Origin of the sequence: Capnocytophaga sp. ARDL2 (genome assembly GCF_041530365.1) — a bacterium.
Taxonomy (GTDB): Bacteria; Bacteroidota; Bacteroidia; order Flavobacteriales; family Flavobacteriaceae; genus Flavobacterium.
The window spans coordinates 1781598-1839268 of the sequence record NZ_CP168034.1; the positions used below are offsets into that span (position 1 = coordinate 1781598).

The 57671-nt window shown below is 33.7% G+C and carries 53 protein-coding genes and 4 pseudogenes (2 of these 57 cut by a window edge); 43 read left to right on the forward strand and 14 right to left on the reverse strand.

Going from position 1 to position 57671, the window contains the following annotated elements:
- Positions 1-389: the 3' portion of an acyltransferase family protein gene (locus tag AB4865_RS09010; protein ID WP_372472934.1), read on the forward strand. 583 nt of this gene lie to the left of the window's left edge; only the last 389 of its 972 coding nucleotides appear in the window; its start codon lies off the left edge, out of view; the stop codon is at positions 387-389.
- Positions 390-471: 82 nt separating this feature from the next.
- On the opposite strand, the gene folP is transcribed toward AB4865_RS09010, so the two are convergent.
- From folP to AB4865_RS09025, 3 genes are all read right to left on the reverse strand, one after another.
- Positions 472-1320 (reverse strand): dihydropteroate synthase, encoded by an 849-nt coding sequence (folP, locus tag AB4865_RS09015; protein WP_372472935.1) that lies wholly within the window; start codon positions 1318-1320, stop codon positions 472-474.
- Positions 1321-1664: 344 nt separating this feature from the next.
- Complete coding sequence (locus AB4865_RS09020) at positions 1665-1844, reverse strand: hypothetical protein (RefSeq protein ID WP_372472936.1); 180 nt, start codon at positions 1842-1844, stop codon at positions 1665-1667.
- A gap of 63 nt (positions 1845-1907) precedes the next feature.
- A complete protein-coding gene (locus tag AB4865_RS09025) occupies positions 1908-2150 on the reverse strand; it encodes a hypothetical protein (protein ID WP_372472937.1) in 243 nt (80 codons plus the stop codon).
- Positions 2151-2284: 134 nt separating this feature from the next.
- Between AB4865_RS09025 and AB4865_RS09030 the strand changes: the two genes are divergently transcribed.
- From AB4865_RS09030 to fabG, 10 genes and pseudogenes are all read left to right on the forward strand, one after another.
- The gene (locus AB4865_RS09030) at positions 2285-2950 is read left to right on the forward strand and encodes a hypothetical protein (RefSeq protein WP_372472938.1); all 666 of its coding nucleotides are present in this window, start codon (positions 2285-2287) and stop codon (positions 2948-2950) included.
- 259 nt (positions 2951-3209) lie between these two features.
- The gene (locus tag AB4865_RS09035) at positions 3210-3902 is read left to right on the forward strand and encodes an SCO family protein (protein WP_372472939.1); all 693 of its coding nucleotides are present in this window, start codon (positions 3210-3212) and stop codon (positions 3900-3902) included.
- A gap of 229 nt (positions 3903-4131) precedes the next feature.
- Positions 4132-4677, forward strand: a complete 546-nt coding sequence (locus AB4865_RS09040; RefSeq protein ID WP_372472940.1) for a DUF420 domain-containing protein — start codon at positions 4132-4134, stop codon at positions 4675-4677.
- Entirely contained in the window at positions 4667-4906 is a 240-nt protein-coding gene (locus AB4865_RS09045) for a hypothetical protein (RefSeq protein ID WP_372472941.1), read from the forward strand. Before AB4865_RS09040 ends, AB4865_RS09045 begins: the two co-directional genes overlap by 11 nt.
- Positions 4899-5564, forward strand: coding sequence for a tRNA (adenosine(37)-N6)-threonylcarbamoyltransferase complex dimerization subunit type 1 TsaB (gene tsaB / locus AB4865_RS09050; protein WP_372472942.1), 666 nt, complete (start codon positions 4899-4901; stop codon positions 5562-5564). Before AB4865_RS09045 ends, tsaB begins: the two co-directional genes overlap by 8 nt.
- A 172-nt stretch (positions 5565-5736) precedes the next feature.
- Complete coding sequence (locus tag AB4865_RS09055; RefSeq protein WP_372472943.1) at positions 5737-5910, forward strand: hypothetical protein; 174 nt, start codon at positions 5737-5739, stop codon at positions 5908-5910.
- Positions 5911-6165: 255 nt separating this feature from the next.
- A complete protein-coding gene (locus AB4865_RS09060; protein WP_372472944.1) occupies positions 6166-6477 on the forward strand; it encodes a hypothetical protein in 312 nt (103 codons plus the stop codon).
- Positions 6478-6535: 58 nt separating this feature from the next.
- Positions 6536-7662, forward strand: a pseudogene (locus tag AB4865_RS09065) (DegT/DnrJ/EryC1/StrS family aminotransferase).
- A gap of 58 nt (positions 7663-7720) precedes the next feature.
- Positions 7721-8287, forward strand: coding sequence for a helix-turn-helix domain-containing protein (locus AB4865_RS09070; protein WP_372472945.1), 567 nt, complete (start codon positions 7721-7723; stop codon positions 8285-8287).
- 5 nt (positions 8288-8292) lie between these two features.
- On the forward strand, positions 8293-9039 hold the full coding sequence (fabG, locus tag AB4865_RS09075; protein WP_372472946.1) for a 3-oxoacyl-[acyl-carrier-protein] reductase: 747 nt from the start codon (positions 8293-8295) through the stop codon (positions 9037-9039).
- Between the two features lie 62 nt (positions 9040-9101).
- Here the strand turns inward: fabG and AB4865_RS09080 are convergent, their stop codons facing one another.
- From AB4865_RS09080 to AB4865_RS09090, 3 genes are all read right to left on the reverse strand, one after another.
- On the reverse strand, positions 9102-10358 hold the full coding sequence (locus tag AB4865_RS09080) for a gliding motility-associated C-terminal domain-containing protein (protein ID WP_372472947.1): 1257 nt from the start codon (positions 10356-10358) through the stop codon (positions 9102-9104).
- Positions 10359-10438: 80 nt separating this feature from the next.
- On the reverse strand, positions 10439-13381 hold the full coding sequence (locus AB4865_RS09085; protein WP_372472948.1) for a beta strand repeat-containing protein: 2943 nt from the start codon (positions 13379-13381) through the stop codon (positions 10439-10441).
- Between the two features lie 189 nt (positions 13382-13570).
- Positions 13571-14233 (reverse strand): thiamine diphosphokinase, encoded by a 663-nt coding sequence (locus tag AB4865_RS09090; protein ID WP_372472949.1) that lies wholly within the window; start codon positions 14231-14233, stop codon positions 13571-13573.
- Between the two features lie 165 nt (positions 14234-14398).
- Here AB4865_RS09090 and AB4865_RS09095 point away from each other — a divergent pair.
- From AB4865_RS09095 to AB4865_RS09110, 4 genes and pseudogenes are all read left to right on the forward strand, one after another.
- Positions 14399-14692, forward strand: a pseudogene (locus tag AB4865_RS09095) (rhodanese-like domain-containing protein); the annotation flags it as partial.
- Positions 14693-14936: 244 nt separating this feature from the next.
- A complete protein-coding gene (locus tag AB4865_RS09100; RefSeq protein ID WP_372472950.1) occupies positions 14937-15584 on the forward strand; it encodes a DedA family protein in 648 nt (215 codons plus the stop codon).
- Positions 15585-15747: 163 nt separating this feature from the next.
- Positions 15748-17106 carry an oxygen-independent coproporphyrinogen III oxidase gene (hemN, locus tag AB4865_RS09105; protein ID WP_372472951.1) on the forward strand — a complete coding sequence of 453 codons (1359 nt, stop codon included), beginning with the start codon at positions 15748-15750 and terminating at the stop codon, positions 17104-17106.
- 209 nt (positions 17107-17315) lie between these two features.
- Complete coding sequence (locus tag AB4865_RS09110; RefSeq protein WP_372472952.1) at positions 17316-17513, forward strand: hypothetical protein; 198 nt, start codon at positions 17316-17318, stop codon at positions 17511-17513.
- 111 nt (positions 17514-17624) lie between these two features.
- Here the strand turns inward: AB4865_RS09110 and AB4865_RS09115 are convergent, their stop codons facing one another.
- From AB4865_RS09115 to AB4865_RS09125, 3 genes are all read right to left on the reverse strand, one after another.
- On the reverse strand, positions 17625-18662 hold the full coding sequence (locus AB4865_RS09115; RefSeq protein ID WP_372472953.1) for an o-succinylbenzoate synthase: 1038 nt from the start codon (positions 18660-18662) through the stop codon (positions 17625-17627).
- Between the two features lie 79 nt (positions 18663-18741).
- Positions 18742-19710, reverse strand: a complete 969-nt coding sequence (locus AB4865_RS09120; protein ID WP_372472954.1) for a hypothetical protein — start codon at positions 19708-19710, stop codon at positions 18742-18744.
- 36 nt (positions 19711-19746) lie between these two features.
- Positions 19747-20238: a hypothetical protein gene (locus tag AB4865_RS09125; protein ID WP_372472955.1), complete on the reverse strand. Its 492-nt coding sequence runs from the start codon at positions 20236-20238 to the stop codon at positions 19747-19749.
- 245 nt (positions 20239-20483) lie between these two features.
- On the opposite strand from AB4865_RS09125, the gene AB4865_RS09130 reads away from it, so the two are divergent.
- The 4 genes from AB4865_RS09130 to AB4865_RS09145 all read left to right on the forward strand — a co-directional run bounded on the left by AB4865_RS09130 (position 20484) and on the right by AB4865_RS09145 (position 25735).
- On the forward strand, positions 20484-21029 hold the full coding sequence (locus AB4865_RS09130) for a DUF1599 domain-containing protein (RefSeq protein ID WP_372472956.1): 546 nt from the start codon (positions 20484-20486) through the stop codon (positions 21027-21029).
- 12 nt (positions 21030-21041) lie between these two features.
- Entirely contained in the window at positions 21042-22142 is a 1101-nt protein-coding gene (locus tag AB4865_RS09135) for a BT_3928 family protein (RefSeq protein ID WP_372472957.1), read from the forward strand.
- A 248-nt stretch (positions 22143-22390) separates the two neighbouring features.
- On the forward strand, positions 22391-25264 hold the full coding sequence (locus AB4865_RS09140) for a glycoside hydrolase family 3 N-terminal domain-containing protein (protein ID WP_372472958.1): 2874 nt from the start codon (positions 22391-22393) through the stop codon (positions 25262-25264).
- A 216-nt stretch (positions 25265-25480) separates the two neighbouring features.
- On the forward strand, positions 25481-25735 hold the full coding sequence (locus AB4865_RS09145) for a GlsB/YeaQ/YmgE family stress response membrane protein (protein ID WP_372472959.1): 255 nt from the start codon (positions 25481-25483) through the stop codon (positions 25733-25735).
- A gap of 73 nt (positions 25736-25808) precedes the next feature.
- Here AB4865_RS09145 and ccsA read toward each other — a convergent pair whose 3' ends face one another.
- Together ccsA and AB4865_RS09155 are read right to left on the reverse strand one after the other, a co-directional pair.
- Positions 25809-29006, reverse strand: coding sequence for a cytochrome c biogenesis protein CcsA (gene ccsA, locus AB4865_RS09150; RefSeq protein WP_372474899.1), 3198 nt, complete (start codon positions 29004-29006; stop codon positions 25809-25811).
- A 227-nt stretch (positions 29007-29233) separates the two neighbouring features.
- Positions 29234-29441 (reverse strand): annotated as a pseudogene (locus AB4865_RS09155) (hypothetical protein); the annotation flags it as partial.
- Positions 29442-29533: 92 nt separating this feature from the next.
- Between AB4865_RS09155 and AB4865_RS09160 the strand changes: the two are divergent.
- Complete coding sequence (locus tag AB4865_RS09160) at positions 29534-29701, forward strand: hypothetical protein (RefSeq protein WP_372472960.1); 168 nt, start codon at positions 29534-29536, stop codon at positions 29699-29701.
- A gap of 137 nt (positions 29702-29838) precedes the next feature.
- Here AB4865_RS09160 and AB4865_RS09165 read toward each other — a convergent pair whose 3' ends face one another.
- From AB4865_RS09165 to AB4865_RS09175, 3 genes are all read right to left on the reverse strand, one after another.
- Positions 29839-30810 (reverse strand): glycosyltransferase family 2 protein, encoded by a 972-nt coding sequence (locus tag AB4865_RS09165; RefSeq protein ID WP_372474900.1) that lies wholly within the window; start codon positions 30808-30810, stop codon positions 29839-29841.
- Between the two features lie 92 nt (positions 30811-30902).
- Positions 30903-31805: a hypothetical protein gene (locus AB4865_RS09170; RefSeq protein ID WP_372472961.1), complete on the reverse strand. Its 903-nt coding sequence runs from the start codon at positions 31803-31805 to the stop codon at positions 30903-30905.
- A 5-nt stretch (positions 31806-31810) separates the two neighbouring features.
- Complete coding sequence (locus tag AB4865_RS09175; protein WP_372472962.1) at positions 31811-32254, reverse strand: type I restriction enzyme HsdR N-terminal domain-containing protein; 444 nt, start codon at positions 32252-32254, stop codon at positions 31811-31813.
- 45 nt (positions 32255-32299) lie between these two features.
- Here AB4865_RS09175 and holA point away from each other — a divergent pair, with 45 nt between their 5' ends.
- From holA to AB4865_RS09290, 23 genes and pseudogenes are all read left to right on the forward strand, one after another.
- Positions 32300-33325: a DNA polymerase III subunit delta gene (holA, locus tag AB4865_RS09180; RefSeq protein WP_372472963.1), complete on the forward strand. Its 1026-nt coding sequence runs from the start codon at positions 32300-32302 to the stop codon at positions 33323-33325.
- Between the two features lie 5 nt (positions 33326-33330).
- Complete coding sequence (locus AB4865_RS09185; protein ID WP_372472964.1) at positions 33331-34176, forward strand: N-acetylglucosamine kinase; 846 nt, start codon at positions 33331-33333, stop codon at positions 34174-34176.
- A 12-nt stretch (positions 34177-34188) separates the two neighbouring features.
- On the forward strand, positions 34189-35217 hold the full coding sequence (gene mutY, locus AB4865_RS09190; RefSeq protein ID WP_372472965.1) for an A/G-specific adenine glycosylase: 1029 nt from the start codon (positions 34189-34191) through the stop codon (positions 35215-35217).
- Positions 35218-35220: 3 nt separating this feature from the next.
- The gene (locus AB4865_RS09195; RefSeq protein WP_372472966.1) at positions 35221-35658 is read left to right on the forward strand and encodes a single-stranded DNA-binding protein; all 438 of its coding nucleotides are present in this window, start codon (positions 35221-35223) and stop codon (positions 35656-35658) included.
- Positions 35636-36205 carry a gliding motility lipoprotein GldD gene (gldD, locus tag AB4865_RS09200; RefSeq protein ID WP_372474901.1) on the forward strand — a complete coding sequence of 190 codons (570 nt, stop codon included), beginning with the start codon at positions 35636-35638 and terminating at the stop codon, positions 36203-36205. The genes AB4865_RS09195 and gldD overlap by 23 nt, the downstream gene beginning before the upstream one ends.
- 59 nt (positions 36206-36264) lie before the next feature.
- Complete coding sequence (gene pheT, locus AB4865_RS09205; RefSeq protein ID WP_372472967.1) at positions 36265-38697, forward strand: phenylalanine--tRNA ligase subunit beta; 2433 nt, start codon at positions 36265-36267, stop codon at positions 38695-38697.
- A 60-nt stretch (positions 38698-38757) separates the two neighbouring features.
- A complete protein-coding gene (locus tag AB4865_RS09210) occupies positions 38758-39054 on the forward strand; it encodes a putative quinol monooxygenase (RefSeq protein WP_372472968.1) in 297 nt (98 codons plus the stop codon).
- Positions 39054-39770, forward strand: a complete 717-nt coding sequence (gene gldF / locus AB4865_RS09215) for a gliding motility-associated ABC transporter permease subunit GldF (RefSeq protein ID WP_372472969.1) — start codon at positions 39054-39056, stop codon at positions 39768-39770. Before AB4865_RS09210 ends, gldF begins: the two co-directional genes overlap by 1 nt.
- A 273-nt stretch (positions 39771-40043) precedes the next feature.
- Complete coding sequence (gene gldG, locus AB4865_RS09220; protein ID WP_372472970.1) at positions 40044-41723, forward strand: gliding motility-associated ABC transporter substrate-binding protein GldG; 1680 nt, start codon at positions 40044-40046, stop codon at positions 41721-41723.
- 13 nt (positions 41724-41736) lie between these two features.
- Positions 41737-42294 (forward strand): hypothetical protein, encoded by a 558-nt coding sequence (locus AB4865_RS09225; protein WP_372472971.1) that lies wholly within the window; start codon positions 41737-41739, stop codon positions 42292-42294.
- 420 nt (positions 42295-42714) lie between these two features.
- Entirely contained in the window at positions 42715-44061 is a 1347-nt protein-coding gene (locus AB4865_RS09230; RefSeq protein WP_372472972.1) for a DEAD/DEAH box helicase, read from the forward strand.
- A gap of 383 nt (positions 44062-44444) precedes the next feature.
- Positions 44445-44693, forward strand: coding sequence for a helix-turn-helix domain-containing protein (locus AB4865_RS09235; protein ID WP_372472973.1), 249 nt, complete (start codon positions 44445-44447; stop codon positions 44691-44693).
- Between the two features lie 40 nt (positions 44694-44733).
- The gene (galE, locus tag AB4865_RS09240) at positions 44734-45756 is read left to right on the forward strand and encodes a UDP-glucose 4-epimerase GalE (protein WP_372472974.1); all 1023 of its coding nucleotides are present in this window, start codon (positions 44734-44736) and stop codon (positions 45754-45756) included.
- The gene (locus AB4865_RS09245; protein ID WP_372472975.1) at positions 45757-46176 is read left to right on the forward strand and encodes a DUF2750 domain-containing protein; all 420 of its coding nucleotides are present in this window, start codon (positions 45757-45759) and stop codon (positions 46174-46176) included.
- Positions 46177-46429: 253 nt separating this feature from the next.
- Positions 46430-47290, forward strand: a complete 861-nt coding sequence (locus tag AB4865_RS09250) for an EamA/RhaT family transporter (protein ID WP_372472976.1) — start codon at positions 46430-46432, stop codon at positions 47288-47290.
- Positions 47291-47353: 63 nt separating this feature from the next.
- Complete coding sequence (gene uvrA, locus AB4865_RS09255) at positions 47354-50152, forward strand: excinuclease ABC subunit UvrA (protein WP_372472977.1); 2799 nt, start codon at positions 47354-47356, stop codon at positions 50150-50152.
- 864 nt (positions 50153-51016) lie between these two features.
- Positions 51017-51664, forward strand: coding sequence for an endonuclease III (gene nth, locus AB4865_RS09260; protein WP_372472978.1), 648 nt, complete (start codon positions 51017-51019; stop codon positions 51662-51664).
- Positions 51665-51861: 197 nt separating this feature from the next.
- On the forward strand, positions 51862-52452 hold the full coding sequence (locus AB4865_RS09265; RefSeq protein WP_372472979.1) for a thioredoxin family protein: 591 nt from the start codon (positions 51862-51864) through the stop codon (positions 52450-52452).
- Positions 52453-52456: 4 nt separating this feature from the next.
- Positions 52457-54253, forward strand: a complete 1797-nt coding sequence (gene lepA / locus AB4865_RS09270; RefSeq protein WP_372472980.1) for a translation elongation factor 4 — start codon at positions 52457-52459, stop codon at positions 54251-54253.
- A 145-nt stretch (positions 54254-54398) separates the two neighbouring features.
- The gene (gene dut / locus AB4865_RS09275) at positions 54399-54833 is read left to right on the forward strand and encodes a dUTP diphosphatase (RefSeq protein ID WP_372472981.1); all 435 of its coding nucleotides are present in this window, start codon (positions 54399-54401) and stop codon (positions 54831-54833) included.
- A gap of 180 nt (positions 54834-55013) precedes the next feature.
- Positions 55014-56032 (forward strand): annotated as a pseudogene (locus tag AB4865_RS09280) (sugar phosphate nucleotidyltransferase).
- Positions 56033-56325: 293 nt separating this feature from the next.
- Positions 56326-57126 carry a DUF4292 domain-containing protein gene (locus AB4865_RS09285; RefSeq protein WP_372472982.1) on the forward strand — a complete coding sequence of 267 codons (801 nt, stop codon included), beginning with the start codon at positions 56326-56328 and terminating at the stop codon, positions 57124-57126.
- 199 nt (positions 57127-57325) lie between these two features.
- Positions 57326-57671, forward strand: partial view of a murein hydrolase activator EnvC gene (locus AB4865_RS09290; protein WP_372472983.1) — the 5' end (the start) only. It continues 917 nt past the right edge of the window; the window shows 346 of its 1263 coding nt (coding positions 1-346); it begins with the start codon at positions 57326-57328; the stop codon falls past the right edge of the window.

The window sequence follows — 57671 nt, forward strand, 5'->3', positions numbered from 1 at the left end:
CTAAACAATTTCCAGGAGTGTTAACTTATTTTGTATCAGGAATATTGCTTTATAAAAATTTTCATTATTTTAAGAGAAATATAATATGGTTTATATTTCCTGCTTTGTTTTTTTTACAATATAAAACGTCATTGTTATTTCCGTTTAGCATTGCAATGATAGTGTTTTTTGTTGCATTCAAACTTCCATATTTTTCAAAATTAGATTTTAAAAATGATTATAGTTATGGATTGTATTTAGTACATTATCCAATAATTCAAACGATAGCATCATTCGATTTTCAAAATGAAAATCCTATATTTTATAATGTAATAGTAGTTGTATTAGCTTGTTTATTTTCTTATTTTCTATGGCATTTTATTGAAAAGCCAGTATTGAAATTAAGATAAAAATTGTGATTTAACTTATTTGATTTTTTTTACTTAATTAATCCTGTTCTATTTATGGAATTATTTTGAATAAGTATGAATATTATTTTTTTAATAAATACGAATTGAACATTTTTTTATAAATTTTCACACATTCTACTGCTTCTTTCACATCGTGGACTCTCAAGATTTTAGCTCCTTTTAGTAGAGAAATGGTGTGGAGTGCTGTCGTTCCGTTGAGGGCATCTTCTGGATTGTTATCGAGTAATTTATAAATCATTGATTTTCGAGATAAAGCCGAAAGTAAAGGGACTTCCAATAATTGAAAAACTTCTAATTTTGAAAGGATTTCATAATTTTGGTCAAGTGTTTTTGCAAATCCAAATCCAGGGTCGATAATGATATCTTTGATACCTGTTTGACGAGCTTTGGAGATTTGTTGCGAAAAATAATACATCATTTCTTTTACAATATCCTCGTAATTAGTAAGGTGTTGCATGGTTTTCGGTGTCCCTTTGGAATGCATCAAAATATAAGGAACGTTGTATTTTGCAACTGTTTCAAACATTTTTACATCTGCTATTCCTCCCGAAACATCATTGATGATATGAGCACCAGTTTTTAGACATTCTTCAGCTACATTTACACGAAATGTATCAATAGAAAATAGTGTGTTCGGAAATTGTTTTACAGCTTCTTTTACAATCGGTAAAATTCTATCAATTTCTTCTTTTTCAGAAACTTCTGGTGCATTTGGTCGAGTTGAGTAGCCTCCAATGTCGATAATAGAAACACCGTCATTGATCATTTTTTCTATCTGTGAAAGTGCATTTGACAAATGGTTAAATTTTCCTCCATCAAAAAAAGAATCGGGAGTTGCATTTAAAATTCCCATTACGATAGGTGCCTCTAAGGATAGTAATTTTCCATTGCAATTAATGGTATGGCTCATAAAAGTAATTGAATAGTTAATTAGTGAATTTTCATTTTTTATTTGGTTATTTACTTTCCAAATATTAAACCCATTTAAACTTTTAAAAGAGTAAAAGTTCCAAGAATTTTTAGCATTTTTGCTGTTGGATAACAACATGAAAATCAAGGAAATTTGAGCAAATATACGATAAAAAAATGGATTCTTCCTTATTTGAGTACAGGAAAAAGAGGATTTAAAGCAAAATTTGATTTATCATTGATTTTTCTTCTGATAATCAAACGATTAAAAAAAGGCTGTTAATGGAGAAAACTTCCAGTAGAAATGTATTTTAAAGACCAAAAAATAAGCTATCAAACGGTTTATTATTTACTCAAATATCTATCAGCTCCCATTAATCCTCCTAATCGCAAAATGTTTAATTTTGATAAATTTTCTTTTAACTGATTTTCAAAGTAAAATAAAGTTTTATCTAAATTTTTAATTGAATTATTTTCTTCTGTAAAAATACATTCTTTTTCGGAGTAAATTCCCACTGAACTCATCAAAAAACTTTGTCCATTATACCCGTTGATAAAATGCTTTAAATTGTTTAATCGATGGAAAAGCTACCTTTCTTCCATTTTTTTTGAAAAGGGAATTGCTAATATTAAAATGTCCAATTGGTCGAGTTGTTCCCATCGGTTGATGGTAATTTTTTCATCAAAATTTATTTTTTTTGTTGTAAACCCAATAGAAAAAAGTTCGAATTCTTTGGAAGTTGTAGTAGCAAAAATTTCAAACTTATCTTGCAATACAAACCCTATTTTTTTACCCAACCATCCACATCCAATTATTCCTAATTTTTTCATAGAGCAAAAATACGAAAAATTGCGATTTTTTGTATTTAAAATAAAAGAAATTAACACTATATTACGAATATTTATTTTCATATATTCGTTTTATACTATTGGATTTTCTTACTTTTGTACTCAAAATTTTTATCATGAAAAAAGTAGGCTTGTTTGTAGCACTGTTTGTTTTACCCATACTTACATATTTGTTTTTTGCTTTGGGGATTAATGACTTTATGAAACTTCCTATCGTTACGGAGCAGGTAAGAGAACTTCCACAATGGAAAACTCTTTCAGAGGAAAACGAAAATCCTCAATTGAAAAATAAAATTACTATTTTGGGATTTACAGGTTCAGATATTTCGTCTATAAAAGGAAATTTGACCAATTTGGCTCATAAAATCTATTCAAAAAACAAAGATTTTGTAGATTTCCAGGTAGTTTATGTAGCACCCAATGGTTTGCAAAGTGAAATTTTAGACTTACTAAATGAAATGCAACGTACCATTGATATGAAAAATTGGTATTTTGTCTTTGCTACAAACGAAGAAATTCTATCGTATTATAATCAATTGCATTTGGTTGGAAATCTTTCTGAAAATACTGGTACAACGCAAGTTTATATCATTGATAAAGAGTTGAATTTGCGAGGAAGAAAAGGTAAAAACAAAAAAGGCGAGGAGGAGTATCGCGAAGGATATAACACGGCATCGGCCGCTGATTTGCACAACGAAATGGCAGACGATGTCAAGGTGATTTTAGCGGAATATCGTGCGGCTTTGAAGAAAAACAATCGTAAAGATAATATCACGGAATAGATTTTTATGTTTTTTAATGCTGATTAGATTTTCGCTGATATTTTTTTGATTTATCAAAAAAAAATAAAATCTAGGGTAATCTGCTTTAAACCGTAGGTTTAATCGTTTTAAGTATAGTTTTCTTAAACCATTTTAGAAAAAATCTGTGATTATCTGCGAAATCTGCGTAAAAAAAAGTCAAGATAATTTCATCTGCTAAAATCGAAGTAACCACGATGAAAATTAATTTATTTTCTACGTGAAATAAAAAAATAAAACTATGTCAGAATCAAACAATCACAAAAAGAATTATTCGTATGTATGGATTTCGTTTATCGTGTTGATATTCGGAATATTGGTCGTGCCAAAAATCATTAAAAGATTTACTAGCGAATCGGTGGTGGACAATAAGCGAATTGTTTCAAAAACCAACGAAAATGCACCTTTGGAAAAGATTGGAACAATGCCCAAGTTTTCGTTTACCAATCAAGATGGACAGGTATTGACACAAGATTATTACAAAGGAAAAGTGTTTGTTGTTGAGTTTTTCTTTGTCAATTGTCCTACTATTTGTCCGATTATGAACAAAAATATGAGAGTGTTGGACGAACATTTTTATACCTATGCAGATTTTGGAATTGCTTCATTTTCAATAGATGAAGAAAACGATACGCCTGAAGTTCTGAAACATCACGCCGAAGAATTGGGAGTGCAATCACCACATTGGCAGTTTTTTACAGGAAATGAAGACGAAATTTTTGCATTTGCCAATAAATTTAATTTATACGCAGCTGCCAATCCGAATGCCCCAGGTGGATTTGAACATTCGGGAATGTTTGCCTTAATCGACAAAAATGGTAAAATCCGTTGTAGAGCAGATGAATACGGAAATCCTATCGTGTTTTATGATGGCACAGAAGAAGCAGGCATCGAAATGCTAAAACAAGATATTGAAAAATTGTTGAAGGAATAGAAGGGATTTGGATCCCATATAAGAGGTGACAGGAATGAGATGATTTGGAAATTTCGAAATTTCTGTATAGTCTCTAATACGAAATGTCATTTCGACGAAAGAAGAAATCTCTCATAAATTAAGCAAGTAAACACACGAAGGCATCCCGCATTTGACGGGAAAGGTAAACGAGCGAAGCTATTAAACGTCGAAAGCAAATAAACGCCCACAGGGGATTAATAAACTATCAATGGAACAAAACAAACAATTAGAAAAGACTTACAAAAAATGGATTATCGCGTTGTCGGTAATAATTCCAGTTGCGGTAGCAGCGTTATTTGGTATCAATTTGAAAAAAATGGGGTACGATGTAGACCCCTTGACATTTTTACCTCCCATTTATGCAGCCATCAACGGATTGACAGCAATTTTGTTGTTTTTGGCTGTAAATGCAATCAAAAAAGGAAATCGTTTGTTGCATGAAAAATTAATCAAATTTGCAATGGCGTGTTCAGTTGCGTTTTTGGTTATGTATGTGGCTTATCATATGACTTCGGAATCAACACCTTATGGAGGTGATGGAATGTTGAGATACATTTATTTCTTTATTTTGATTACACACATCGTGTTGTCGATTGTAATCATTCCGATTGTTTTGATAACTTACATGAGAGGAATTTTGAGCGACTATACCAAGCATAAAAAAATCGCACGAACTGCGTATCCTTTGTGGATGTATGTAGCCGTTTCGGGAGTAATTGTTTATTTGATGATTTCGCCGTATTATGCAAGTTAAACGATTTTTACCCTATATTTTTGGAATATTTTTTCTATTCCAAAACACAGCATCGGCACAATGTGCAATGTGTAGAGCGGTGCTCGAAAGCGAGGGCAGTGGCAACACAGCTCAGGCGGTAAATGACGGTATCGTATATTTGATGGTAGTTCCCTATTTACTGCTGATTGTAGTAGGGTGGGGGATTTACCGAGTGATGAAAAACAAAAAGCCAAAAACCGATGAATAATTGGATTTTACACATTGAAACCGCAACAAAAAAATGTTCGGTTGCCTTGGCAAAAAATGGAGAATTGATTGTACTTCGAGAGATTTTGGAGGAAAAATTCAACCATGCTGAAAAACTACATGTATTGTTTGAAGAATTGTTCCAAGAAGCACAGATTAGTTGGAAAGAATTATCAGCAATATCGGTTAGCAAAGGTCCAGGTTCTTACACAGGTTTGCGAATAGGCGTTTCATCGGCAAAAGGATTGTGTTATGCGTTGAACATTCCGTTGATTAGTGTCAATACATTGGAAATCATTGCCCGACAATTGCAAGTAGCAGAGGGGGAACAAATCGTTTCGATGATAGATGCTCGAAGAATGGAAGTATTCGCAGCAATTTATGACAATCAATATAATGAAATCAAGCCAACCTACGCTTGGATTGTAGAAGAAAATCCATTTTCAGAGGGAATCTATCATTTGGTAGGAGATGGAGCTATGAAATGTCAGAATATTTTAAAAGGAGAAAATATTCACTATTACCTAGAAATTCAACATCCATCAGCCAAAGAAATGGTACAGATAAGTTATCAAAAATATTTAAATAAAATATTTGAAGATGTTGCCTATTTTGAACCGTTTTATTTAAAAGATTTTCATTTAACCCAAAAACCGTAGGGGTTAATGACAATTAATCCAAATGAAAAAATAAATAATTGATGTTTATAGGTTTATAAAATTCTCAATTTTAATAATTAATGAAATAATATTATATTATGGAAGGGATTATACTTTTTGAAAAAAAATAAGAAGTTATTATTATGTAGAAAAGGAAGAATGGTATTTTTCATTGGTAGATATTGTAGAAGTATTGACAGGTTCTATAAATCCAAGAGATTATTTAAAGAAAATTAGAAAAAGGGATTTAGAGTTAAATTCTTTCCTGGGGACAAATTGTCCCCAGGTACCAATGGTTACAGAATCAGGTAATAAAAGAAAAACATTAGCAGGAACTGTTGAGTAAATTATTCGTCTAATTCAATTAATACCAAGTCCTAAAGCAAAACCTTTTAAGCAATGGTTAGCAAAAGTTGGTTATGAAGGATTACAGGAAATTCAAGATCCAAGTCAAAGTTTAGATCGTGCAAGAGAAAACTGGCAAAAAATGGGGCGTTCTGAAAAATGGATTCAACAAAGAATGACAGGACAAGAAACGAGAAATAAACTCACGGATTATTGGTAAACTTCAGGAATCACAGAACAAAATCAATTTGCAATTTTGACAAATATTATTCATCAGGAATGGAGTGGCTTAACGGTGAAAGAGCATAAAGAGTTAAAAGGATTGAAAAGTCAAAATCTGAGAGACCACATAACTGAGGTAGAGCTTCTTTTTACAACTTTGGCAGAACTTTCTATAAGACAAATAGCAGAATCAGATAATGCAAAAGGAATGAAAGAAAATGCAAAAGCTAGTAAAAAAGGAGGAGAAGTTGCCAAAAATGCAAGAATAGAATTAGAACAAAAGACAGGAAAAAATGTAGTAACAGGAGAAATTTTTTTACCTCCAAAAAAGAAAAATATAAAATAAATTTTAAACCCTGTTTCCTCCTAACAGGTATTCTCCCCTTTGGGGATAGGGGGCTGATATGAAAAACCTACAAATGGTGGACTTAAAAAGTCAGTACCAACATATTAAAGAAGAAATCAATCAAGGAATACAAGAAGTATTAGAAACGACAGCATTTATTAACGGCCCAAAGTACACGAATTTCAAAAGTCATTGGAAGACTACTTAGGAGTAAAACATGTGATTCCGTGTGCCAATGGTACCGATGCATTGCAAATCGCTATGATGGGATTGGGATTGAAACCAGAAGATGAAGTCATCACAGCCGATTTTACATTTGCTGCTACGGTAGAGGTAATTGCCTTGTTACAGTTGACACCAGTTTTGGTAGATGTGGATATGGATACGATGAATATTTCGGTAGAGGCAATCAAAAAAGCGATTACGCCAAAAACCAAAGCCATTGTACCAGTTCATTTGTTTGGTCGAGTTGCCAATATGGACGAAATTATGGCAATTGCCAAAGAACACAATTTGTTTGTTATCGAAGACAACGCTCAAGGAATCGGTGCGGATTATGAAACCAACGGAATAACTGTAAAAACAGGAGCAATTGCACATGTGGGAGCTACTTCGTTTTTTCCGTCAAAAAATTTGGGATGTTACGGAGATGGAGGAGCTATTTTTACCAATGATGACGAATTGGCTCATACGATTAGAGGAATTGTTAATCACGGAATGTATGTGAGATATCATCACGATGTAATAGGGGTAAATTCGCGTTTAGACAGTATTCAAGCGGTGGTGTTACAAGCAAAATTACCACATCTGGATAGTTACAATCAAGCGAGAAGAACGGCAGCGAAAAAATACAACGAGGCCTTGAAAAATCATGCTGCGATTGTAGTTCCACAATTTGATGAAAGCAAAAACGACCACGTTTTTCATCAGTATGTTTTGAGAATTACCAATGGAAAACGCGATGCATTATTGGCACATTTGCAAGAAAAACAAATTCCATGTGCGATTTATTATCCGATACCATTGCATAAGCAAAAAGCCTATTTAGCCCCAAGATACAAAGAAGAAAACTTTGTAATAACCAATCAGTTGAGTAATGAAGTAATTGCCTTACCAATGCACACCGAATTGACGGATGAACAAATTCAATACATTACTCAAACGATATTGGAGTTTTTGGGATAAATTTTTATTTTCCCTAAAAATGTCCTATTTTTGAATCTTAAAACAAGAAAATTAGAATATGAAATTACTTCGAATAAAAAATATGGTGAGTTCACGATGTATTTTAGTCATCGAGCGATTGATGGAAGATATGGGGTTTGAACTCAATGATGTGGATTTAGGTGTGATAGAGTTTCACGAAGCAATTACATTAGAAGACCGTAATAAAATTGAAAAGGCCATTCAATCTTTGGGATTTGAAATATTGGATGAAAAAAAAAGTTTGTTAGTAGAAAGAATAAAAAATCAAATCATCGAATTGGTTTCAAAAGATCTCAATGATTTACAAATTACCTTACCCGAATATTTGCAAAGTAAATTGCAGATTGAATACGATGTTTTGGAAGAATTATTTTCACAGCAAGAGTCGCAATCTATTGAACAGTTTTACACTTTACAAGAAATAGAAAAGGTAAAAGAATTGTTGGTGTATGAAGATTTTACACTTTCAGAAATAGCTTTTAAACTCAATTACAATTCTTCGGCAAGTTTGAGTGCACAGTTCAAAAAAATAACAGGATTGCCCCCTTCTCATTTTATGGAAATTAAAAAACAAAAACAAAATATTATTAATCAAATCAATTGATAAAAATGAAATTATTAGAAAATAAAGTAGCGATTATCACAGGAGCTACACGCGGAATTGGTAGAGGAATTGCTATCGAGTTTGCAAAGCAAGGAGCAGATGTTGCCTTTACTTACAGCTCGTCTGTACAAGCAGCTACAGAATTGGAAAACGAATTGATTGCTTTGGGAGTAAAAGCAAAAGGATACCAATCAAATGCAGCAGATTTTGAACAATCACAAAAATTGGTAGATGAAATTTTGGAATATTTTGGTACCATCGATGTATTGATCAACAATGCAGGAATTACCAAAGACAATTTGTTGATGAGAATGTCTGAAGCTGATTATGACGAAGTAATTGCAGTGAACTTGAAATCAGTTTTCAACATGACCAAAGCTGTACAACGTACTTTATTGAAAAACCGCAAAGGTTCGATTATCAATATGAGTTCCGTTGTAGGTGTAAAAGGAAATGCAGGTCAAGCAAATTACGCAGCATCAAAAGCTGGAATTATTGGTTTTTCTAAATCTGTAGCTTTGGAATTAGGTTCGAGAAATATTCGTTGTAACGTAATTGCACCAGGATTTATTGAAACAGAAATGACTGCAAAATTAGGTGAAAATGTAGTAAAAGGTTGGATAGACGCCATTCCTTTGAAAAGAGGAGGGAAGCCAGAAGATATTGCAAATGCATGTGTTTTCTTAGCATCAGATTTGTCAATCTATATCACAGGACAAGTATTGAATGTTGACGGAGGAATGTTGACATAATTAATTATAAATAAAAAACGGTTTTTCAATTGAAAAACCGTTTTTTATGGATATCATTCAGATTATTTATTTGCTTCAAAATGTAAGTAACCTGCTTTTTTGATGCGTTTGCTTACATCGTTTGTTTTGATAGTATATTCAACAATGTAGTAATAAGTACCTGTTGGAACTTTTTCACCTGGATTGATTACACCTTTACCTTCGGCATATCCTCTAAACACATTACCGTTGCTGTCATAATTTTCAGTGTGGTAAATTTCTCTACCCCATCTGTTGAAGATACGTACTGTGTTTTCAGGATATCTTTGAATGTTTTTGATGTAGAAATAATCGTTGTTTCCGTCGTTGTTGTCAGTTACAACATTATGAATAACCACATCTCCTTCTTCAATCCAATCTTTTTTGATTCTACCCAAAGTAAATACGCCGTAGTTTTCCATTTTTACAGGTGTAGTAACTGTTTTACTTGCAAAATCTACTACCCCTCCTTCGTCAATCCACAATTTTTCAGCTTCATCCCAACGAACCACGCGTAACAATTCTGTTTTGTTCCCTAATAATTCAGTTGGAGTTGTACGCTCGTCCCAAGATAAAGTTACTAAAACTTGGCTGTCAGTAGGGTGGTCTTTTTTGATAATCCAATATTCTTTGTTGTCTATCAATTCGATACTACCTTCTTTATCTTTATGAGGATATTGAGTATTAGAATTAATGAGGAAATATTCGCCTGTAAAACTATCAGCTTCTAAAGCAGGAGCAGAAATACTTGCAAAACGGTAGTATCTACCATCACCAATTGGATATTTGAATTGTTCGTTTCCTATTTTTTCAACCTCTCCATCTACGTGTGATTTATCAGCTGTATTAATGTGATTGGCACCTTTTAGAAATACAAACGCACCACCGTTTTCATGATCCATATATACAATACCATCCGAAAAATTTACCAAACCTTTGTAAACAGTTTCGTTTGATATGGTAAATTGAGAAGCATTGTTGAAAATAGCATTGTAGAAATAGCTAGGAGCATTTCCACTAATTTTTTGAATATTGGATTTTTTTCCTTCAAAAACTACATAACCAGTTGTTTTGTTTTGAGTGAAAGAAACGTCACCTTCGTTGTTGTAATCAGCGTAAAAATAAAATTCACCATCATTGATCATTTTTCCACTTGTATGATTTTCGAAATCAAAATAGGTAGAAACAATGGTATGTGGCTCTACAGAAAGCATACCTTTGTTTACGGTTTTAGCCTCTTGAGAAAATACAGAAATATTTGCCAATGCTAAAAAGCTAATTACTATATTCTTTTTCTTCATTATTATTCGATTTGAAGTTAAATTACTAATTTATAATATACCAGTGTACTTTACATACACTGGTATTTTATTGTCATAAATTAGTCGTTGAAATATTCCAAGATGATATAGTATTCACCTGCTGGATGTCCTACACTCATTACCCCATGTCCTAAAGTCATCACTCCAGTAGAAGGATTGTATGAAGAATAGTCACTTGTAAATTTATTAGTTGTTTTACCGATAAATCTAAATCCGATGATGTTTGTTGGTCTTGAATCTGCTGGTAATATAATTTGAGTACCACCTGTGTGGTTGTACGTCAAAGTTTTTTCATATACTGTTTTACCATCAACCCATTTTTTACCCGTAGCTTTTTCAGTAGATGAATAAGTAGGTTCAAATGTTTTTACAACACCGTTAGCATCTACTACAACAAATTTATCATTTTCGATTTCAGTAGTAGGTTGTAATCCCTCTAAAGCTATAGTATTAGTAGCGTCTGTTGTAATTTTAGTAGGCTTGATTAATGTACCACCAAGGTGAACGGTATTTGCATCAGGTTTGTTTAATCCATTTGCAGCTGTCCAGTTCAATCCTGGAATTGTAACTTCAGATGTTGTATTATCAGTGTAATTTACTGTCAACTTAGCCGGATCTGTTGTATCTTGAACAATACTTGTTATACCTCTACCGTCTTTGCCATCGTAAACTGTGTATGTATTTACAACAATACCATCGATTTTGTATGTAATCTTTTTACCTTTAGGTGTATTAGCAGTTGCAGCTACATCTTCAATTTCAATAGTTGGAGTTTTACCGTTTTCACCATCTACACCATTTTTCACTTGAATTGGCAATGTATTACCATTTGACAATGTAACTGTCATTGTAGTAAATCCTGGTACATTTTGACTAGCATCAACAGCTACATTAGTAATACTTACACCGTCATCCCCTTTGTTTACGGTAATTTCAGTTTCAGCACCATCCGTAGTTTTAACTTTAACTATAGAATTTCCGTCCGAATCTTTAGTTTCTGTAATAGCTGAAATTCCTACACCATCGTAAACTGTGTATGTATTTACAACAATACCATCGATTTTGTATGTAATCTTTTTACCTTTAGGTGTATTAGCAGTTGCAGCTATATCTTCAATTTCGATAGTTGGAGTTTTACCGTTTTCACCATCTACACCATTTTTCACTTGAATTGGCAATGTATTACCATTTGACAATGTAACTGTCATTGTAGTAAATCCTGGTACATTTTGACTAGCATCAACAGCTACATTAGTAATGCTTACACCGTCATCCCCTTTGTTTACGGTAATTTCAGTTTCAGCACCATCCGTAGTTTTAACTTTAACTATAGAATTTCCGTCTGAATCTTTAGTTTCTGTAATAGCTGAAATTCCTACACCATCGTAAACTGTGTATGTATTTACAACAATACCATCGATTTTGTATGTAATCTTTTTACCTTTAGGTGTATTAGCAGTTGCAGCTACATCTTCAATTTCAATAGTTGGAGTTTTACCGTTTTCACCATCTACACCATTTTTCACTTGAATTGGCAATGTATTACCATTTGACAATGTAACTGTCATTGTAGTAAATCCTGGTACATTTTGACTAGCATCAACAGCTACATTAGTAATGCTTACACCGTCATCCCCTTTGTTTACGGTAATTTCAGTTTCAGCACCATCCGTAGTTTTAACTTTAACTATAGAATTTCCGTCCGAATCTTTAGTTTCTGTAATAGCTGAAATTCCTACACCATCGTAAACTGTGTATGTATTTACAACAATACCATCGATTTTGTATGTAATCTTTTTACCTTTAGGTGTATTAGCAGTTGCAGCTATATCTTCAATTTCAATAGTTGGAGTTTTACCGTTTTCACCATCTACACCATTTTTCACTTGAATTGGCAATGTATTACCATTTGACAATGTAACTGTCATTGTAGTAAATCCTGGTACATTTTGACTAGCATCAACTGTGATTGTATCAATTCCTACACCATCATTGATTGTAAAAGGAGTAGCTGAAGTACCGTCTGTATAGTTTACAGTAACAGTTGTAATTCCAGTAGTAGGGTCTTTTACAGTATTAATAGATTCTATACCTCTACCGTTCAATGAATCCCCAGTGTTTGTCCAAGTACCATTATCTTTTACCCAAACATCACCTGTAGTGGTGTCAACATAAGAGTCACCGTTTTTACCATCAATATTCTCAGGATTTCCACTTCCCGAAAGGAAAGAAGCTCCATCGTTGATTGGGAATGGAGTAGCGGAAGTACCATTCGTATAGTTTACTGTAGCGCTAGTAATTCCAGTTACAGGATCTTTGACCGTTGCAATAGAAGCGATACCTACACCGTCTTCACCATCATCTCCTTTAGGACCTTGAATACCTTGAATACCCTGAGGACCTTGAGGCAAAGGCAATTCAGCCATTGTACCGTTTGTATAAGTAATGATTGCAATTGATGGGTTCGAAGGATTTACTGTGATATTCGCAATACCATTTCCAGTAGGACCTTCTAATAAATTGATTGTAACTGCTTCACCCAATTCGTTTGTGTAAGTAAATGAAGTACCGTTGTCAACGATAGTTGTAGGGATGTTTAAGTCTGAAATATTTACTTGAGTTATATTTCCAACAGAGTCAATCAATTTCAATACACCATTTTCTACAATCATAGAAGCGTTTGTAGTATCAGTATCCAAATCAGCAATGTCGTTTGCATTTATGATTCTATGCCATTTGTCCACATACCAATAGTAGTAACCTGGTGTAATTAAGTTACTGTTTGTAGTATTAAATACTAATAAAGAGTTAACGTTTCCATTTGTAATAGTTGTAGCATCAGTAATGTTTTGCAATGCTACTCTTGGTATCAAAATACCTTTATCTGCTGCTACTACATCAAGTTGTGCAGAGTTGTTTGGTGTCAAGGTACCTATACCAACCTGTGCATTTGAAACAAAGCCTATCATTATAAGCGATATAGGTAAAAGTCTTTTTTTCATTTTTTATTTTTTGACTGTTTTAAACTTGTAAAGTTACCTATTTTAAATGAATTAGAAGTTTTTTTTGTCAAAAGAATAGCTTTGTAGGTGTGTTAAATATTAATTAATTTTTCTAATAAACTAAAATGTAAATTTTGCAATAATTTCACGGATATTGTCAATTATCGTGTCGAATATCTTAAATCGATTTTAATCCCAACACTCCATCATTAATAAGTGTCCTCGTTCATAGGTGATTTCTACGATTCCATCTTCCAATACACTGTTGCTATTACCTGTACGAACGCCCAATTCTAAACTGTCGTTTTGCAAGGGATATACTAAATTTTTTGTAGTAATTCCTTCAACTTTTCCAATAGGCATTAGGGAAATCACCGTGTCTTTTGTGTACCATTTTTTGTATGTTTTGGGCAAAACAAATATTTTGGAATAATCGTCAAATAAAACAATTTCCAACTGCTGAGAAAATTTTGCAATACAGGTAATATTATTTAGTGTATGATCCATTCTTTTGCCTGTTGCCCAAATTACATTTGCCATTTTGTGTCCTCGTTCGATAAGAAAGTGAAATGCCTTTTCCAAATCGGTAGAATTTTGACATGAATAAGGGATAATTTCCAATGGATATTGAAGTTCTTTGTATTTTTCGGAATTGAAACCACGGTCGAAATCTCCCAATAGCACATCAATTTTGATACCCAATTCCAACACTCGGTCGATGGCAGAATCCAATACCACTACCAGCGGACTCCATTCTAATAATTGATGCATAAGGTCGATGTTACAAGCCTCGCCATTGGCAATGATTAAGGCAGGTTCTTGGTCGTCGCGTACAATATGATGTGATGACATGTTTTTTTGTATTGTAATATGCTAATTGTTGCAAAAATAGGTAATTTTGTTTAGAGAGGTAAAGTATAGTAGTAATAAATGTTTCATCTGTATATTTAGCTAATTTTGTGAGAGAAAATAAAATAATATTTACTATTTTTGTAAATTATTAATCAAATAAAAGATATGGATTTAGCACAAGAACAATGGTGGCAAGAGGTTCAAAATGATAGCAATGCTGTGATTTTGGATGTTCGTACATTAGAAGAAATTGAAGAAGGGAAAATCCCTGGATCAATCAATCACGATTTTTATCAAGGTCAAGATTTTTTAAATGCTTTAGAAGCATTGGACAAAACTAAAAACTACTATGTATATTGTCGTTCGGGCAATAGAAGTGGACAAGCTTGTATGTTAATGAATCAATTAGGAATCAACAATACTTTCAATTTGGTTGGTGGAACAAACGAGTGGAACGGCCACTTGAATAATTTTTGTGAAAAAGGTGTCGAAAAACCTACTTTTCAGACACCTTTTTCATTTTTACCACATAGACACATAGTTTTTTTACAACTGAGAACCTGAGATTTTATTAAATTGCAGATACGCTACGATTTAAAACATAAGATACAACGGGTATAAAACTACACTTGTGGATGAATTGAAAAAAAACACTAATTTATATGAAAAAACATTGTTTGTAAGCTAAATATCATTTAAAATCATGATAGAACTAATAGACTTTATACTACATATCGATCAATATTTATTCGAGTTTGTCAATCAATACGACACTTGGATTTATGTCATTCTTTTTGCAATCATTTTTATAGAAACAGGCTTGGTTATCATGCCGTTTTTACCAGGAGACTCCTTGTTGTTTGCCACGGGAATGTTGGCAGCACAACCTAATAGTATGAATATTTATATCGTAACCTTGGTGATGTTGGTAGCGGCTATTTTGGGCGATACACTCAATTATACCATAGGAAAACATTTAGGAGATAAAATGGTGAATTTCAAACTATTTGGAAAACAACCCGTAAAACCTGAATATTTGGAAAAAACGCAACAATTTTATGAAAAATATGGAAGTAAAACCATAGTAATTGCTCGTTTTGTACCGATCGTGCGTACATTGGCTCCGTTTGTTGCAGGAATAGGAAAAATGCATTATCCTACATTTTTGTCTTACAATATTATTGGAGGTTGTATTTGGGTGATCGGCGTTACATTCGCAGGGTATTTCTTAGGTGAAATCCCTTTGATCAAGAACAATTTTTCTAAAGTGGTGTTGATTATTATTTTGCTATCTATATTGCCGATTGTTTTTTCATATTTCAAAGAGAGAAGAAAATTAGGCGTTAAATAAAGTTTTAACACCAAGAAAAGTAGAGAAAAACAAAATGAAGTAGAAAGAATTCAAGGTTTATCTTAATCTACACATTAGTCTTCCTTATTTCTAAAAGCGAAGCGTCTCTGTTTCTCCGTTGTGAAAACAAAAAACTATATGGTAAAAAAATAAAATGATAAAAATGAATTCCTTAATTCAAAAATACAATATACCAGGACCAAGATACACCAGCTATCCCACAGTACCTTTTTGGAAAACAGAAGAATTTTCCGAAGAGCAATGGAAACTACGAGTGAAAAAAACATTTCAAGCGACCAACTCTACAGAAGGGATTTCGTTGTACATTCACCTGCCGTTTTGTGAGAGTTTATGTACCTTTTGTGGATGTCATAAACGCATTACCAAACGCCACGAACTCGAAAATCCGTATATCGAAACTTTGCTTAAAGAATGGCAATTGTACTTAAATCTCTTTGATGAAAAACCTGTGCTGAAAGAATTACACCTTGGCGGTGGTACGCCCACTTTTTTCAGTCCAGAGAGTTTAAAAGAGTTGTTAGAAACCATATTTTCGACTTCGATAGTTCCAGTAGATGCTATTTATAGTTTTGAAGGACATCCTAATAATACCTTGTTTGAGCATTTAAAAACATTGAGAGATTTAGGTTTTACTCGTGTAAGTTTTGGTGTACAGGATTACGACCCAAAAGTGCAAAAAGCCATTCATCGCATACAATCTTTTGAAAAAGTACAAGAGGTAACGGAGTGGGCGAGAGCGTTGGGCTATACTTCGGTGTCGCACGATATTATTTATGGATTGCCTTTTCAGACAGTGGAAAGCATAGAGCAGACCATTGCCAATACCAAAAAATTACAACCTGATAGAATTTCGTTTTACAGTTACGCCCATGTGCCGTGGATAAAGGGCAACGGACAGCGAGGTTTCAAAGACGAAGACCTACCCAAAGACGAAGAAAAACGCAATTTGTACGAATTGGGAAAACAGCGATTGCAAGAAGCAGGATATTACGAAATAGGAATGGATCATTTTGCATTGGAAAGCGATAGTTTGTATCAATCGTTTAAAAATGCAACGATGCACCGCAATTTTATGGGGTATAGCTCATCAAAAACTTCGCTAATGATAGGGTTGGGTATGTCGTCGATAGGGGATACCCAGGATAGTTTTTATCAGAATGAAAAAGAATTGGAGAAATATACTGCATTGGTTGCAGAAGGAAAATTCCCACTTTTGAAAGGGCATTTACATTCCGATGAAGATTTGATTTTGCGTCAGACGATTTTGGATATTATCTGTCATTTTCAAACCGATTTGTCAAAGGTGTATTTGATCATTTCTCAAGAAGAAATCGAAAAAAAATTGGAAGAATTGATAAAAGATCAATTGTTGACTATTGAAAACCATCAATTGACTGTAACTGAATTAGGAAAAACCTTTGTGAGAAATATCTGTATGGCGTTTGATGATTATTTGATAAAAAATCAACCCAAAACACAATTGTTTTCTATGACGATATAGTATGTATTAGGGGCTGAAAAGTAGGTTTTGTGTCATTCAGACGAAGGAAGAATCTTTTTATATTGTTTATTTTCATAAATTTCTCCTTTCGTCGAAATGATAAATATTTTAAATAATTGAATTTTCGGACACCTTTTGATTCTCCATTGTGGAAAAAAATCGATGTGGGTATATATCAATGACAAAATGTTTCACATAATCCATTTAACATGAAAAAAGAAACTAAAAATTATTTATTGAATGTATTTTTTATATCGTGGTTGTTATTCGGAATATTTTATTTCGACCGTGAAGATACTTCCTTTGCTAAAAATTGGTTTTCCTATATAGGATTTGTAGCCTTTGCAGGATATTTTTTGTATTCATTGAACAAAGCAGCAAAAGAACAGGAAAAAAATAGAAAATAACGCATTAGTAGGTGCAAATTGCAATTTGCACCAATAGTTATTTGCCCCAAAATAGATTCAATCATTTATTCAATCGCAATTAGCCATTTTCAAAGTCGATTTGCCCTATTTTTATATTTTTTTTACATCAAAATCAGAGGTAGTATCATACCAAAGAAAGCCGTTTTTTACCACCAAAGGGGAGTCGATGTTGTTGGTATAAAGGCTGCCTGTTCCCAAACCTTGTGGCATAGGGTTATTGAGGCTGAATGTCCATTGAGCAATGGCATTAAGACCGATGTTGCTTTCCAGTGCAGAGGTAATCCACCATGGAATGTTGAATGAATTGGCAATGTCTATCCATTCTTGTGAACCTTTAAATCCGCCTACTAAACTTGGCTTTAGGATGATGTACTGCGGACGAATTTTTTCAATCACTTGTTTTTTATCTTCATAATTTACAACGCCAATCAATTCTTCGTCCAACGCAATTGGGAGGGGAGTTTTGCTACACAATGATCTCATTTCGTTGATTTGACCAGCTTTGATCGGTTGTTCGATACTGTGAATAGAAAATTTTGATAAAATATTTAATTTTTCCTCAACAGTTTCTAACGAAAAAGCACCATTTGCATCCACGCGTATTTCTATACGGTCAGCAGAGAAGTGTTCTCTGATATAAGAGAGCAATCGACATTCTTCATTAAAATCGATAGCTCCAATTTTTAGTTTGATACAGTTGAAACCTTGAGCGATTTTTTCATCTATTTGTAGTTTCATGTTTTCAGCAGATTCCATCCATACCAAACCGTTGATAGGAATTCCTTTTGTTCCATCGGAAAATTCATGGAGAAATAATTGAAAAGGATGGTTGCTTTCCAAAGATAAAAATGCCTGTTCTACTCCAAATTGTATAGAAGGCCAATCGCGTAATTGCTCCCATAAAACATCTTTTCCTAAGTGAATGTTTTGACATACCCAAGACAATTTTTCCTCATAATTTGGACGATCGTCTATAGATAAACCTTGTAATAAACTGCATTCTCCATAACCTATTTTTCCATTGTTTTCAATCATGAGAAACCACGTGTTTTTGTCTAATAATATTCCTCTGGAAGTTCCTGCTGGTTTTTTGAACTGTAATGTATATTTTTTGAAATAAGCTTTCATTTTTCTTATATTATTTTCACAAAAATAAAAAAAACGCCTCTAAATTGAGACGTTTTTGATTAAAGAATATGATATAAAATTATGCTTCGAATTCGTATTCATCTTCATACTCATCATAAGTATAAGTAGGTTTTTGACTGTATTCGATGTACTTTTGAGCTTTAGAATCATAGATTACAGAGAGTTTTCCATGTGGATTTTGTAAAATGATACCGTCATGCGGAGCTTTTACCAATTCGCGAGTATTCATATAGATCAAAGATCCTTTTTTATACGAATTGATAATCAAACGGTCGTTGTAGTATTCTGTATAAGATACGTAGGCTTCGTTAGAGACTTTGTTTACACTCACAATCACCAATCTACTTTCTTGGCTACCTTCTACATTGTCCATTATTACGGCATAATCGGTAGAGCCATCACTGTCAAAATCGCCAATTGCCAATGAAGATTTGGCACGTTGAGCATTTTGTGTCATAATATAGGTAGCGTTGTTTTTGTATTTATTGTTTTCGTTTAGCAATACTTTTTTTACAGACGCTGGCAATTCTGAATAAGGAGCTATGGAGAAATATTTTTTATAATCCTCAAAACTGTATTCATTCATTAAATTAGAAGCATTGATTTTGATAGGGTGCTCCAAAGTTCCTGGATTTTTGTAGGGATTATTGAGATACACCACTTTTTCGTTTGTAGTAGATTTTTGATAATCTACAAAAACGCGATCGCCAAACTTTAATTTTTGCCCCGTAGGAAATGTGATTTCTTTAGCGATAATCACTTGCTCTTCGTAGGACATATATTCGTCTTCATAGTCCATCGGCATATTTAACGAATCTTTTTTTTCTGCCAGTTTGATTGAATCTCTTTTCATTTTTAGTGAGTCCAATCTCGAATTCAAATCTACTTTTTCCGCTTTATTGAATACTAAAAAATATCCTCCAACTCCCAAAGCCAATGCACCAACTATACTACCAATAATCAATGGCGTTTTGTTTGACGATTTGGGTTGATGGTTTGGGTCTACAGGGTTGTTTGTTTCTTCCATATTTGATAGTGTTTTTATTACAAATATAACTAAAAATTATTTCCAATCAATAGGTAAATTGCGGAAGTCGAAATTAATTTTAGAATCAATTAATGTATCTTTAAATTTTCCACTTAAATCAAAACCAAAAGATTTAATGAATTGAGTTTTTTCAGATTCTATATACTTTATCGCAATTTTTCTTTTAATGGGCACATCATTTATTAATGGTAAACTTTCAACTTCAAATTTATTAAAATCAATTTTCAATAAATTACCTTCATTATCAATAATGCTATTTAAGAAACTCAAATAACCATTTATTTTCTTTCCATTATTCTCAATCAACATCGTCACATACACCAATTTTTCCTTTGTATCTCCTTCAACTTTAGTGATTTTGATATTTACATTTTCCTTTTCGATTTCTGCAATGGACTTGCGAATGTCAAGTACTCGTTTTAGATAAATATTTTCTGTTTTTACCTGATTGATATCTCTTTGCAAAGAGGCAATGTTGGTTTGCAATTGTGAAAAATTTGTTTTCAATTGGTCAACTTCTTTTTACAGATTTTCTACATTTTGTGCAAATAAGGCATTTCTATCAATAAAAAGGTACCTACCATTTTTTCATATTTCTTCTTTTTATTTATTGCAAAAATAAAGTTTTACCAATCAAATGCAATTTTTTTTTATGATAAATGCTCTTTTATTTCGCAAAAAATCATCTCTCTTATTGTATTTTGAAAAATTGATTAGTAATTTTGAAAAATTTTCACAATCATAATAAAAAGATGAGTTCAACTTCTAAACAATATGATGCAATTGTTTCTAATTGTAGAAATCTCTATGCAAAAAAACTAAAAGATTACGGTACGGCGTGGCGTATTTTTCGTCTGACTTCGCTTACTGATCAAATTTATATTAAGGCTATGCGTATCCGCACCTTGCAAGAAACAGATATACGCAAGGTGGATGAAGACGAGATTGGCGAATTTATTGCAATCATCAATTATTGTGTCATGGCATTGATTCAGATAGACAAAGGTGTGGCAAAATACCCCGATTTGACTGAAAAAGAAGCAATAGAATTGTACGACAAACACGCAAAAATCACTAAAGATTTGATGTTGAATAAAAATCACGACTACGGCGAGGCATGGCGTGATATTCGTATCAGTTCGCTCACCGATATCATTCTACAAAAACTATTGCGTATCAAACAAATCGAAGACAACAAAGGCAAAACTTTAGTCTCTGAAGGAGTAGATGCCAACTATCAAGACATCATCAATTACGCAGTGTTTTCGTTAATTTTAACTGAAGAAAATAAAAAATAAAATACATACATCATGAAATATTTAGTACATATCATCCGAGTTTTCGTTGGTATTTTATTCATCATTTCTGGATTAATAAAGTTAAATGACCCAGTAGGATTGGCGTTTAAACTGGAAGAATATTTTTCTGAAGTAGTATTAAACCTTCCGTTTTTACAACCCTATGCACTATACATTGCTCTTTTTGTAGTAATCGGTGAAGTGATTTTAGGGGTATTGTTGTTATTGGGTTACAAACGCACCTTTACTCTAACCAATTTGTATTTGCTGATTTTATTTTTTACGTTTTTGACGTTTTATTCAGCGTATTACAACAAAGTTACAGACTGCGGATGCTTTGGAGATGCCATAAAACTCACTCCTTGGCAATCTTTTGCAAAAGACGTAGTGCTTTTAGTGATGATACTCTTTTTAATCGTAGGACGCAATCACATCAAGCCCTTGTTTAAAAATAGTTCGATATCCTCATTTATCGTTGCGTTTTCATTGGTTTTGAGTATCTTTTTAGGATATTATGTAGTCAATCATTTGCCTGTCATAGATTTTAGACCATACAAAGTAGGTGTAAATATTCCTAAAGGTATGGAAATTCCAGAAGACCAGCCCAAACCAATTTACGATATCAAATTTGTGTATAAGGTAAATGGTCAAAACAAAGAATATGGCATGAACGAGTTGACTCAAATCCCAGAAGGTGCAGAGTTTGTAGAGCGTATCGAAAAATTGGTTCAAAAAGGATACGAACCTCCGATTTACAATTTTACAATAGAAAAAGACGGTTCTGATTATATCGATGAGGTGTTTTCGCATCCAAAAGTATTGTTGATTACGGCTTATGATTTGAATAAATCGGATGAAAACAGCTGGCTTCCTGTAAAAAATTTGGCTGAAACTGCCGAAGCTAAAGGATATAAAATTGTGGGATTGACCTCATCAAGCAATGTAGAAATTGAAGAATTGAGAGAAAAATACAATTTACCATTCGATTTCTTTTTCTGTGATGGTACTACGGTTAAAACTATCGAAAGAGCCAATCCAAGTATCGTAAAATTGGAATTTGGTACTATAAAAGAAAAGAAACACTGGAAAGATATTGAGAAATTGTCTTTATAGGTACAGTGTATGAAGTATTAAGTACAAAGTATTAAGTAAAAATGACAATTTCATTAAAATCTGATTATTTTTACTATATAGCATATACAAAATACCATTTACCATTTACGAATTACTATTCTTTACTCCCTATAAAAAAACTTCGCAAAAGCGAAGTTTTTTATTGATTTGATAGGAAGAAATAAAAAAAAGTTTGATTCGTTTTTAATTCCAATAGAGAAAGAGTATTTTTGAAAAAAATAATGAAAATGAAAAAAATAGTTATTGCACTGGCAATATTACCGTTGAGTATGTGTGCTCAACCCAAAAAGTTTTCTACCACTTCTGAGCAATGGGCAGATTCTTTATACCAAACCATGACACTACGTGAAAAAATAGGTCAGTTGTTTATGGTGGCAGCCTATTCAAACAAAGATCAAAAGCATGTCAATCAAATAGAAAAACTCATTTCTGAGCAACATATTGGAGGGGTAATATTCTTTCAAGGTGGGCCGTACCGCCAAGCAAAAATTACCAATACATTACAAAATAAATCTAAAATACCTTTGTTAGTAGGAATTGATGCCGAATGGGGATTGGCGATGCGATTAGATTCTACTTATCGCTACCCATACAATATGTCATTAGGTGCCATTCAAAATAATGAATTGCTCTACAAAATGGGACAACAAATGGGACATCAAGCCAAAAGACTGGGCGTACATTTTATGTTTGCTCCTGTAGTAGATGTCAATACCAATCCAAAAAACCCTGTTATCGGAGGGAGAAGTTTTGGAGAAAGCAAAGAAAATGTAGCCGAAAAATCGTTGAAACTCATCAAAGGAATGCAGTCAACTGGGGTATATGCCACAGCGAAACATTTTCCAGGGCATGGTGATACTTCTACCGATTCGCATCATACGTTGCCTATCTTAAAATTTGACAAAAATCGTTTGCATGACATCGAATTGTACCCCTACAAACGTATCATCCCTGAAGGTTTGGCGTCAATTATGGTGGCACATTTAGAAGTTCCTGTATTAGAATCAGAAAAGGGACGTCCTACATCGATTTCGTACAAAACGGTAACAAAACTGTTGAAAGAAGATTTAAATTTCGACGGATTGATATTTACAGATGCCCTCAATATGAAAGGAGCATCCAATTATAAAACACCTGGACAAATCGACTTGGAGGCTTTTTTAGCAGGGAATGACGTTTTGTTGTTTCCTGAAAATGTTCCTTTGGCTGTAGATTTGTTTGTAAAAGCCATCGAACAAGGAAAATTGAAAGAAGAACGTTTGGCAGAATCTGTAAAAAAGATTTTAAAACACAAACATCAAGCAAATTTACACAGAACTAAGACGGTAGATTTGTACAATCTTACAAAAGATTTAAACCCAAGTATTGCCGATGATTTGAGTTTTTTGTTGTACAAAAATATGCTCACAGCATTGAAAAACAACAATTTGGTTATTCCACTCAAGGCTACTGAAAAAATTGCCTATATTGCTTTGGGAAATGCTACCTCAAAAAACTTTGAAAAAGCATTGAAAAAATTTGGCAACATCACTGTTGTTGATGCTGACGATGTTCGAGAAGATTTGTCAGAAATCGAAGGATTCGACCGTGTGATTATTGGTTATCACAAAGAGGATAATGTATGGAAAAATCACTCATTTAGCAATAAAGAAAAACAAATCATCAGCGATGTAGCCAAACAAAAGTCAACTGTATTGGTATCATTTGCAAAACCTTATGTTTTGGGCGAATTATCATCAATTAATCATTTAGATGGATTGTTACTTGCGTATCAAAACAACGATTTTACCTTTGAAGCCGTAGCCAATGCACTATTTGGATACTCCGAAATCAATGGAAAGACACCAGTTTCTATAGGAAATCACTTTCCAGAACATGCAGGTTTGTGGATTGATAAGTCGCACAGTATCGAAATAAGCCGTGCGTCTTTAGAAGGAGTAGATGCCGACCGACTCAATGACATAAAACGATATACAGACAAAGTATTGAGAGATAAAATCGCTCCAGGAGGACAGATTCTCGTAATCAAAGATGACAAAATCATTTACGATCAAGTATTTGGTACACTTGATTATGAAAATCGTCAAGAAGTTAGCCAAAAAACCGTCTATGATTTAGCATCTCTATCAAAAATATTGGGAACATTGCCTGTAGTAATGAAAATGTATGAAGAAGGAGCTTTAAAACTCGAGGCACCTATTTCACAATATTTATCCGAATTTAAAGAAACTGACAAGGCAAATATTACCATAAAAGAACTCCTTACACACCAGTCGGGTTTGATAGCATGGATTCCTTTTTATAAACAAACATTAGACGACAATAAACGTCCAGACAAGGAATTGTATTCTACAGTTCCAACTAAAAACAATTCGTTAAAAGTTTTTGAAAATTTGTACCTCACAAACGAATACAAAAAAGAAATGCTTCAACGAATTTTGGACAGCAAAATGGGAGCAAAAAAATACGTATATAGCGATTTAAATTTCATTTTATTGCAGCAAATCGTAGAAAGACACTATCAGCAGCCATTAGACGTGTTGTTACAACGATACTTTTTAGACCCAATGGAGTTGACAACTATTTCGTACAATCCGCTTAGTAAAATGGACATCAATACTATCGCACCAACTGAGAAAGACACTTATTATCGATATGCGACTATTCAAGGTTATGTACACGATATGGGAGCAGCCATGCTCGGAGGTGTAGGCGGTCATGCGGGATTGTTTGGAAATGCGTACGAAGTAGGACAGATGATGCAAATGTTTCTCAATGGAGGAAAATTTAAAGACAAGCAATTGCTCAAAACCTCTACCATCAATACATTCAACACTTGTTTTTATTGTCAAAAAGGAAATAGGAGAGGAGCGGGTTTTGACAAACCACAATTGACAGCCAGTGGCCCTACTTGCGGATGTACATCGCCCGATAGTTTTGGACACACAGGATTTACAGGAACGATGGCGTGGGCAGATCCACAGCAAAAATTGATTTATGTGTTTTTGTCAAATCGTACGTACCCTTCGGCAAATGAAAACAAACTTTCAAAAGCCAACATTAGAGAAGATATACAACAGGTCATCTACGACTCATTGTAATACTATGAAAAACGGATTAATTTCATTTAGTCCGTTTTTTTTATTTTAAATTTATAATTTTTGTTTAATTATTATAAATTATTGAAAATCAAAATTTAATAAAACAAAAATATTTAATAGTAAAATTTAATTTTACATAAAAATAATCAGTAAAAATTTTGTTTATTAAATAAAAGGTCGTATTTTAGCGAAGGTTAGCATTAAAATATAAGAAATATGGGAATTATTAGTTGGCTCGTATTCGGGCTTATCGCAGGTGCTTTAGCAAAAGTTATTATGCCAGGGAAGCAAGGAGGAGGAATTATTGTAACTATTATTTTAGGAATCATCGGTGCCTTTGTAGGCGGATTTATCGGAAGTAATATTTTTGGTACTGGAGATATCGATGGATTCAATATGGGTAGTATGGCATTGGCAGTAGTTGGTGCATTGATTGTGTTATTCATTTACGGAAAAGTTTCTGGAAAATAATAAGTTATCTTTTTTTGCTGAATACTAAAAATAACCGCCAATTTTGACGGTTATTTTAGCTTTTAAGTAGCTCTTATTTTTTCTTATACAGTCGTCTGTATTGTACAAAGGAAATGGCTCCTAAAGTAAACACCAATCCTACTGACCACCAAATAAATGACGGGGTTACCACTTGATCTCCTTTGGCATAGGAATGCAAACCACTGAGGTAGAAATTTACTCCAAAATAGGTCATCAAAATAGAGTAAAAGGCAATCACGGAAATAAAATTATAAATCCAAGTGCCTCGCAAACTCGGTACAAATCGCATGTGAATTACAAAGGCATATACCATAATCGAAATTAATGCCCAAGTCTCCTTAGGATCCCATCCCCAGTAGCGTCCCCAACTTTCGTTTGCCCATTGTCCTCCAAGAAAGTTTCCAATGGTCAACAACACCAAACCTACTGTCAAAGCCATTTCGTTGATATATGTTAGTTCTTTGATGGTGAGTTCCATTCTCGCTTTGTTTTTCTTTGTACTCAACGCCATCAATATCATCGACACGACACCCAAAATCATTCCCAATGCAAATGGACCATAACTCGCAACGATTACTGCCACATGTATCATCAACCAATACGAATTCAATACAGGTTGTAAATTGGCAATCGATGGATCCATCCAGTTCCAATGGGCTACCATCAAAATCATTCCCGATACAAATGCGGTAGATGCGATGGTCAATTCTGATTTTCTACCGAATATCAATCCAAACAACATCGTCGCCCATCCTACATATATCATCGATTCATAAGCGTCAGACCATGGTGCGTGTCCCGAAATATAGCAACGAGCAGCCAATCCAGCAGTGTGTAAAATAAACAACAACGCAATGATGCTGATAAATATTTTATCTATAATCCTGAGAACGAAATTGTCTTTAAAAATGCGTACAATACACAAAACAAACAACAATACTGCGGCGTACAAATACCATGAAAACAATTTTTTGAAAATGTCGTATTTGTTATACAATATTTCAGAATTTACTTTGTCTTTGCTTGGCAATACTTCGTAACCAAATTTTTCTTGATTCGATTGCAAATAGCTCAACCATTTGTTAGACTCTTCATATTCTTTTTTCAACAAATGCGAAACATACATCGGAAGGGCATTTTTAGCAAAAGCAAATGCTTCTTCATTTTTTGCAATATCCGAATCGTTTAACTCAGGATACGAAACCCATTTGTTGTTGGCATCGTTTGGCACGGGAAAAATCGTCAATATTTTACCCGAGAGAGCTGTGTGCAACAAGTTTACGCGTTCGTCTGCTGCAATCACATCTTTTTGAAATTGACTTTTGATTTGTGTACGATAGGCTTCGTCGAGAAACTGTGATAATTTATAAGTTCCTCTATCGTCAAAAAAGTCTGCCATGGCAATATGTTTTCCACCTTTGGCTACACCTAATAGTGTACGAATACTGTCGTTTTCCTTTTTCACATTGATGATAGGTACATGATACCAAGCTTGAGGAAACATCGTCATAGACAAAAACACCTGATCTGCATTGAGCGATTTATAAGTATCTGCTTTGCTCAATTTTCTGATCAATTCCGAAGCAAAAGTGTTGACTGGCTTCATACGACCACCCGCATCTTGAACGACCAAACGACCAAATTTGTCGGCTTGTTCGGCTGGAATAGCGTTATCAATGATGATTTTTTCAACTTGTTCGGGAGTTGGTTTGTTGTGAGCATGAGGTGCTTGTGCAAACCCAGAAAAAGATAGTAATCCCAACAATAGCGTAACAACGCTCAAATTTGCCTTTTTATTTCGTACTTTATCCAACATTTTCTTTAAATCGTAAAAACGAGTTCCTTTCAAAAACAATATCAAAATCATGCTGATGTACAATAATGTATATCCGATATAGGTAATCCATGTTCCCCACCAATCGTGATTTACAGACAAAATCGTTCCTGATAAATCTGGAAAATACGATGCTTGAAAAAATCTATAGCCTTTGTAATCCAATATATTGTTCATATAAATATGATAATCAAAGGTTTCCTCTGGCGAAGAAATGGTTACTTTACTTTCAAAAGACGAGAAACTTTGTTCCGTACCTGGATATTTTGTCGCAATAAATTTGTTGAGTTTTACATCAAAAGGTGTTTCGTAAATCTTAGAACCAAACATGAAAGTAAAATCAAGATTTCCTAAAGTAAACGACTGAGGAATACCCACTTGACCTTTTTTACCTTTTAGGGTTACTTCTTGGGTTTGTCCTTCTGTTTCAACTTCTACCACTACGATATCCGCAGTTTCTTGGTCTTTGAAATTACCATTGGATTTCATCACTTTACTACCTCTGATAGGTGTATCTCCCACAAATTGCAATTGCCCCAAACGGTACATTGAGCGGTAGTGAAATGCTGTTTTTTCACCAGCTTTTACGGTTCCATCGGGCTGCATGTTCATTGGATTTTTACCCGCTTGGTTTTTCATAATCATATAGTCTCCGTCAAAAGGCGAGTTGATGTACATTTCGCCGTTTTCGAGCCAAAATTCCACAGCTCCTTCTTGAGTTCTATTGAATGCATACAATTGACCGTGAATCATTTCCACCGAACCTTCTTTTAAGAAATGTTCGTGTCTCTCACCATGGTCAGATTCAACAATTTTTAAGTGTAAATCACCGTTTGGATCTTCCTCAAACGATTCTACCCCCGACATGATGAATTTTTTCAAACGGATAGTAAACGGCGTTTGATTGAATTTTTCCTTGTGAATAAAATAGTTGGAACCAAAGTTTGAAATAAAATTGTCTTGATCAAAAGCACCAGAAAACAATTTTGGATATTCAAAAGTTTTTCTTCGTTCTTGTCCATCCACATCACCGTCCACCCATGCGGTAAGGTATGTTTTTTCAGAGCGAATCTGATTGCTACTTTGTCCTTCGGCAATAGGCATTACCCCTTCAAAGCTGATGTAACGCGTGATTGCAGCACCCACCAAGATAAAAATAAAGGCAAGGTGCAATACCAAAGTAGGCCATTTTTCTCTTTTGTACAATTGGTATCTTTTGATGTTGAACAAAAAGTTGATTAAAAACACCAACATAATCGCTTCGAACCATTTTGCGTTGTAAACCAAGATTTTAGCTGTGTCTGTGTTGTAATCATTTTCGATAAAAGTAGCAACACCCATAGCGATTGAAAATACGATAAAAAGTACCGCCATCAGTCGAGTGGATGCTAAAAAGGATATCAATTTCTTCATGATTTTGTGTTTGAAGTGAACTGTTTAAAAAATTGCTCAAAGTTAAGGTTTTATTAGTTAAGTAATGACTAAAGATTATAAAAAATTAACAAAGAATAAGTAGTGATTTTTTTAACAGAAAACAGACAATTGTCATAAAAAGAATCAATTGTTTTTAATAAATATGCAAGAAATTATTCACATAAAAAAAATTAACCCGTTGTGCATTTTAAATTATACTTGCTTTAATTTTATTTATTTATTTCCTTTTTTAATACAAATTTGTTAATGTATCGAATTAAGGTTAAAGCATTTATTTTACTGATAATTCGTGTTTTAAAATCGTTGAATGATTTTACATAATTCCTTTTAATCATAAATTGATCACATAACTGCGAAATCGAAGATTCGACGAAGTCAAAATAATATTTCGATTCTTTTCCTCTTTTTCTTGAATAAGTAAAGTTTTCCCCTAATCTGATTTATATGATAAAAAAGATTTCGTTTTCTTTTGTTGTAAACACTCCTTTCTGTTTTGGTTTTCAAAGCTGATGGCTTGGGGAGCAGGAGCTGGAATGTTGGTGCCTTTCAACGAAAGAGTAGGAATGAATTTAGGATTAGTTTATATTGAGCAAATTTACGATAGAGAGAGTACAAAAGGATATAAAGATTCAAACCTTGGTTTTGCTGTAGTTTTTTCTTTCTTCTTAGGACAATAAATTTAAAAAAAGATAGTTCGCATAATTTTGCGAACTTTTTTTCTATTTTACAATTTGAAAATTTAAAACTTAAACCGAAAACTCTTAAATAAAGCGTAGCGTATGATTTTATCATTGATAATCTTTAAACAAAAAAATTACTTCCTCTTCAAAAAATACTCCTTCACGATATCTTTGATTTGAAAATAATCGGTACGATATTGAGAAGATGTTCGTTTTCTTTTCAATTTTGGAATATGAGCATAATACGCAAAATGTGAAAAAACTACCGCAAAACAATGCCTCGGTTTTCCTTGCAATATCATGCGTACACCTGCAATGCCATCATAGCAAAGGCGTTTGAAAATTGTAGAAAATCGACCTTTCAAGGGTAGATTTTTGTACAACATATATAAGGAATTTCGAAAATTTAGATAAGTTTTCTTTGGCGAAGATTTATGTAAAGTTGCTCCACCAACATGATAAACAGTAGATTCGGCACAGCAATACGCATCGATATTTTCATTAAAAGCTCGCCAACACAAATCGATTTCTTCTTGATGTGCAAAAAAGTCGTCGTCAAAACCGCCTAATTGTTCAAAAACCGATTTTCGGATAAAAAAACAAGCTCCCGAAGCCCAAAATATTTTTTCTGTTTTGTATTGTTGCTCGTCTTTTTCGAGCGTATCAAACACGCGACCTCTGCAATACGGAAATCCCAATTGGTCAATATATCCACCAGCGGCACCTGCGTATTCAAAGTGCGTTTTTTTCTTAAAATCTAAAATTTTAGGTTGTGCAATTCCGATATTTGGATGTTTTTGAAACAATTCTTCAATAGGATTAAGCCAATGTTTCGTTGTTTCAATATCAGTATTCATCAAACAATATAAAGGTTCGCTTACTTGTTGCAATGCCAAATTGTACCCTTGAGCATATCCATAATTTTTATCCAATGCAACCCATTGTACTTCTGGATATTGCGTTGCAACCCATTCTCTTGATTGATCGGTCGAGGCATTGTCGGCTACATAAATTTTTGCCTGTGGTGAGTGTTGTACCACTTTGGGCAAAAACTGTTGTAGCAGTTGCAATCCGTTGTAATTTAATAATACTATTGCGGTCAAAATTAAATTGGTTTAATGCCCTTTGGGCGTTTGTTTGCCTACAGCGTTAACAAGGCGTTAGCCTAAAAGGACGAAGTCCTCAAACAAGTGAAGCCTTAGAAAGATTTCGTTATTTGTTCTGATACTAACTCGTTGATTCTCTTATAAAAATCTTTATTTGAGGTAGTTTGTTGTGTTGAATAGAAAAACTGTAAAAACTCTTTAGTAATTTTTGCTGTTTGAGTTTTGGGTTGATCTTTTATGAATTTCATCAACTCTGGCTCTGCAATTGTTGTCAATTTTTTAGTTTCCCAATCTACATTTGATTTATATATTCGACCAAAAAGATAATTTTTTATAACCTCTTGATAATATCTCAATGCAACTTCTTTTTGTGGCGAATTTTTATGTTTTAGAAGATAGTCTTCCCATTGTAGTGCTATTTTTCTGTACTCAACCATCGAATATTCTTGATTTTTGATCTGAATATTATAGTTCAATCGGTTGGTATTTCCAATCAATTCCAAATAATCTTGTAAATCATTTGAAACTTTGTTTTTAAATAATCTGTGATAATATCCTGGGGTAAATTTCAACTCAAAGTGATTGGAATCTCTGTGTTTTACAAAAATGTCCAATTCTGTAAAGCGTTTTTCTTTTAGCAATACGCTATCGGGTTTTTGATTATCTGACCATTTAGCATAGTTTTTCAAAGTAGAAGATTCTGCAATGTTTAATGAATCCATAATAGAGCTAAAGGATTTGTAGTATTCAGAAAAAAGGGCATCACCTTCTTCTTTTGTTTTGATTTTAGAAAGTTTTTGTTTCAATTCCCCTTGCTTTGTTTCGATTATATCAAGCAAAGCATCTGTGTTTTTATTGAGTAATTCATTTGATGGGTCGGTAGTGTAGGTAATTTCTGTAATACCATTGTCATCTCCAATTTTTGGTGCTTTTTTTTCATTTTTACACGACCAAATACCTAAAACAGCAACTAAAACTAAACTATATTTTCGCATAATTTCTACAAATTTTTTGTGATATCTGGTAAAAATAGATATCGATTGTTTTCAAAATCCAACTGACAAAAAATATGTTTCAATCCATTGGTTACCATCAAGTATTGAGCTCTTAACTGTAAATTATATCTAGCTATTTGGTCAAATACCTCTTGTGTGATAGCTACTTGTGGTTGTTTGCATTCAACTAACAGATACACACTACCATCAGGATTGAAAGCTGCCAAATCGTATCGTTTGGTTATTCCATTGATTGTCAGTTTTTTTTCAACACTCAGCAACGATGCCCTAAAGCCCTTATCGTCTATCAGATAGCGAACTACATGTTGTCGAACCCATTCTTCTGGAGTAAGGACTACGAATTTTTTCCTAATACAATCAAAGATGTAAAGATTATTTTCAGTACTTTTGAATCTGAATTGATATGTAGGAAAGGCTAACTGTTGCATAAGCGTCAAAGTTAGTGTTTTTTTCTAATTGCTCGAATAAATTTTATGGAAGAAATTCAAAAAATCATCAAACAGATTGAAAATAAATCGTTTGCACCTATCTATATTTTGATGGGTGAAGAACCTTATTATATCGACAAAATCACCAATTCTTTGTTGGAACATGTATTGACAGAGGACGAAAAAGCCTTTAATCTCGATATTGTTTATGGAAAAGATGCTGATATGAATCAAGTTGTTGGTATGGCTAAACAGTTTCCAATGATGGCAGACTACCGTATGGTTTTGGTAAAGGAAGCTCAAGATGTAAAAGAACTGGATCCTTTGACTTCTTACCTCGAACAAGTACAGCCTCAAACGATTTTGGTGATCAATCACAAATACAAAAATATCGATTCTCGTACGGAGTTGGGAAAAAAAATAGGAAAACATCCTGATGTAGTCATTGTAAAAAGTGAAAAAATTCGCGATTATCAAGTGCCAAATGTCATCAAAAAAATAGTGGAAGCTCAAAATAGAACCATTGGTACGAAGGCTACAGCAATGTTGGATGAATTTTTGGGAAATGACCTTGGAAAAATCGAAAATGAAATTGGAAAATTGTGCATTTTAGTACCCGAAGGTCAAGAAATTACCGATGAAGTCATAGAGAAAAATATTGGTATCAGCAAGGATTTCAACAATTTTGAATTTATCAAAGCCATTGCACAAAAAGACCAAGTAAAGGCGTATAAAATTGCAAAATATTTTTACAATAATCCAAAAAACAATCCGCCTATTTTGACGATTTCGCTTTTGTATAATTTCTTTTCTACTTTGGTACAATTTCAAGGTATAAAACACAAAGAACCTTATAAAACCTCACAAGAAATTGCGACAAAAATCGGAAAGAGGTCGGCGTATGCCCTCAAAGATCAAGAAACGGCAAGTAAATATTATACTTTGAAACAAACCAGTCGCAACCTCGATTATCTCAAAGAATTGGATTTAAGAATAAAAGGGGTCAATTCGAGTGGAGGAGTAGGGTATTATGATTTGTTGTCAGAATTTTTAGCAAAGGTTTTTAATTAGAAAATATGATAAAAATTGTAATAGATAGTGGTTCTACAAAATCGGATTGGTTGGTATTTATCAACGGAAGTTACTCGCATTGTTTTCAAACATTGGGCTTGAATCCCGAAACCATTTCTGATCAAGTATTTGCCGAACGATTAAATACCGCAAATGTGTATTTGGATGAATACGAATCCTTTGAACTTTACTTTTTAGGTTCTGGCTGTGGTACACAAAGAGCCAAAGAACGAGTAATTGCACTGTTGAAAAACAAATTCAATGTACGTTTGTCCTTATTGGAAGTACGCGAAGATACTTATGCAGCCATTTATGCTACTTGCAACAAAGGCGAAGCGGGCATCGTTTGCATCAACGGAACGGGGTCAAATTGTACCTATTTTGATGGAGAAAATGTTTTTCAAGCGGTAGAATCTTTGGGGTATTTGGCAATGGACGATTTTTCAGGCGTTTCATTGGGTAGAAAAATCATTCGTTCGTATTATTTCAATACCATGCCTGCCGAATTGAAAAGTAAAATGAGTAATTTCAACATGACGGCAGATTATATCAAAGAAAATTTTTACAAAAAAGAAAATCCCAATGCCTATTTGGGTTCGCATTTGCCTTTTTTGATTGAAAACAAACACCATCCTTTTTTTCAAGAAATGGTAAAAGAAGAAGTGAAATTTTTCGTTGAAAACTACATCATGCAATACGAAAATTACAAAGAAGTGCCGATTCATTTTATTGGATCGACTGCATTTTTGTTGAAAGACGAGGTAGTAAGTGTATTGAAAGAATACAATCTGAAAATTGGTAAATTTTATCAAAAACCATTGGACGGTTTGGTGGAATATTTTACTAAATAATACAATATTTATATGTATTTTGCTAATCAATTGATTGAATGGTACCAGCAAAACGGTAGAATTCTCCCATGGAGAGAAACCAAAAACCCCTACCATATTTGGCTTTCGGAAATCATTTTACAACAGACTCGTGTTGCTCAAGGTATGGATTACTACTTGCGATTTGTAGATAAATATCCTACACTTACGGATTTGGCTTCGGCTGATTTACAAGAGGTTTTGAAGTTATGGCAAGGTTTGGGTTATTATTCCAGAGCGAGAAATTTGCATCATACAGCAATAGATATCAAGGAAAATTACAACGAAAAATTTCCTGCTACATTCAATGAAATTCAAAAATTGAAAGGCATTGGACCGTACACAGCCGCTGCGATTGCTTCTTTTGCATTTGATGAAAAAGTTGCCGTGGTTGATGGAAATGTTTTTAGAGTATTGGCGAGATTTTTTGGAATTTTTGATGATATTTCATTGGCTAAAACGAGAAAAATCTTTCAAGAATTAGGCAATGATTTAATACAAAATGTAAATCCAGCATTGTTTAATCAAGCTATCATGGATTTTGGTGCTACAGTTTGCAAACCTCAAAATCCACTTTGTAACGAATGTGTATTTACTGAAAAATGTTTTGCCTATAGAAAAAACAAAATCGAACATTTACCCGTAAAAAATAAGAAAATTTCAATAAAAAATCGTCATTTTCACTATTTAATCAACGAAGATTTCAATGAAATTTCTATTTCGGAACGAAAAGAAAATGACATTTGGAAAGGATTGTACGAATTTCCAAAAATAGAAGAGGCTGATTTTCGCTCAAAAGAAGAGATATTGTCTTTATTTCAAGAAAAATTTCAAATTCCAGCTGAAAATATTGTTTTATTTAAAGAAAATGTCAAACATAAATTGTCTCATCAACTATTGATGATTAGTTTTTGGAAAACAACAAAGTTGATGAATTTACCCTTTAAAAAAATCAATAAAAACAAGTTGAACGAATATCCTTTTCCCATAATACTTTGGAAAGAAGTGATTGAAAAAATGTAATTTATGAATCAAACATTAAATAAAGTAACACTGATTGGTTTTCTCGGAAATAAGTTTAAAATTCATTATTTCGAGCAAAAAAAAAGTGTAGCAAGAGGTGATTTGGCTACACATGATATCCATTTCAATGCTCAAAATGAAAAGATTACACATACACAGTGGCATCAATTGGTGTGTACTAATGATTGGGCAATATGGGCAGATAAATATTTGGAAAAAGGTGATAAACTCTATGTAGAAGGACGAATTTATACCAAACATTGGCAAAACGAACAGGGAGTACATTTGCAATCCACGGAAATTATGGTGGAAAAAATTATTCCATTGGAACGAACTCAACCAAATGTTGTCAATGAACAAAATACGAGAAACGAACAAATCAAAAATTTTGATGTTAAAAAATCTATTGAAAATCACGATGAAGAAAAAGCACCTTTTTAATAGTTTGAAAGTTCTACTATTTTCGCTTACTATATTCGGTTGTAAACAAGAAGCAAAACCAAAACCCGAAGGCTATTTACGATTGGAATACCCTGAAAATTCATATCATATCCAAAAAACAGATTGCAACTTTCAATTTGAAAAAAATGCGATTGCTCAATTTCAAAAAGAAAGAGAAAACTGTCAATATACTGTGTTGTATCCATCAATGAAAGCGAGTATTTATCTCAATTATAAGCAGATAACTAACAATTTGGATTATTTGCTAAAAGATGCTCAAAAGTTGACCTACAATCATACAGTAAAAGCAGAAGAAATCATCGAAACTCCGTTTATCAATCCCAATAAAAGGGTATATGGAATGTTTTATAATGTGACAGGAAATGCTGCGACCAATATTCAGTTTTATGCCACCGATAGTGTAAAAAACTTTGTTGTAGGTACGTTGTATTTTTATGCAAAACCGCATTATGACTCTATTTATCCAGCTACAAAATACATCGAAAAAGATATGAAACAACTATTGGAAACTATTGAATGGCAATAAGAGTCCGTTTAAAATTTATCCTTATATTTGCAACTTTAAAAAAATAAACAAAACTCACTATGCAGATTTCATACAATTGGTTGAAACAATTTTTAAAAATAGACATTCCTGCTGAGGATGCGGCAGAAACATTGACAAATTTAGGTCTTGAAGTAGAAGGAATTACAGCTTATGAAAGCGTAAAAGGTGGATTGAAAGGTGTGGTAGTTGGTCATGTAATCAGCTGCGAAAAACACCCAAATGCAGACAAACTAAAAGTTACGAAAGTAGATCTTGGCGATGGAAATCCTGTACAAATCGTATGTGGTGCTCCCAATGTAGATGCTGGTCAAAAAGTGCCTGTAGCTACGATTGGCACTGTACTTTATACTTCAGAAGGTGAGGAGTTTACAATAAAAAAAGGAAAAATCAGAGGAGAGGAAAGTTTTGGGATGATTTGTGCCGAAGACGAATTGGGTATTGGTACTTCGCACGACGGAATCATGGTTTTGGATGCTGATTTGAAAGCAGGAACGCCTGTTGCCGAAATTTTTGATATTTACAACGATACGGTTTTTGAAATAGGTTTGACTCCAAACAGAGCAGATGCAATGAGCCACTGGGGAGTTGCTCGTGATTTGAGAGCAGGATTAATGCAACAAAATCCGCAAAGTTCACCAACAGAAATCATTACACCTTCGGTATCGAAATTCAAGGTGGAAAAACGCACATTGAAATACGATATTCAAGTTGAGGATGCTAAATTGACTCCGAGATATTGTGGATTGACCATCAGTGGAGTAGAGGTAAAAGAATCTCCAAACTGGTTGAAAAACAAATTGAAAGCTATCGGTATCACTCCTAAAAACAATGTAGTAGATGCTACAAATTATGTGTTGCACGAATTAGGACAACCACTACACGCATTTGATGCTGCAAAAATCAAAGGAACTAAAATCTATGTAAAAACGGCAGAAGAAAACACACCGTTTGTAATGCTCGATGGTACAGAGGTAAAATTGACTGCCAATGACATCGTGATTGCAGACGAGTCAAAACCTTTGTGTATTGCCGGAGTAATCGGTGGACAAAATAGCGGAGTGAGCGAAACAACTACGGATATTTTCTTGGAAAGTGCGTATTTCAATTCAATAAGCATTCGTAAAACTGCCAAAAGATTGGGGGTTTCTACCGATGCATCGTTCCGCTTTGAAAGAGGAATCGATCCGACGATTACAGATTACGCATTGAAATATGCTGCGATTTTGATTTGTGAAATTTCTGGAGGAGAAATCACTTCAGATTTGACAGAAATTTATCCTAAAAAAGTGGAAGATTTCTCTATCTTCTTGAATTTTGATAATGTACATAAAATATTGGGTATCAATATTCCACACGAAGCGATTAAGAAAATTTTGGTTTCACTGGACATCAAAGTAAATAGTATTACCAACCAAGGATTGGGATTGACAATTCCTGCGTATCGCGTCGATGTACAAAGAGAAATCGATGTGATTGAGGAAATCTTGAGAGTGTATGGATACAACAATATCGAGATTCCATCAAAAATCAATGCGACAGTTGCTCATACCAAGCGTACAGAGGACTACAAAGTACAAAATATTGTAGCCGATCAATTGGTGAGTCAAGGTTTTTACGAAATCATGGCAAACTCATTGACCGCTCCTCAATACAATGATTTGGTAGCTACTATAAACAAAAACGAAACGGTACAAATACTAAATCCGTTGAGTTCGGAGCTTTCGATAATGCGTCAAACTTTATTGTTTGGTGGATTGGAATCGATTGCCTACAACATCAATAGAAAAAATAGCGATTTAAAGTATTTTGAATTTGGAAATGTGTATGCCAAAACATTGACAGGCTATGAGGAATACAAAAGACTGGCATTGTTTGCTACGGGAAATAAATACACAGCCAACTGGACAACACCTGCTCAATCTGTGTCGTTTTTTGATTTCAAAGGAATCATCGAGGCTATTTTCCAACGCTTAGGTATTTTGAAATACAATACGCAAACGGTTGAAGATGAGATTTTCAACGAGTCGATGGCATTTGTATTGGGTGATAGAGAAATTGTGCGTTTTGGTACGGTGAAAAAATCGATTTTAAAACATTTTGACATCAAACAAGAGGTGTTTTATGCAGAATTTAATTGGAAAAACATTTTAAATGTGGTTTCTTCAAAAATTAAATTTACCGAAATTACAAAATATCCAGTGGTAAAAAGAGATTTGTCATTGTTGATTGATGAAAATGTATCTTTCAATGATATTTACAACACTGTAAAAATGGTGGACAAATCTACGATTACCGATGTGTCGTTGTTTGATGTGTATCAAGGAGATAAATTGCCCAAAAACAAAAAATCGTATGCCATCAGCGTAAAATTGCAAGATGCTGAGAAGACATTGACAGATAATCAAATCGAAAAGATTATGTCAAAAATTCAAACAGCATTGGAAAAAGAATATCAAGCCAATTTGAGATAATAAAGCAGAGACAAGGAACTCCTTGTCTCTTTTATTCCTTATAGATAAAAACGTAAAATTATGTTTATCAGAATCGTAAAATTAAGTATAGCTCCTGAGCGATTGCCGGAGTTTTTAGAAACATTTGACCAATCAAAGGAGAAAATCAGAAATTTTCCAGGAAATACTTTTTTAGAATTGTATCAAGACAAAGCCAATCCTTCTATTGTGTTTACTTATTCCTTATGGGAAGACGAACAAGATTTGGAAAACTACCGCCATTCGGATGTTTTTCGTGGAATTTGGTCGGTAATCAAACCGATGTTTAATGCGGCTCCTGAGGCTTGGAGTGTAGATAAATTAATTTCTTTGCCTTAATGAAAGCATTAATAATTAGAGAATTACAATCGTTTTTTGGTTCGGTTGTTGGATATTTAGTAATTGGAATTTTCCTATTACTCAACGGATTGTTTTTGTGGTATATCGATTCGCCTTACAATGTTTTACAATCGGGATACAACGATCTATCTCCTTATTTTTCATTGGCTCCATGGTTGTTATTGTTTCTGATTCCAGCAGTTACCATGCGTATTTTTTCCGATGAAATGAGATTGGGAACGATAGAATTGTTGATGACCAAACCGTTGTCGTTGTTTCAAATCGTGTTAGGAAAATATTTAGGAGCAGTTTTGTTGTTTGTTATCGCATTGATTCCTACATTTTTATACACTAGCATCAACGGCTATGCCTTAGACGGCACTTCGATTGATTGGTCGAGTACGATTGGTTCGTTTGTAGGTTTGTTTTTATTGGCAGCAGCTTATACATCGATTGGAGTTTGTACTTCGGCATTGTCAGAAAATCAAATTGTTTGCTTTTTATTGGCAGTTGTTGGTTGTGCATTGTTTTACTTCGGATTTGATGTGTTGTCCAATCTAAGCGGACTCTCATTTATCGAACGATTGGGAATGCAATCACATTTTGAAAGTTTGAGCAAAGGAGTGATAGACTCACGAGATGTAGTATATTTTGCTTCGTTTATCGCTGTGTTTTTGTTGGGAACAACTTATTTGCTCAATAAAAAGAGAAATTAGGCATTAGTAATATTTTGTGAAATGACTTTTGAGGTTTCACACAGATTTTTTATATCATTATCGTTACGCTTACTTTAATTTTAGCAGATTAAACAGATAAAATGATTGCTTTGAGATTGTGTTTTTGATTTATTAAAAAAATATCTGCGAAAATCAAATCGGTTCATATCAAATAAAAATCTGTCTCAATCAGCGTTAAAAAAAATGTTTTCATAAGGATTTTTTAAATAAGTAAAAAATCAATTTGCTTATGTGGTTTAAAAGATAGAAAAAATGAATACCAAAAAATTTATATCCCTTGTTTTAGGAATCATCGCTTTGAATGTATTCAGCGAATTTGCCTTTGTTCGTTTCGATTTGACCAAAGACAAACGCTATACACTTTCACAGGTGTCAAAAGACTTGGTAAAACAGGTAGATGAACCGATGACAGTTACGCTATTTTTGGACGGAAAATTACCGCATTCATTCAAAAAAATGCAAACTGAGGTTAAACATTTAGTGAAAGAATACCAATCCAATAATAGTAATATCAAATTGGAATTATTGGATTTAATCGCTAATGACACCCCAGAAAACGCTTCAAAAATCAATGGATTGTACGAAAAAGGTATGCGTCCGTTGTCAGTTTCTATTTCGGAAAAAGGAAAGCAGTCTCAGGAAATGATTTTTCCTTGGGGGACAATTTCGTACAAAGGAAAAGAGATTTTATTTCCCCTGTTGAAAAACACGATGGCGATGAGTACAGAAGAAACCATCAATTCGTCTGTACAGCATTTGGAGTATGCTATTTCTGATGCCATCAAAAAAGCGGTTTGGGACAAAGACAAAAAAATCGCAATTATCAAAGGAATAGGGGAGCCGCACGATATAGAAATTGCCGATTTGTTGATGTCATTGAGAGAATCGTACTATATCGCACCATTTGTTTTGGACAGTGTTGCCAAAAAACAGTTGGAAACGCAAGAACATTTGAAAGAATTTGATGCGATTTTGGTCAATAAACCCAATAAGGATTTTTCAGAGGCCGAATTGCAAGTCCTTGATCAATATATCGTAAACGGTGGAAAAGCCTTGTTTTTTATCGATCAAGTTCAAGCGGATAAAGACAGTTTGAGCAATACAGGAAATCTATTGGCATATCCTAAAGACAATTCTTTGGGTAATTTGTTCTTTAAATACGGTGTGCGTATCAATCCTGTTTTGGTAAAAGACGAGGTTGGTACGCCTATAAAATTGGCAGTCGGAAAACAAGGAAGTCAAACCCAATACGAGGAATTTGTTTGGAAATTTTCGCCGTATAGCTATCCCACAAGTTTGCATCCGATTGTAAAAAATATCGAAGGAGTAAAATTTGATTTTACGAGTACCATCGATACTTTAAAAAACGATGTAAAAAAGACAATTTTGTTGCATTCTTCTCCCTATTCAAAAACGGTAGGAACGCCAACGATGATTTCGTTGCAAATGATTGATGAAGAGGTAAATCCTGAGGAATATCAAGGAAAAGGAAATTTACCTTTGGCAGTTTTGCTCGAAGGAGATTTTACCTCGATGTATCACAATCGTATCAAGGCATTTGAAGATAAAAATTTCAAGGATAAAGGTCAGAACAATCAAATCATAGTGGTTGCAGATGGAGATGTCGTACGTAATCAGTTAGACCAAAATTTGGCACCTTTGGAGTTGGGATACGACAAATGGACAAACAAATTGTATGGAAATAAAGACTTTGTCTTGAATAGTATCAATTATCTTTTGGACGATTTCGGAATTTTGAATTTGCGAACTAAAGAAGTACAATTGGCATTGTTGGACAAAAACAAAGTATCAGAAAATTATTCATTTATACAATTGAAAATGACTGTATTGCCTTTGGTGGTGATTTCGATATTTGGAGGAATTTTTGTATATTTGAGAAAAAAGAAGTACGGAAAAATTGTAACTAACTAAAATTTAATACATTATGATTAAATTTTTTTTATTAGCAATGGCAATTGCCACAGCAACAATGACCGTTTCATGTAAAAATGATGACGGCACAGTAGTAGTAGAAAAAGATTATCCTAACACAATAAACGCTACTACTTGGTTTACCAATGATTACAAACATCCAATGTTGCAAGATGAAGCAAATGTAAAGCTTAAGTTGGATTTTATATCAGCTACAAAAGTTGAGGCCACTATGTCTATGTCAAATGAAGAGGTAGGAAATATCGAATTGGTTATGAGTGATGTTCCTTATACTTATAGTGAAGGAAAGGGAAAAATCGAAACAACTTCTGTAGATAAAATTGTTTTGAAAATGATGAATGTAGAAGTATCGTATGATCAAGTCTTACAATTTATAACTTTATATTCAAATCAATCAGGAGAAGAAGCAGCTGATTTGCTTGAAGATTTTGAACAATTGAAAAGCATTTTTGATTATTTGGCTTCAAATCCAATAGGAAACTACACAGTAGTAAAAACTACTATGACTTTGGAGGAAACAACAATCCTCAATCAACAACAATCCTTTTGAAAATACTGTCCGAAAGGGCAGTTTTTTTTATATTAAACCAAAAAGGTTGCCCAAATAAGGCAACCTTTTTGTAGAAAATAATGCCAATGCACTTCCTACTACCATTTTCTTAATTTGTAATTTTCTTTTCATATCTGTAAGGTATTATGTTTTACTAAAAAATGTTTTCAATTTTAGAAAAGTACTTTGATAGAAAATTTTACCAAAGTACTTTTTAAAAGTAAAAAGCATGATAAATTCATTCTTTTGCGTTGAAACGATTAGAGTTTCTCGATTAATTTTTCTCAAAGTTAGAAGGAAACCTTACTGAAAAAAAATACCATTTCACCAATGGTAGGTTTCAGTTTACGAATGGTAAGATTTTGCCTATGAACGGTAATTTTGGGTTAAAAATCGTATCTTTGTCAAAATTTCATCACAATGAATACATTCAATCAATTCAATTTACCGAAATCATTGCAAAAAGCCTTGGACGAACTCGGCTTTGAAACTCCAACACCTATTCAAGAAAAATCGTTCTCGGTAATCTTATCGGGAAGAGATGTGATGGGGATTGCTCAAACGGGTACGGGAAAAACTTTAGCCTATCTGTTGCCAATCTTGAAACAATGGAAATTTTCGGAAACGCTTTCTCCAAAGGTGGTAATCATAGTGCCTGTACGCGAATTGGTGGTACAAGTGGTAGAGGAAATCGAAAAACTTACCAAATACATGTCGGTTCGCTCATTGGGAGTTTATGGTGGTGTAAATATCAACACACAAAAAAACTCTATTTACGAAGGGGTGGACATTATCGTGGGTACACCAGGGCGTATTATGGACTTGGCATTGGACAATGTGTTGAAATTTGACGCTGTACAAAAATTGGTGATTGATGAATTTGATGAAATTTTGAATTTAGGATTCCGAGTGCAATTGGTTTCTATTTTGAGTATGATGCGTGAAAAACGCCAGAATATCTTGTTTTCGGCTACTATGACAGAAGAGGTGGACGAATTGATCGATGACTATTTCAATTTTCCAGAAGAAGTATCGTTGAGTCCATCGGGAACACCATTGGAACAAATCGAACAAAAAGCCATTCACGCTCCCAATTTTTTGACAAAAATCAATTTGTTGAAACATTATTTAAACGAAGACGAAACTATGACTCGATTGATTGTGTTTGTCAATTCCAAACGATTGGTCGATTTTGTGTTGGAGCAATTGGAAGAAGATTTCCCAGAGCAATTTGGAGCAATTCACTCCAACAAAACACAAAATTACCGTTTAAATACCTTAGAAGCCTTTCAAAAAAGTGAATTGAGAGGGTTGGTTACAACCGATATTATGGCTCGTGGATTGGATATTTCTGACGTAACGCATGTGGTAAACCTGCAATTGCCAGAAATATCCGAGCAGTACATTCACCGTATTGGTCGTACGGGTAGGGCAGATAAAAACGGTGTAGCGTGGAGTTTTATTTCTCCAAAAGAAGAAGAACTACAGTTGGAAATAGAGGAGTTGATGGATTATGAAATTCCAATATACGAAATTCCAGACGAAGTAGAAATCGAAGTAAAAAAACTCGAGTTTGAAAAAGACCGTGTAAAAATGAAAAAATCTGTGAAAAGAGCTGAAGTAGAAAGAGGAGCCGCTTTTCATGAGAAAAAAGACAAAAACAAAAAGGTAAATTTAGGAGGACCAGGTAAGCGAAACCCTAAAAAATCAGCACCACGCAACCGAGCAGTCGAACGCAAAAGAGCCGCAAAGAGGAAGAGAGGATAATTATCAATGGTTAATTATCAATGAAGATATCTCGACTAATAAATTTTGTTTTATTTCACGCTGATGAAGATAGATTTTTATTTTTTTCTATTGATTTTATTTTCACTAATTTTTTTTGATTTATCAAAAAAACAAAATCTGCGGTAATCTGCTTTAAATCGTAGGTTTAATCGTTTTTAAGTGTTGTTTTCTTAAATCATTTTAAAAAATCTGTGAGTATCTGCGTGAGACACAACCTGGTCTGCGACTACTCCTCTTTATAGAGGGGAAAGCGTGAGAAAAAAATCAAGATGATTTCAATGATTCATTATGGACAGACCAAGAATAAATATTGAAAAATTAGAGAAAAGACCTACACAGTAAATGAAAGGTTAGATCAGAGTATGGAAAAGAAGGTTCTGCTGAAAGAGAGCAATTTGAAAATGAAGCCATGGATTTTTATGCTTCTCAAATTTTTTATTTTAGCAGAAAAGAAGCAAAACTTACTCAAAAAGATTTATCAGAAAAAAACAGGAATAGACAAAAGTTATATTTCTATAATTGAAAACGGATTGGTTCAACCTACAGTTGGTACTTTTTTAAAACTACTCAACGCAATGGGATTGAGATTTGATGTTGGTAAAATAGCATAAATTCCTTATTTTTGGATATTTTTAAAATAAAAATTAAATAATGAAAATACTTATTACAGGAGGATTGGGATTTATAGGATCACATACTGTGGTTTCGTTAGTTGAAAACGGTTTTACTCCTATTATTATAGACAATTGTAGCAATTCTTCAGAAGAGGTTTTAATGCAAATCGAAACCATCATAGGCAAACCTTTGACATTTTATAAAGAAGATGTAACCGATGGATTGGCATTAGACAGAATTTTTACTACCGAAAAAGACATCAAAGGCGTAATTCACTTTGCTGCGGCAAAAGCGGTGGGAGAGAGTGTGGAAAATCCTTTGAAATACTATCATAACAACATTACAGGATTGGTGCAATTGCTTACCATAATGCAAAATCACCAAGTAAACAATATGATTTTCAGTTCATCTTGTACGGTTTATGGTCAGGTAGAAAAAATGCCGATTACCGAAGATGCACCTGTACAAGCTCCGATATCGCCGTATGGAAACACCAAAAAAGTAGGAGAGGAGATTATACAAGATGTGGCAAAGAGCAGTGATTTACAAGCTATTTTGTTGAGGTATTTCAATCCGATTGGAGCTCATCCCTCTGCATTGATAGGGGAATTGCCTTTGGGAGTTCCGCAAAATTTATTACCTTTTATTACGCAAACTGCGGTAGGAATTAGAGAAAAACTCTCTGTTTTTGGTAGTGATTATCCAACGCCAGATGGTACATGTATTCGCGATTATATCCATGTGTTGGACTTGGCAGATGCTCATGTGATTGCCCTAAAACGATTGATGAATCAACAACAAGAATCGAATATAGAAATTTACAACATAGGCACAGGAAAAGGAACTTCGGTGTTGGAAATGATTACTGCTTTTGAAGAAGTTACTCAACAATCCTTGCCTTATGAAATGGCACCAAGACGCGAAGGCGACACCACGATTGCATTTGCCGATACCACTTTGGTAAACGAAAAATTGGGTTGGAAAGCACAGCGAACATTGGAAGAATCACTGGACAGTGCTTGGAAATGGCAGTTAAATATCAGTAATAAAACGCTATAAATGAAAACTTTTGTACAAAAAATAGTTTCAACAGATAAGATTTTCACATTAAACCATCAGGAAGAAGTCGCATTTGTAGGTTCCAATTTGTTTACCATGAATGATGGTTCACCAGTGCCTGTATGGTGTTTTTGGTCGGATGAAAATTTAGCAAGAAAACACAAACAAGCCGATTGGTCATCATTTGAAGTTATGGAAATTCCGTTGGGAAATTTTTTAGAAGATATATTGGTATCGATTACCAACGAAGGATATATTGTAGGATTTGATTTTAACGAAGAATTAATCGGAACCGAAGTCGATCCCATAGATTTGCTATTGGAAATCATTACCCAATTGAAAGCCAACCATCAATCGGTAGAATTTGAATATTTCAAAGACCTAAATGATTTAGAAACCCAAGCGAGGAAATTGTTGTAAAATTCATCAATATAATATTGAGACTGTCGAATTTCAGATAGTCTCATTTTTTATGTAAATATGAAATTAAAGGTAAACAATATGATTCATTCACACATAGCTCAACTTTTTATTAAAATTATTTTGAATGATAATTACTATTATGTAAAATAGAACATTTTGAAACCGAAAGTTTATGTTATTTACATAGCTCCTTTAGATAAAGTTTTTATTTTTACGACCTAAGATTTAATTTTGCAGAAATATTGATATTATGGAATTATTAGTCGTAAGTATTTTGTGTAGTGTTTCGGTTGGAGTGTTGTTTAAATTTGCTAAACTCAATTTTTCACAATTGCTTTGGGTTTTGTTTTTTGGATATATCGTTTGTTTTTTGGCTGGATATTTTTTGTTAGTTGATACGTCAGTTATTGAGTTTTTAAATAGTTTTTCTAACCTTAAATGGCAAGAATATTCTTTTATATTTATTCTCTCACTTATATTACCTTATGTTTTTATTTCTCTGCAAAAATCTATAGTTACACAAGGTGTTGCAAAAACTGATTTGGTACAACGAATGTCATTGTTGATTCCGATTTTGGCGAGTTTTAGGATTTTTAAAGAACAATTTTCATGGAATAAATTGGTTGCAATACTATTCGGTTTTGTCAGTATTTTTTTAATTCTCAACAAACAAGGTTCAGACGTTAAAAACAATGATTTTAAACCTCTTATTATCGTATTTTTAGGTTATGGAATCGTTGATGTTCTCTTTAAATTTTTGACTACACTTCCTTTCAAGACTTTGTTAACATTTATCTTTTTAGGTTGTCTTATATCAACTCTATTTTATATAATATTGAAAAAACTAACATTTTCTTGGAAATCTTTACCTATTGGTTTCGCTTTAGGAATATTAAATTTTACTAATATATTTACTTATTTATCAGCTCATAAAGCTATGAAAGATGCCCCTACTATCGTATTTACTAGTATGAATTTAGGTGTTATCTGCTTGGGTGCATTGGTGGGAGTTTTAATTTTTAAAGAAAAACTTTCAAAATTGAATTTTATTGGAATTATTTCTGCAATTTTTGCGATTATCATTTTGAATTTTAAATTATTGTTTAGCTAAACGTTCAGTTTTGAATAAACTTTTTTCAATTAAAATGATTAAATTTGCGTTTTATACTTATTCATGAAAAAATCAATCGATTCTTTAGATACTAAGAAATTTATCCTTATTAAAGGAGCTCATATTCACAATCTTAAAAATGTTGATGTTGCCATTCCACGCAATCAGTTTGTGGTGGTTACGGGGCTTTCGGGTTCGGGAAAATCGAGTTTGGCGTTTGATACGCTTTATGCCGAAGGACAAAGACGCTATGTGGAAAGCTTGTCTTCTTATGCAAGACAGTTTTTAGGTCGTATCGACAAACCCAAAGTAGAATACATCAAGGGAATTTCTCCAGCAATTGCTATCGAACAGAAAGTCAATACGGTAAATGCTCGTTCGACTGTGGGAACTTCAACGGAAATTTACGATTATCTAAAATTGTTGTATGCCAGAATTGGCAAAACCTACTCCCCTATTTCTGGTCAGGAGGTGAAAAAACACACGGTTTCTGATGTCATTGATGTGGTAAAATCATTGGATTTAGAGTCGAAATGGTTGCTCCTTGCTCCTATTGTTCCTCACACTGATCGTACATTCGAAAAACAATTACAATTAGCTCTACAACAGGGATATGCAAGAGTTTTGTATCAGAATGAAATGTTGAGATTAGATGATTTTTTGGAAAATCTTCCGAAAAATATAACTAAAAACGACATTTTTCTCATCATCGACCGATTGATTATCAAAAACGACGAAGATTTTTTCAACCGATTGTCCGATGCAGTGCAAACGGCTTTTCACGAAGGAAAAGGACAATTGTATTTACAAGAATTAAATGGAAATAAAAAACTGTCATTCAATAATTTATTTGAATTAGACGGCATTTCCTTTTTAGAGCCTTCGACCCATTTATTTTCGTTCAACAATCCCTACGGAGCTTGTCCTTCGTGCAATGGTTTTGGAAATATCGTGGGTATCGACAAAGATTTGGTAGTTCCAAATACCTCATTATCAATCTATGAAAATGCAATTTTTCCTTGGCGAGGCGAATCTATGAGTCAATTTAGAGATCAATTGGTTCGCAATGCAAATAAATTCGATTTTCCTATACATCGTCCGTTTTACGAATTGACTGAAGAGCAAAAGCAATTGCTATGGACTGGAAATAAACACTTTACAGGTTTGAATGCGTTTTTCAAAGAATTGGAAGACAATATTTACAAAATTCAATACCGTGTGATGCTTTCTCGATACAGAGGAAAAACCACTTGTACAGAATGTAATGGAAAACGATTGAGAAAAGAGGCAAATTATGTGAAAATCAATGGGAAAAGTATCTCAGAATTGGTCGATTTGCCGATTATTGATTTGATAACATTTTTCAAAAACATTCAATTAAACCTTTACGAACAAAAAGTTGCTAAAAGGCTATTGCTCGAAATCAACAATCGATTGGAATATTTATCGTCGGTTGGTTTGGATTATTTAACCTTGAATAGAAATTCCTCTACCCTTTCAGGTGGTGAATCTCAACGAATTAACTTAGCAACTTCATTGGGAAGTTCACTTGTGGGTTCGATGTATATTTTAGATGAACCAAGTATTGGATTGCATTCCAAAGATTCTGAAAAATTAATCAAAGTGTTAAGAAATCTTCAAATATTGGGCAACACGGTGATTGTGGTAGAGCATGATGAAGATGTGATGAAAGCAGCAGACCAAATCATTGATATTGGACCAGAAGCTGGTGCTTTGGGAGGCGAATTGGTGGCTCAAGGTACTTTTGAAGAATTGCTAAAAACCAATACTTTGACAGCTGAATATCTCAATGGAAAAAGAGAAATTGCTGTTCCAAAAATCAGAAGAAAATCTATTAATTATGTAGAAATACTCGGTACGAGAGAAAACAATTTGAAAAACATCGATGTAAAAATTCCTTTGGATTGTTTGACGGTGATTTCGGGAGTTTCTGGAAGTGGAAAAAGTACGCTCATCAAAAAAATAGCCTACCCTGCCCTACAGAAAAAAATCCTCAATACAGGAGAAAAACCTGGAGAATTCAATCAATTGAAAGGTTCGTTTTCGCATATCAAACAATTGGAATTTGTCGATCAAAATCCCATAGGAAAAAGTTCGCGCTCCAATCCTATTTCATACATCAAAGCCTATGATGAAATTCGTGATTTGTATGCCAAATTGCCTTTGTCTAAAAACAGAAATTACCAACCAAAACATTTTTCTTTCAATGTAGATGGCGGAAGATGTGAGGTTTGTAAAGGCGATGGGGAAATCACGGTAGAAATGCAATTTATGGCAGATGTACACCTCGAATGCGAGGCATGTGCAGGAAAAAGATTCAAGCGAGAAGTGTTGGAAGTGCAGTTTGAAGGAAAAAATATATTCGACATCTTGCAAATGACGGTGGACGAAGCGGTGCAATTCTTTTCAACCCACAATCAACAAAAAATTGCCGATAAAATCTTGACTTTGCAAGAAGTAGGATTGGGATATATCCAATTAGGACAATCCTCTTCTACCCTTTCAGGCGGTGAAGCACAGCGAATTAAGTTGGCTTCGTTTCTCGGAAAGGGAAATGCCAAAGAAAAAATATTGTTCATTTTTGACGAACCTACCACTGGATTGCATTTTCACGATGTAAACAAGTTATTGACAAGTTTTCAAGCCCTGATAGAAAAAGGACATTCTATTTGGGTCATCGAACACAATTTGGATTTAATCAAATGTGCCGATTATCTCATCGACATGGGACCAGAAGGCGGAAACAAAGGCGGTGAAGTGGTAGCCTGTGGCACTCCAGAAGAAGTAGCCAATAATCCTAAATCTGTAACGGGAAGGTATTTGAAAGATAAATTGGTTTAATGCTTTTGGTGTTTACCTGTCCTGCCAAATATGGGAGACACTTTGTGTGTTTATAAGTATCAAAAATTTCATAATAAAACATCAAATAATGATTGTTTAAAAAATAATAAATTTTTACATTCGCGAACAATTAAAAAAATAACGGAATAATAACAACATAAAAGACATATAAAAAATAGCGTTTCGCTTAAAATATTCCTGCTTAGAAAATACGACCAATATTTAATAAAGTACAGGAAAGTGGAAAGTAGATACGCCTGTGGTTTCTCTTATAAAATTGGAAATGGTGAAACAAAATTAATTGAAAATGAATTTTATATAGCTTCAATTTCTAATCTACCTTCAGATATTATTTTTCTCTTATAAAAATTCTGATGATTGTAAAAGTAATAAAACAATAAAAGTTAAATTCCCTAAAAATCAATCTAATAATAATTATTATATCAAATATAAATACAATGATTTAGATAGAATAAATGGCATAGTTTATTAATTTCATAACTTCGCCAAAGTATTAACTAAAAGGTTAGTAACTTTGGCGAAGTTTTTTATTTACTTTTGTTAAAATAGTAAAAAGCAATTAAAACGAAGAATTTGGACAACACAAAATATTTAATGTAAATTTGCTCAAAATTCTATAATAAACATTCTATGATTCTCTGTTGAATAATTTTATATTTAACAGGGTAAACTCAAAAAAGCGAAACGTCTCTGTTCCTCTGTGGTTAAAAATAATAAAGAAAACTATGTGTTCTATGATTTCTATGTGCTTAAAATTCTAGAGCGTAGCGATTTATAAATTAGTGAAAATCTGCGTAATCTGCGAGAGAATAAAAAAGTAAAGCGTTTAAAAATTAATCAATAATGAAAAAAGAAGAAAAAGTACAGTTTGTAATCGATACATTAGAGCGTTTGTATCCCAATCCGCCAATACCACTCGATCATAAAGACCCTTATACTTTGTTGATTGCCGTGTTGCTTTCGGCTCAGTGTACAGACGAACGCGTAAATAAAATCACGCCTTTGTTGTTTAAAAAAGCAGACAATCCCTACGATATGGTAAAACTCTCTTTGGAAGAAATCGCCGACATCATCCGCCCATGCGGATTAACCCCGATGAAATCTAAAGGAATTTTAGGACTAAGTCATATTTTGATAGAAAAACACAACGGTCAAGTACCGGCAGATTTCGCCGCTTTGGAAGAATTACCAGCCGTAGGACACAAAACAGCCTCTGTAGTGATGTCTCAGGCGTTTGATATACCAGCCTTTCCTGTCGATACACACATTCACCGATTGATGTACCGATGGAATCTTTCCAACGGAAAAAGTGTAGAACAAACCGAAAAAGATGCCAAGCGTTTATTCCCAAAAGAATTGTGGAACAAACTGCATTTGCAAATCATTTATTACGCAAGAGAATATTCTCCAGCACGCAATTGGAAACTCGAAAACGATACCATTACTTTGAAGATTGGTCGAAAAACTGTATTAAATTATCACTTAAAATAAAAATACTTAAGTTATTGATAATTAGCAAATATATATTCAACTATAAATAAAATCTATCGAGTAGATTTTCATTTTTTAATAATAAATCAACTGTTGATAAATGGTTGATTTTTTTTATTTTCAAACTTACTTTTCTTATTTTTTTATTTCTAAACATTGATTATATTTGTCGTATTATTTCACAATAAACATCACAAATGAAAACTATATTCAATCAAGCCTACGAACAATCGATGTCTTATCAAGAATTTCTTGATTTGATGGACGAAAAAATCAAAGATGGACTTTCTACAGGACACGAACAAAATGAAATCTTGAGCAATTTTACTAAATTGAACCGTTCGCGTATGAAACGCGTTACCAAAACTGTAGAATTGTTGCCAGAATTGACCGAAAAAATCCAAAATATCACCGAAAAACAAATTTGGTTGGTACTTACGGAAAGTTGGTGTGGCGATGCGGCTCAATCAGTACCTGTACTTAATTTGATTGCTGAAAGTTCGCCTAATATAGAATTGCGAATTGTATTGAGAGACGACAACGACCCTTTGATGCAACAATATTTGACAAACGGTGGGCGTTCAATCCCTAAATTAATCGCAATTGATGCCTCTAAAGAAAACGAATTGTTTACTTGGGGACCTCGACCAGAAAAAGGCACTGCTTTTTTCTTGGAACAAAAAGAAAAGTTTGGTGGAGTTACTGCCGAAGTGAAAGAGGCATTGCAAAAATGGTACAACGACGACCAAGGACAAAGTTTACAACAGGATATTTTGAAACAATATTAATTCAATGAAAAACATTAGAAATTTTTGTATCATCGCACACATCGACCACGGTAAATCTACCTTGGCTGATAGATTGCTCGATGCTACACAAACTGTAACAGCTCGTGAAGCTCAAGCTCAGTTGTTGGACAACATGGATTTGGAACGCGAAAGAGGAATTACCATAAAATCTCACGCTATCCAAATGGAGTTTAACTACAAAGGCGAACAATATATTCTCAACCTTATCGACACTCCAGGACATGTGGATTTTTCGTACGAAGTTTCTCGTTCGATTGCCGCTTGTGAAGGTGCATTGTTGATTGTTGATGCCGCTCAAAGCATTCAGGCACAGACGATTTCCAACTTGTATTTGGCATTGGAAAACGACTTGGAAATCATACCAGTATTGAACAAAGTAGATTTGCCCTCTGCCAATCCTGAAGAAGTAAGTGATGACATCGTAAATCTTTTGGGATGCAAACACGAAGACATTATCCACGCTTCTGGAAAAACAGGTTTTGGGGTTGATAAAATCTTGGAAGCCATCATCGAACGCATTCCTGCTCCAAAAGGTAATGCAGACGAACCACTTCAAGCATTGATTTTTGACTCGGTTTACAATCCTTTTAGAGGAATTGAGGTAATTTTCCGTGTATTGAACGGTGAAATCAAAAAAAACCAAAAAATCAAATTCATGGCTACAGGCAAAGAATATTTTGCCGATGAAGTGGGAACTTTGAAATTGAACCAAGTGCCTAAACAAAAAATCTCTGCCGGAGATGTAGGCTATTTGATTTCAGGTATCAAAGAAGCCAAAGAAGTAAAAGTTGGAGATACAATTACCGATGCGGTAAACCCTACTCAAAATATGATTTCAGGTTTCGAGGATGTAAAACCAATGGTATTTGCGGGTATTTATCCGGTTGATACAGAGGATTATGAAGATTTGAGGGCCTCGATGGAAAAATTACAGCTTAACGATGCTTCGTTGGTATTCCAAGCAGAAAGTTCAGCTGCTTTGGGATTCGGATTTCGTTGTGGTTTCTTAGGAATGTTGCATATGGAAATCATCCAAGAGCGTTTGGAAAGAGAGTTTAACATGACGGTAATTACCACCGTTCCCAATGTATCGTATCTGGCATACACCAAAAAAGCCCCAGATATTCCGATTATCGTAAACAATCCGTCAGATTTGCCAGAACCTTCGAAAATCGACCGAGTGGAGGAACCATTCATTAAGGCTACTGTTATCACCAAAGCCGATTTCGTAGGTCAAGTGATGAGTTTGTGTATCGAAAAACGCGGACAAATTACCAACCAAACATATTTAACAGAAGACCGAGTAGAATTAAATTTTGATATGCCATTGGCAGAAATTGTATTTGATTTTTACGATAGATTGAAAACAGTTTCAAAAGGTTACGCATCGTTTGATTACCACCCGATTGGTATGCGTACATCAAAATTGGTTCGATTAGATGTATTGCTCAACGGACAAAATGTAGATGCGTTATCAGCTTTGATTCACGAAGACAATGCCTACACAATTGGTAAGAAAATGTGTGAAAAATTGAAAGAATTGATTCCACGCCAACAGTTTGACATTCCAATTCAGGCAGCAATTGGAGCGAAAATCATTTCGAGAGAAACCATCAAAGCCTTGAGAAAAGATGTAACTGCAAAATGTTACGGAGGAGATATTTCTCGTAAAAGAAAATTATTAGAAAAACAAAAAGCAGGTAAAAAACGTATGAGACAAGTAGGAAATGTAGAAATTCCACAATCGGCGTTTATGGCTGTTTTGAAATTGAATGATTAAAAATTTAATAATTTGTATGTCAACCTTATGGAAAATTTCTGTAAGGTTGATTTTTTTATGGTAAAATTTTTGAAAGAAAAGCGATTGATTACTATATAAATAGTACTAAAAAAGTTATATTTGCATTTTGGCAAAAACTATAATAATGAAAATTAAAATAATCAATAAATCTTCGCACGCATTGCCGTCGTATGAAACTTTAGCATCGGCTGGAATGGATTTACGTGCAAATATCTCCTCTCCTATTGTTTTAGAACCTATGCAACGAGCATTGATTCCTACAGGATTGTTTATGGAATTGCCTATTGGTTACGAAGCACAAGTGCGTCCGAGAAGTGGCTTAGCATTGAAAAAAGGTATCACTTGCCTCAATACACCAGGAACGATTGATGCAGATTATCGTGGGGAAATCGGAGTGATTTTAGCCAATCTTTCCAATGAACCCTTTACTGTAGAAAATGGCGAACGCATCGCTCAAATGGTCATCGCAAAACACGAAAGAGCCGAATGGGTTGAAGTAGAAACACTCAGCGAAACCGAAAGAGGAACCGGAGGATTTGGAAGTACTGGTGTGAAGTAAATAACAATTAGAGATTTAGAAATTTGATTCCCACATTAGGCGGAAAGAAATTTAGAGTCTATATTAAATAGTACAGAGATTTAGAGATACTAAGTTGAATTTATCTTTATTTAATAATTTTAAAACATATAGGAATGCTGTTGCTTATTGCATAGTGCTTCCTGCTTAAAGCATAAAAAAATGAAAATAATCGTACCTATGGCAGGTCGTGGTTCACGCCTGCGTCCACATACATTGACTACACCAAAACCGTTGATTCCTATTGCAGGAAAACCCATCGTACACCGTTTGGTAGAAGATATTGCCAAAGTAATCAATCAACCGATTGACGAAATTGCTTTCATTATTCACGAAAGTTTTGGGAAAAAAGTAGAAGAAGAATTAAAAGCAATTGCTAAAAAATTGGGTTCGCAAGGAACTATTTATTACCAAAACGAGGCTTTGGGAACAGCTCACGCCATTTTGTGTGCCAAAGAAAGTATGCAAGGTCCTATCGTGGTGGCGTATGCAGATACTTTGTTCCGTGCAGATTTTAACTTAGATGAAACAGCAGATTCTGTTATTTGGGTTAAAGCCGTTGAAGACCCAAGTGCTTTTGGTGTAATTCAATTGAATGATAAAAACGAAATTGTAGATTTTGTAGAAAAACCAACCGAATTTGTATCAGATTTGGCAATTATTGGTATTTACTTCTTTAAATCAGCTGAAAATTTGAGAGCTGAATTGCAGTATTTATTAGACAACAACATCGAAAAAGGTGGCGAATACCAATTGACCGATGCCCTGGAAAATATGAAACAAAAAGGGCAGCGATTTGTACCAGGTCAAGTAGATGAATGGATGGATTGTGGTAATAAAAATGTTACGGTGGATACCAACAATCGCATGTTGAACTTTTTGGCAAACGATGGAGAAAATTTGGTTTCATCAACAGCGGTTTTAGAAAATAGTACGATTATTCCACCGTGTTTTATAGGAGAAAATGTAGTATTGAAAAACGCTACTATTGGGCCAATGTATCTTTGGGAGAAAATACAAAAGTGGAAAATGCGACCATCAAAAACAGCTTGGTGCAAACCAACGCCGTGATTTCAAATTGTGATTTGGACAACGCAATGATAGGAAATCACACAAAATTTGATGGGAAATTTACAAATATCAGCATCGGAGATTACTCTGAGTTGGTGAGGTCATCTTAATTTTTTTTCTCACTCTGATTTCACAGATTTACACAGTTTTTATTAAAATGATTTTATAAAACTATGCTTAAGATATGATTAAACCTACAGTTTAAAGCAGATTAGCGAAGATTTAGTTTTTTTGATTTATCATAAAAACATCAGCGAAAATCAAATCAATAGTAAAAGTCATAAAAATCTATCTTTTTACACACCCCGGTCTGTGACCACCCCTCTTTTTAGAGGGGAATGCGTGAAAAAAAAACTAAAATTTAAAAATCCAGATGATTTCAATGTAAAAAATCGTAAAAACTATGAAAAAGACCTTATTTTCTATCTTACTATTGACATCGTTGGTAGGATGTAAAACACAAAAAATACAACCCGTAGAAACCAATGAAACTATAGAAATTGCAAACCAACCAGAACTACCGAGTAATTCAGATGTTGACATAAAACACGATTGGGAAGCTGTATATAACAAACATATAGCCATCAATCGCTCGTTCAACACTGCTCAAATACAAGCAACGGTAGATTATGCCGATACCATACAGGATTATAACATTAAAGCAGATATTCGCATAGAAAAAGGAAAGCAAATCCTCATCAACATGCGTTATTTTCTCATAAATGTTGGAAAAATTTACATTAGTCCCGAGCGAATCAGCTATTATGAAATTGCAACTAATACTCATTACGATGGCAATTTTGAACTATTGCAACAAATGTTTGGTGTGAAAGTAGATTATCAACAGGTGGAAAATATTTTCTTAGGTGAAACTTTTTTTGATGTTTCGTCGTTTTTTTGGGAAACATTCCAGAAAAACAATCAATTGGAAATGAAACATTTTGCCAAAGCCTATACCCTATCCATAAATTTGAAAAACAATGGAGAGTTGATTTCACAAGAAATTGATGACAACAAAGGGAATAGTGCCTTGTTAAAATATTATTCGTTTCAAAACATCAATCAAACCGTTTTACCTAAAAATTGGTCGATTGATACCAAAAAGAAACAAACCATTTTATTGAATTACGATAAAATCGAATTTGATGGGAAACTAAATTTTAAATACGAAATCCCTTCAAGGTCCAAACCAGTAAAATTATAATTAGTAATTTTTTTGTAAACAGAATTTCATTAGGTTTCACGCAGATTTTTAATTGTATTCTCGTTACGCTTACTTTATTTTAGCAGATAACACAATCAAATCAATACAAAGAAAATCAAAGAAATCTGTTTTCATCAGCGTGAAACCTAGTAAAAAAAGACATTCAGTGCGAAAAACAGTTAAAAAAAAACAACAATTTATGCGTATTTTTTATATATTATCGTTTATATTAATCAGTAATTTTTCATTTGCTCAAACCGATTATCAAGCGGAACAAAGAAAATTGGAACAGAAAAAAGCTGCCATTCAAAAAGAAATTAAAGAAGTTCAGGCACTTTTAAATTCTAATAAGAAAAAAGAACGCGATATTTCGGCTGAAATTGCCAATCAAAGTAAAAAAATCAAATTGCAAGAAAATTTGATTGCCAATTCGCAAAAGCAAAAGAAAAATTTAGACAACGATATTTATGTAAACACCTTAGCTATCAATAAGTTGAAAAAAGAATTAGAAATCTTAAAGGCAGATTATGCTAAAACGGTTTTAA

Excerpts from the sequence above, each read along its gene's own strand:
- AB4865_RS09250 (WP_372472976.1), top strand. The coding sequence starts at position 46,430 with ATGGAATTATTAGTCGTAAGTATTTTGTGTAGTGTTTCGGTTGGAGTG.
- gldD (WP_372474901.1), top strand. The coding sequence starts at position 35,636 with ATGAAGAAAAAGCACCTTTTTAATAGTTTGAAAGTTCTACTATTTTCG.
- tsaB (WP_372472942.1), top strand. The coding sequence starts at position 4,899 with ATGAATAATTGGATTTTACACATTGAAACCGCAACAAAAAAATGTTCG.
- AB4865_RS09045 (WP_372472941.1), top strand. The coding sequence starts at position 4,667 with ATGCAAGTTAAACGATTTTTACCCTATATTTTTGGAATATTTTTTCTA.
- AB4865_RS09160 (WP_372472960.1), top strand. The coding sequence starts at position 29,534 with ATGGCTTGGGGAGCAGGAGCTGGAATGTTGGTGCCTTTCAACGAAAGA.
- AB4865_RS09100 (WP_372472950.1), top strand. The coding sequence starts at position 14,937 with ATGATAGAACTAATAGACTTTATACTACATATCGATCAATATTTATTC.
- AB4865_RS09185 (WP_372472964.1), top strand. The coding sequence starts at position 33,331 with ATGATAAAAATTGTAATAGATAGTGGTTCTACAAAATCGGATTGGTTG.
- AB4865_RS09175 (WP_372472962.1), bottom strand. The coding sequence starts at position 32,254 with ATGCAACAGTTAGCCTTTCCTACATATCAATTCAGATTCAAAAGTACT.
- dut (WP_372472981.1), top strand. The coding sequence starts at position 54,399 with ATGAAAATTAAAATAATCAATAAATCTTCGCACGCATTGCCGTCGTAT.
- AB4865_RS09225 (WP_372472971.1), top strand. The coding sequence starts at position 41,737 with ATGATTAAATTTTTTTTATTAGCAATGGCAATTGCCACAGCAACAATG.
- holA (WP_372472963.1), top strand. The coding sequence starts at position 32,300 with ATGGAAGAAATTCAAAAAATCATCAAACAGATTGAAAATAAATCGTTT.
- AB4865_RS09245 (WP_372472975.1), top strand. The coding sequence starts at position 45,757 with ATGAAAACTTTTGTACAAAAAATAGTTTCAACAGATAAGATTTTCACA.
- lepA (WP_372472980.1), top strand. The coding sequence starts at position 52,457 with ATGAAAAACATTAGAAATTTTTGTATCATCGCACACATCGACCACGGT.
- AB4865_RS09210 (WP_372472968.1), top strand. The coding sequence starts at position 38,758 with ATGTTTATCAGAATCGTAAAATTAAGTATAGCTCCTGAGCGATTGCCG.
- AB4865_RS09070 (WP_372472945.1), top strand. The coding sequence starts at position 7,721 with ATGAAATTACTTCGAATAAAAAATATGGTGAGTTCACGATGTATTTTA.
- AB4865_RS09035 (WP_372472939.1), top strand. The coding sequence starts at position 3,210 with ATGTCAGAATCAAACAATCACAAAAAGAATTATTCGTATGTATGGATT.
- AB4865_RS09085 (WP_372472948.1), bottom strand. The coding sequence starts at position 13,381 with ATGAAAAAAAGACTTTTACCTATATCGCTTATAATGATAGGCTTTGTT.
- AB4865_RS09120 (WP_372472954.1), bottom strand. The coding sequence starts at position 19,710 with ATGGAAGAAACAAACAACCCTGTAGACCCAAACCATCAACCCAAATCG.
- nth (WP_372472978.1), top strand. The coding sequence starts at position 51,017 with ATGAAAAAAGAAGAAAAAGTACAGTTTGTAATCGATACATTAGAGCGT.
- AB4865_RS09140 (WP_372472958.1), top strand. The coding sequence starts at position 22,391 with ATGAAAAAAATAGTTATTGCACTGGCAATATTACCGTTGAGTATGTGT.
- AB4865_RS09090 (WP_372472949.1), bottom strand. The coding sequence starts at position 14,233 with ATGTCATCACATCATATTGTACGCGACGACCAAGAACCTGCCTTAATC.
- AB4865_RS09170 (WP_372472961.1), bottom strand. The coding sequence starts at position 31,805 with ATGCGAAAATATAGTTTAGTTTTAGTTGCTGTTTTAGGTATTTGGTCG.
- pheT (WP_372472967.1), top strand. The coding sequence starts at position 36,265 with ATGCAGATTTCATACAATTGGTTGAAACAATTTTTAAAAATAGACATT.
- fabG (WP_372472946.1), top strand. The coding sequence starts at position 8,293 with ATGAAATTATTAGAAAATAAAGTAGCGATTATCACAGGAGCTACACGC.
- AB4865_RS09265 (WP_372472979.1), top strand. The coding sequence starts at position 51,862 with ATGAAAACTATATTCAATCAAGCCTACGAACAATCGATGTCTTATCAA.
- AB4865_RS09115 (WP_372472953.1), bottom strand. The coding sequence starts at position 18,662 with ATGAAAGCTTATTTCAAAAAATATACATTACAGTTCAAAAAACCAGCA.
- folP (WP_372472935.1), bottom strand. The coding sequence starts at position 1,320 with ATGAGCCATACCATTAATTGCAATGGAAAATTACTATCCTTAGAGGCA.
- AB4865_RS09040 (WP_372472940.1), top strand. The coding sequence starts at position 4,132 with ATGGAACAAAACAAACAATTAGAAAAGACTTACAAAAAATGGATTATC.
- AB4865_RS09025 (WP_372472937.1), bottom strand. The coding sequence starts at position 2,150 with ATGAAAAAATTAGGAATAATTGGATGTGGATGGTTGGGTAAAAAAATA.
- AB4865_RS09080 (WP_372472947.1), bottom strand. The coding sequence starts at position 10,358 with ATGAAGAAAAAGAATATAGTAATTAGCTTTTTAGCATTGGCAAATATT.
- AB4865_RS09145 (WP_372472959.1), top strand. The coding sequence starts at position 25,481 with ATGGGAATTATTAGTTGGCTCGTATTCGGGCTTATCGCAGGTGCTTTA.
- AB4865_RS09195 (WP_372472966.1), top strand. The coding sequence starts at position 35,221 with ATGAATCAAACATTAAATAAAGTAACACTGATTGGTTTTCTCGGAAAT.
- gldG (WP_372472970.1), top strand. The coding sequence starts at position 40,044 with ATGAATACCAAAAAATTTATATCCCTTGTTTTAGGAATCATCGCTTTG.
- hemN (WP_372472951.1), top strand. The coding sequence starts at position 15,748 with ATGAATTCCTTAATTCAAAAATACAATATACCAGGACCAAGATACACC.
- AB4865_RS09135 (WP_372472957.1), top strand. The coding sequence starts at position 21,042 with ATGAAATATTTAGTACATATCATCCGAGTTTTCGTTGGTATTTTATTC.
- AB4865_RS09130 (WP_372472956.1), top strand. The coding sequence starts at position 20,484 with ATGAGTTCAACTTCTAAACAATATGATGCAATTGTTTCTAATTGTAGA.
- AB4865_RS09110 (WP_372472952.1), top strand. The coding sequence starts at position 17,316 with ATGAAAAAAGAAACTAAAAATTATTTATTGAATGTATTTTTTATATCG.
- gldF (WP_372472969.1), top strand. The coding sequence starts at position 39,054 with ATGAAAGCATTAATAATTAGAGAATTACAATCGTTTTTTGGTTCGGTT.
- AB4865_RS09020 (WP_372472936.1), bottom strand. The coding sequence starts at position 1,844 with ATGAGTTCAGTGGGAATTTACTCCGAAAAAGAATGTATTTTTACAGAA.
- mutY (WP_372472965.1), top strand. The coding sequence starts at position 34,189 with ATGTATTTTGCTAATCAATTGATTGAATGGTACCAGCAAAACGGTAGA.
- uvrA (WP_372472977.1), top strand. The coding sequence starts at position 47,354 with ATGAAAAAATCAATCGATTCTTTAGATACTAAGAAATTTATCCTTATT.
- AB4865_RS09030 (WP_372472938.1), top strand. The coding sequence starts at position 2,285 with ATGAAAAAAGTAGGCTTGTTTGTAGCACTGTTTGTTTTACCCATACTT.
- AB4865_RS09235 (WP_372472973.1), top strand. The coding sequence starts at position 44,445 with ATGGAAAAGAAGGTTCTGCTGAAAGAGAGCAATTTGAAAATGAAGCCA.
- AB4865_RS09285 (WP_372472982.1), top strand. The coding sequence starts at position 56,326 with ATGAAAAAGACCTTATTTTCTATCTTACTATTGACATCGTTGGTAGGA.
- galE (WP_372472974.1), top strand. The coding sequence starts at position 44,734 with ATGAAAATACTTATTACAGGAGGATTGGGATTTATAGGATCACATACT.
- AB4865_RS09230 (WP_372472972.1), top strand. The coding sequence starts at position 42,715 with ATGAATACATTCAATCAATTCAATTTACCGAAATCATTGCAAAAAGCC.